Source organism: Flavobacterium sp. ASW18X (assembly GCF_005144745.1).
Lineage (GTDB): Bacteria > Bacteroidota > Bacteroidia > Flavobacteriales > Flavobacteriaceae > Croceivirga.
Genome location: NZ_SWKK01000002.1, coordinates 1 through 57671, shown reverse-complemented (window position 1 = coordinate 57671; position 57671 = coordinate 1). Strand labels below are relative to the sequence as shown.

Genomic DNA, 57671 nt, shown 5'->3' with positions numbered 1-57671 from the left:
CCCCATCTGCACCGTACATTCCTTGGCTTAGGGTCATAGCAATAAATGCCCTGTTCCCAGCAACACCTGCTTGTAAATCCGCTGCAAAAATAATTTCATCAGAAGCGGAGTTAGAATCGTTATCCCCATCAAACAAACCAAAATAATCTGTTGCTAAAGTATACCCGCCTGTATTGATAACTTCTGTAGTTTGCGCTATAACCGCATCCATATCCGCTGCACTAAAATTGTAAGACGCTGCATATCTATCTCTGTAAACAGCCTTATTTAGGTTTAGTTTAGCCAATAGTGATTGCCCAGCAGCTTTATTAAATTTAGTCCCAGAAGCAGAAGCTCCTTTCTCTCCTAATAAAGGAATAGCTGATGTAAGCAAACGTTCTATTTCTGCAATAGCGTCTTCCCCAGTCAACACGGTGTTCTGACCCGTTTCTGCATCAACATAAGGTACTTGGGCATACAAATCGAACATGTAAAAGCTGTAGAAAGCTAACAATCCCTGTGCTTCTGCCAATGCATTCTGAACATCTTCATTCTCTGTATTAGAAGATAGAATATCTATCGTCTCTAAACAGCCCGCAATTCCTTGTTGTAAGTTGTTAAAAACATCTGTTAAAGTTACTTCTTCTGGCCCCCAAGTATGGGTATGCAATGCAATGTAACGGCCACCATCAAACCAATCCGAACCACCATCTGCTCTGGACCTTGTAGGCACAATAACCTCATCCGTAGAAGCTTCTTGCAAGTTAAAAACCAAGCGCTCTGTAAAATTTGGAATCAGCGGACTGTAAAGACCAGAGATTAAGGTGTTTAAAAAATCTTGGCTTGGGTTTTCTAATAAAACCTCTATATCTGTTCTATTTAATTGCGACAAATTCTCTTCTTCTAGGTCTGAACAACCATAGAATAGTGCCGTCGCCAACATAAAAATTAATGCTTTATTTTTCATGCTATTAGTTTTATTTGATTAGAATGATGCGTTAATACCTAAAATCAATGTTCTTCCTCTTGGGTATGCAGCAAAGTCAATTCCGTAAGACAAAATTCCATTTTGTGTTCTTGGTGTATTTACCTCTGGATCAAAACCGCTATAATCTGTAAGAGTAAATAAGTTTTGACCTGTCATGTAAAATCTAAACTTATCCAAAAACGCAACTTTAGAAACATCAAAATCATACCCCAAAGTAGTATTGGCAAGCCTTAAGAAAGAACCATCTTCTAAATAGTAATCTGATGCTCCTGGCGGAATATCGTTAGTTTCTGTTAATAATTCTCTTGTTACATTATCCCCAACGTTGTTTAAGAACTGTGCCGTGTTATTGTAAATTTTATTGCCACTTACCCCAGAAAAGTTCATAGAGAAATCCCAACGTTTATAGTTTAAACTAGTATTAAATCCGTAAACAAAATTTGGAATTCCAGACCCTTGAATAGTGCTTTCTTCAGAAACCGTACCATCCGCATTTGCAGTTGGCAACAGAAAAGAACCTAAGGCTTCGCCACTTCTTACAACTTGCACAAAAGAACCGTTAAGCCCAGGACCATTGATTGCTCCGGTGATAAATTCTTCTCCATCTCTTAAGTTCACCTCATTAGAAATGTAAGTTCCATTAGCAGATAGTGTCCAGTTAAAATCTTCTGATTTTACCACATCATAACTAACAAATGCTTCTAAACCGCTATTGGTAATATCTCCTGGTAAATTTATCCACTCTCCAGAAACAGCCGGCGGCTCTGATGCCACAAAAAGAATCATTTTCTCATTTACTTTATTAAAGTAATCTAGGCTACCATACAAACGATTATTGAGCATACTAAAATCTACGCCAATATTAAATTGGTTACTAATTTCCCACTCTAAATCAGGATTTCCTTCTGCCACTTTTGCAACTCCTACTTCCGTTTCTGATAATTGTACATATTCAAAAGCATCTTGTGTAGGGTTACCAGGAACATTCTGGTTCCCTGTTTGCCCCCAGCCTACTCTTGTTTTTAATGTATTTATAGCTCCATCGCCGTTATTTATTAAAGCGTAAGACGCTGCCAAAGCAGGGAACACACCCCACTTATTACCTTTAGCAAATTTAGAAGTACCATCTGCTCTTAACGAAGCAGAAACATCTAAACGGTCTCCGTAAGAATAATTAATTCTACCAAAAACTGATTCCAAAATGGTTCTAGAATTTGTACCCCTTGGCAATCCGCTTAATAAAGGAGCGTTGGTAGGATTGTCTATGGCGCTAACATTAGGCAATACAAAACCTAAATAAGAATTAGAAGTAGATTCTAATTCAAAACTTTGGTTGGCATAACCCAATAAGAAGTTGAAGTTATTATCCCCTTTTGTTAAATTGTAAGTTAAAAAATTCTCGAACAATAAGTTTGTTGCTCTTACGTCCCCAACAGCATACGTTCCGTTGTTAGCAACACCCTCTAAATTGTTAGGGATTAATTCTTGCTCTCTTTTACCATTGGAGTAATCCGCACCTAAATTAACTTGGTAATTAAAATTTGGAGAAAACCTATATGTTGCAGTTAAATTGCTTAAAAAACGATTAGTCTCAGTAATATCATTAGTAGACGCTAGCAACCCAACTGGGTTTGTTCTTCCACTAGAGTAATTACCGCTAGCATCTAAAACAGGCCTTGTTGGCACCGCTCCTAACGTATTTGTAATTAATTCTCCCGTAGTATCTGCACTATCCGTTCTTGGCACACTATTATTTTCTGTCTGGCTCGCAATTAGATTAAAGTCTATCTTAAGCTTGTTATCTTCTAAGGCAAAAAAGCTAGTATTAAGTCTACCTGTATACCTTTTTAAACCGCTTTTTTCTATGATACCTTCTTGATCAAAAGCAGATAAAGACACCAACACGGACGACTTTTCTCCCGAGGTGCTGTAGGTAAGACCATAATTTTTGGTAATACCTGTTCTAAAAATCTGATCCTGCCAATCGGTATCAATTGCTCCTCCTCCAAAATCTTGGGCTGTTCCCACCTCTAGCTTATTGGCAATTTTAGAAAAAGCAGTATAATGATTAAAATCAATTTTAGATTTACCTCCTTTACCCCTTTTGGTTGTTATTAAGATAACCCCGTTAGCACCTCTGGAACCGTAGATTGCAGTTGCAGAAGCATCTTTTAACACATCCATAGAAGCGATATCATTAGGATTTAAAAACGCTATAGGATTGCTAGCAGCAGAGGTAGCTGGCAAACCTGAACCTAAGATATTACTACCGCCTGGTGATGTTGCTGCGTTACTAATAGGCACACCATCTATAACATACAAAGGACTATCCCCGCTACGCAAAGCACCAGCACCTCTAATGGTTACTGTGGTTGCTGCACCAGGCTCGCCACTAGATGTTGTTACACGCACACCTGCCACTTTTGCCTGTAACAATTCTTCTGGAGCATTTACAACCCCCTTGTTAAATTCTTCTGCTTTTAAATTGGCAACCGCTCCTGTAACATCTGTACGTTTTTGAGCTCCGTAACCAATAATAACCACCTCATCTAACTGCTGACCAGACTCTTCCATGTAAATAGTTACATTAGATTCACCTTTTACAGCAATTAGTTCTGTTTTAAAACCCAAAAAAGACACGCGTAACGAAGTATTTTCTTGAGTTAGCTCAATCGTAAAATTACCATCAAAATCCGTCACCACACCATTATTGGTTCCGTCTTCTACAATGGCAGCACCAGGAACAGGAATTTCCGTACCTTTTTCTAATACTTTACCAGAGACTTGCAATTGCTGAGCGTACCCCCACGAACTTGCCCCAAGTAAGAATAGTAAAGTGCAGAATATTCGGGTTAGTCCATACCCCCTCATACTCAACATTTTTAAGTTTTTAGTTTTCATTCTTCAGTTTAGATTATTTCTCATTTTTAATAATTATCTTAAAAATGATAACGTTTACATTTACAATTATATGAAAAATTCACAATAAATAAATCGTTTTCGGAATTTTATGGTCAATTTTTTTGTTTTTCAATAAATACCGAAGCATTTGTGTTAAATTTATCCCTTATCACAACCACATTGCAATGGCAGGCATTAAAGAAATTTCTAAAATGACTGGGCTTTCGCTGGCAACAGTTTCCCGAGTTTTTAATGATAGTAATCTAGTATCCGCTAAAACCAAACGCAAAGTTTTAAAAGCGGCAGAGCAACTCAACTACAGACACAACCGTATTGCGGCGGCTTTACGCAGCGGTAAAAGCATGACTATCGGTGTTTTAGTTCCAGAGATTAACAACTACTTTTTTGGAAACGTTATCAATGGTATTGAGAAGAAGCTAGTCGCAAACGGCTATAGCACCATAATAACGCAATCCCATGAATCTGCAGAAATAGAAAAATCAGCTTTGGAATCGTTATTAAAATTGAATGTGGATGGCATCTTAGTCTCTACCTCTAAAAATACTATTGATTTTTCTGTTTTTGAAAATTTACAAAAAGAAGGTACGCCCATAGTGTTTTTTGACAGAAAGCCTGCCTTAGATAATGCAAGCGTTGTCTTATTGGATGATTTTAAGGGAGGACAAATAGCTACACAGCATTTAATTGATGCTGGATGTACCGCATTATTACACATCGCAGGAGAAGATAATGTTTCTATTTTTAAGAAACGAAAAGAGGGTTTTGAAAACACTATTAAAGAAAGCATGCCACCTATTAGCTACCATGACAGCATATCTCTTAGTTTTAATGTAGATCAAGACACCAAATTATTAAAGCAAATTTTAAAAGAACACCCATATATAGATGGTGTTTTTTGCCATGGTGATAAATATGGCGTCCATACCATGAACATTTTAAGGTTGCTCGGGTACAGCATACCTGAACAAATTAAAATAATAGGATTTGGTAATAATGATTATACACATTTTACCCATCCTAGATTAAGCAGTATAGATCAAAAATGTGATGAGATGGGCACGTTGGCAGTGGAAGTATTGTTAGACAACCTTGAAAAAAACAATGTAATCCACTCCCAACATATTTTGTTACCCAAATTAATGGAACGGGAATCTTCCTAACCTATAATTCGTATATCACCGCTTCCCAAGGCCTTAATACATTAACCTTGTTGGCATCCCTATTATAGTTGCCAATACGCTTACTTTTAATCAGTTGCATTGGCACTTCTGCATCTAGAATTTGACTTTCATCAGAAAAATTCAGTAATACCAAAAAAGCTTTTTTATCCATGCTTCGCTGGTATATGTAAACTTGCTCACTACTTTGCATGTACTCCGTAAATTGTCCATAGACTAATGTTTTTTCTTCTTTACGCAAGGCCAACATATTTTTGTAGTAATGCCAAATACTATCCGTATCAGCCATAGCACTTTCTACATTTATTGTTGTGTAATTAGGATTAATACCCAACCATGGTTTGCCAGAAGTAAAACCACTTTGTACCTCCCTATTCCACTGCATTGGTGTTCTCGCGTTATCCCTTGCCATGTGGTGTAATATCACTTTGAGTTCATTTAAATCTTTACCTTCTTGCTGCCACTCTGCTATTTTATTCCGTATTTCTATATCATCATAATCAGACACAGAATTATACCGAACATTGGTCATTCCAATTTCACTACCTTGGTAAATACAAGGCGTTCCTTTCTGAGAGAACAATAAGGTTGCTAGTAATTTAGCAGATTCTACTCTGTAAGTAGTATCGTTCCCAAACCGAGATACCATTCTAGGAAAGTCATGATTATCCAAGAAAATGGTAACCCATCCTTCATCTTTTAAGGTAGCTTCCCAACGTCTAAAAATGGATTTAAATTCCGTCAATTGCCACTGCTTAATATCAAACTTCCCCCTTTTACCCCAATCTAATGCCATATGCTCAAAATGATACACCATTTGTAGCTCTTTTCGTTTACTAGAAGTATATAACAAACCTTGCTCAGCATCAACACCAATACCTTCTCCCATAGACAGCGCATCATACTTAGAAAGCACCTCCTTATTCATTTCTTGTAAAAACTCGTGCAAACGTGGCCCATTGGTATAGACCTCATTGATTGCTGCGGTAAAATCATTAGGGTCTGTATCTGGAAAATCCAATCTTTTAGAAATCATTGGTATCACATCCATTCTAAAACCATCTACACCTTTATCTAACCAAAAGGTCATTAAATCGTAAACTTCTTGTCTTACTTTAGGATTCTCCCAATTTAGGTCTGGTTGTTTTTTAGAAAAGAGGTGCAAGTAATAAGCATCCGTAGTAGCATCATATTCCCAACAATCGCCTCCAAAAAAAGATTGCCAATTACTTGGTTTTTCTTTTCGCCAAAAATAATAATCACGGTACGGATTGTCTTCTGATTTTCTAGACTCTACAAACCACGGATGCTCATCAGAACTATGATTTACCACCAAATCTAATACTATCTTTAAACCTCTTTTATGGGCTTCTTCTAGTAACACATCAAAGTGAGCCATTACTCCGAACTTCTCAGAAATATCTCTATAATCGCTAATATCATAACCATTATCATCATCGGGAGAACCAAAAATGGGAGATAGCCAAAGTACATCTACCCCTAAATTTTTTAAATAATCTAGTTTTTCTACTATACCCATCAAATCACCCAAACCACTCCCAGTAGTATCATTAAAACTCCTAGGGTAAATTTGGTATACTACAGCTTCTTTCCACCAAGTTTGCTCCATCATCTATTAATTAAAGTTTAGCAATTGACTTATTTGCTTTTGTAACAACTCTTTTATTTCTTCACCTACAACCATCTTATTATCATCCATATACTTATAAATTGAAGAAATGGGTAATTTATTAGGATGTACAAACATTCCTAAATGATTTAAAACATCTGCCAAATGGTCCATTCCTCTTAAATTACCAGCCCTGCCAGATGCAACACCTGTTACAATAGCTTTCTTATTTTGAAAACTTTCTTTGGAATCTCTCACGGAAATGGCATCTAAAACCAACTTCACTATCCCCGGATAACTACCATTATATTCTGGAACAAAAAACCAAAATTTTTGACTTGGAATTATTATTTCATCTTGCAACTGTTTAATAACCGCTGGTTGTGATGTATTTCCGTACATATCTCCTGTTACACTCCAACTAGCGAGCGCGGCCATATCTACCAATACAACCTCTTCTTTTGTTGTTTTTTGCAACAACTGTTTAGCTAATTGCGCAAACTTTAAGGTATGATTGTCATTTCTATTTGAACCCGACAGAATTGTTATCATTTAGCTTAATTTTTTACATTTTATTTAAATAAATACGTTCAAAAATACATTTTAAAAATGTAAACGTTTTCATTTTAAAATTATTTTTATACTTTAGGCTCCTCATAATTGCATTTAATACTATGAAAAACTACCCAATTTCATCCATAATTGTAGGCACAATGCGCCTAGGACAATGGGGGCAAAAAATGGCTACAAAGGAAATGGATTCCTTTATAAAAGAATGCTTAGAAATTGATTTAGTTGATTTTGACCATGCAGATATTTACGGGTCTTACACTACTGAGGCCGAATTTGGAAAAGTATTAAAGCAAAATTCAGCACTACGTGGCCAACTTAGGTTAACTACAAAATGCGGTATAAAGCTAATATCTGAACATAGAAGCGAACATAAAGTTAAATCTTATGACTTAAGCAAAGCCCATATTATAGCTTCTGTAGAAACTTCTTTGAAAAATTTAAATACAGATTATTTAGACACTTTACTATTACACCGTCCAGATTATTTAATGGAGCCAGAAGAAATTGCAGAAGCCTTTACAGATTTAAGTAAAAGTGGTAAAGTTCGCTTTTTTGGTGTTTCTAATTTTACAAAAAAACAATTTGAATCCTTAAATACACTAACCCCTTTATGCACCAACCAAATAGAAGTTTCCCTATTGCAAAGAGAAGCTTTTAGCAATGGCAGTTTAACCCAGGCAATGCAATTGGGATTTAGGCCAACTGCTTGGTCACCACTAGGCGGTGGCGCTCTTTTTGCCAAAGAAGTACCCTTTGCATTAAAACCACTAAAAAATACTTTAAATCAGTTATGCTCTAACTACAACTGTAGCATAGACCAACTGCTTTTAGCATGGTTAGCCAAACACCCTTCTGGTATTGTCCCTGTTATGGGTACAAGTAAAATAGCCCGCTTACAAAAGGCTAAGGAAGCTATGGATATAAACATAACCAAAGAAGATTGGTATGTACTATGGCAAGCTGCCACAGGAAAAGAAATAGATTAAAAAGATTTATAAAACCACTTAGGATAATGGAAAATAAAATTGTAATTCGTTCAGAACATTTAACAGGTTCAGAGGTCTCTTGGTTTGCCCCCATTTGTGATGGTGACGATAGGTATCTAGGCGAAAGAAGCATGGAATATAAAAGCAGTTGGGAAAATACCTCTGACATACTTTTAACTGCAGATAAATTAGGATTTAGAAATATTCTTTGCCCCTCTTCTTACCAAGTTGGGCAAGACACCCTACCTTTTGTTTCTGCAGTAGCCCCTATGACAGAAAACATTAATCTTTTAGCAGCTATACGCTGTGGCGAGGTACACCCACCAATGTTAGCACGGACCTTAGCTACTATAGACCATATATTAAAAGGAAGACTTACCATAAATATTATATCTTCTAACTTACCGGGGGAAGATTTATCTTCCGAGGATAGATACCAAAGGTCTAGGGAAGTTATCCAGATTTTAAAGCAGGCTTGGACACAAGAAGAAATAGATTTTAAAGGTAAATTCTATAACTTAAAGCTACCTACTAATCCTGTTAAACCTTACCAAAATGGCGGGCCAATGCTATATTTTGGAGGGTATTCTCCTAGTGCTGTAGAACTATGCGCAGAACATTGCGATGTTTACTTAATGTGGCCAGAGACGGAAGAAAACCTACGTGGATTAATGCAAAACATGAGCGACAAAGCCGCAACTTACAATAGAAAAGTTGACTTTGGTTTACGTGTACATGTGGTGGTAAGAGAAACAGAAGAAGAAGCAAGAGCCTACGCAGATAGTATTTTATCTAAATTAGATATTGACAAAGGTACCGAGATAAGAGAAAGAGCATTAGATGCGAAATCTTACGGTGTGAGCAGACAAAAAGAAATGCGCGAACAGTCTAAGGACGATGGCTACGTTGAACCACATTTATGGACAGGTATTGGCAAGGCGCGTTCTGGTTGTGGCGCTGCTCTAGTAGGGAATCCAGAACAGATAATAGCAAAGCTAAATAGGTATATGGATATGGGTATACGTTCTTTTATCCTATCTGGTTACCCACACAAACAAGAATGTGAGTATTTTGCCAAACTTGTGCTACCGCACTTAAAAACAATATCATTGTTAAAAGAACAAGGCAAGGTTGGTGACACTGAACCTTTAACACCTTTAGCAGCGGGCAAAAGAATATAAAAGATAATTAAATACGTAGTATAGCAAAAAGATAATGATAGACTTGGTAATTGTTATAGCCTATTTTGCTGCCGTAATGGTAGCTGCTATCACAGGTAGGCAGAAGACGGAGGTGACTAGCGAAGAATATTTTTTAAGTTCTAGAAGTCTCCGTTGGCCTTCCATCGCCTTTTCTACCATTGCTACGAACATCCAAGGGTATCAATTTTTAGGGATGATGGGTTCTGCGTACCTCTATGGTATTGCACAAGCCAGCTTAGAAATTAACGCTGTACAAGGCATTCTTTTAGCCGTTTTCATATTTGTTCCTTATTATTTGAGAGAAAAGATTATTACTATTACCCAATTTATCAAAACTAGATTGGGAGCCAAGGTAGCCCTAGCATATTCGCTGTCTAATATTTTACTTTTCTCTACCATAACAATTGGAGCCGCTTTATTTTGGGGAGCTTACGCTGCAGACGTTGTTTTTGGAGAATATTTAGCGGTGCTGCACCCAGACCGCATTATCCGTATAAGTATACTAATTATACTTTTAGGTTTGTTTTCTGCCGTTTACACTTATTTAGGCGGATTAACTGCAGTTGTCCGTACAGATATCATTCAGTTTAGCATTTTACTTACCGGTGGTATTGTTGTAATGTTTATGGCGATATATCATCTAGGAGGCTGGGAACAATTGTACATAAAAACCCCAGAGTTAATGCACTTGCATTTACCTTCTACTCATGAAAAACTACCCTGGACTCATATATTTGGTCTTTTCTTACTTAACATAAATTATTGGTGTGCCAACCAATCTGTAGTACAACGCTCCTTAGCCGCTAAAAGTTTAAAACATGCTCAAATAGGCCTAATGGTTGGTGGTATTATGAAGTATGTTATGGCAGTAATCATAGTGGTTCCGGGTATTGCTTTAGTAGGTATATTGGGTAAAAACGGATTGGCAGATCCAGACATGGCCTTTCCTTATCTGGTTAACACCTATTTGCCTTTAGGTGCCAAAGGTCTTGTACTTTGCGCCCTATTTGCTTCTTTGATGAGTACTGTTGACTCCACCTTTAACTCGCTCGCTACGCTATATTCCATAGATATTTACAAAGGCTACCTAAAAAAGGACGCCACAGATATGCAAATGGTAAAAGCTGGTAAAAGGGCTATTATTTTTGGATTCTTTTCTGGTGTTCTCATCGGCATTATCTTGTTGTATTTAAAATTTGCGAATCCTGATGCTGCTTTTACCCATACGTTAAATGAGCTACGTTACTATATTAATTGTGGAATAGTAGTATTAATTTGCTCTGCGGTTTTTATGGTTAAGCCAAAACACAATACCGCACTGTACGTGTTTTTTGGAACCTTTACCTTACAGGTTATTTTTAAAGCGATACTCCCAGACATGAATTATTTTGTACGTGCCATGTGGGTAATTGTTTCTGGTATTAGTTTACTTTTCTTTATTTCTAAAACCACTTTAGTACCCCTAAAAACCTTATTACAATCGGGTTCTAAATCCATATCCTATTTTGGACTGGTCTTGTTGCTTTCGTTAGCAGGTTTGCATGTTATATTTCATTAAAACAAAATATAGCTTAACAGCTATACAAACACCTTAATTAATAGTATCGGTTTAAGTAAGCTCTAATAAAAAAGTATTCTTAATTTTACGGTCTGCTATTAGGCCCCGTAGTTCAATGGATAGAATAGAAGTTTCCTAAACTTTAGATGCAAGTTCGATTCTTGCCGGGGCTACTAATTATATAACACCCTCCCTAATTTTGAAGCATAAAATTTATTGCGTTCTCAATCAACAAAGTGAACTCAGGATCCTGATACTTATTTTTGCTATGTCCCATACCGGTATAAAAACTTATTCCACCATCTGCTCTTAGATAATATTGAGACGTCATTCTGGGTTTATCATACGATTCACTTCCGGTTTCTGACACACGCAATAATTCCTCAAAATTCGTATTTAAATACCCGCCATCCCAATAATACCATTCTTCAATATCCTGCCAAGGAAAATTTATTCCTTTAGTAAGTTCTATATTGTCAACTTGGACAACTACGGTTGCCTCATAATTACTAGCTGTATGATATGGGTTATTTCTAACACTACAACCAGTAACATTTTCTGCATACCAATCCCAAATACCTTTACCATTACCATTAACCGTCTCGGCTGTACTATGCCCATAGGCATCACTAGCTGCATGATTTGAAATAAAATCACCCCCCTGCGAGGCATACAATTCAACTACCGCTCTTTGCGCTTCATTTAAAAAATCACCACTTGTATTTGAGAAAAATATAATATCAAATTGACTTAAATTTTCAATCGAATTTAATTCATCTCCAGTATCATCCGAGGTTATTTCCATATTTAACTTTAAAGCAATATCACTAAGCATGGCATTTACTTCACTGCGAGTACCATGGTCATAACCTGATGTTTTAGTTATAAGTAGTATTTTGTTACTTTCAGGCTCTATGGCATTTGTTGTAACATTTACAATATTACTCAATGGTGATTCATTATTATTATTGTCTATTGCTGAAACAGAGAAGCTGTATGTTGAATTTGGTTCAAGATTTTCTATTTGATAGGAAATATCATTCGTTTGAGCAATGAAAACATCGTCCTGATAAACTTTATAAGACACATTATCTGAATTATCTGATGATGCTTTCCACTCTAGATACACAGAATTTTTTGTTTTTTGTTTAACGTACAAATCCATTGGAGCAGTAGGCGGTGTTTCATCAATTTGTTCTACTCTTTGGTAAACTAGGTCTAGAGACTTTTCGGAAGCATTGCCTGCAGCGTCATAAGCCATTACATTAAAAATATATTCTGTATTTGGTATTATGTCTTTGACAGCATAGGTAAGTTTGTCTGTTATACCTAATATAGCATCATTTTGAAATACCCGGTACCCAACAACTTCAACGTTATCCTCTGCTGCTTTCCAAATTAAATCGATTGAATTAGATGTTTCATTTATATATTCTAATTGATCAGGAATAGATGGTGAAACTTCGTCTGGTTTATCCAGAGTTCTTATTACAATATTTGAAGTAGACTTAGATTCACTTATTGAACTTTTAATTGTAGAAATCCCTATTTGATATTCAGTAATAGGGAGTAGCCCCTGGACAACAAAAAAAGTATCTTTAATCGTAGCAATTTTAGCAGAATCTAAATAAACACCATATTCTAGGGGGTTGTTAGCATTTACTTTAGACCATGTTAAATCCACACTAGTCTCCTTAATATTGTTCGCTACGACTAATTTAGGAGGTAGTGGTAAATCTTCTGAGACAGACTCAAATAAATTAGTTTCGTTTTGACAAGAAAACACTGTCAACAATAGAACAAGTAATAAACTTGTCTTTGGATCATATTTCATAGTTAGTCAGTTCGGGGGGTCTAGAATCAATTTAAGAAATTAAAACTCCTGACTTTAGTTAATAGTATATAAAAATAGGTATAATATATATAAATTAAATCACTATTTAAGACGCTTTCTGAAAAACCTTTGCCAAACTGGTTTTTGCTAAAGGTTTATCAAAATAGCCCTCTATAACTGGATTTTTCTTAGCCTTTTCTCTATCCTTAGAATTTACGAAAGAAGATAACACGTAAACTTTAGGCATCTTTACTCCGTTAGAGAACTTTTCTAAGTGTTCTAGAAATTCCCATCCGTCCATCTCTCCCATAATTAAGTCAAGGAAAATAATATCTGGTAGTTTCCCATACTCCTCTATCCACGTTGCACAACGTTCTAAACCTTCTTCTGCACTACTGCAAGTAGACACATCAAAAGAATCACCAAATTGTTCAATACAATATCTTGTAGCAAATTGGGATACTAAGTCATCATCAATGATAAAGATGTCGAGTTTCATTCTAAGGGGCTGATTGGTATTATAATGAAACAAAAGTAGCCCCTTTTTTTTGTAGTAAAAATCCTAATCGGCAATTTGTGTTAAAATTCCCGTAAACTACACATCTTTAATGCGGTAATTTACTTTTAAGCACTCCATATATAAACGTACCAAAAATTGCTGACCCTAATACTACCAGAATAGGTATGTAACCCGCTCCTACTAAAACGTACATTGGCCCAGGACATGCACCAGCCAAAGCCCAACCCAATCCAAAGCATATGCCACCAATGGCATATCTGTAGAAAGATTTTTCTTTTGGTTGAATACCTATGGTTTCTCCAAAGATAGATTTTGAATTACTCCGTTTTACAATTTGAATAAATATAATACCTAATACCAAGGCAGAACCAATGATACCATACATATGAAAAGAGCCAAACTGAAACATTTCATATATACGAAACCAAGAAGCTGCTTCTGACTTAAAAAGAACGATACCGAAAAAGATACCAACGAATAAATAAAGTACACTTCGCATCAACTAAAAAATAAAGGGAAACAAAATATGAACCATAAAAAGGCCGCCAATAAAAAAACCAATCACTGCTATAAGAGAAGGTAACTGCAGGTTGCTTAGTCCTGAAATTGCATGACCAGAAGTACACCCACCAGCATATCTAGCCCCAAAACCTACTAAAAAACCACCTAGTATTAGTAACAACAACATTTTAGCATTAGTTAAAGCTTCTGTACTGAATAATTCCATAGGCATGTAAGCTTTGCCTGCACTTTTAAAACCGTAATCTTCTAATTGGGTAATAATTTCTGGTTGTATAGCTACGGCTTTATCAGGGCTCAAATAGTTCTGAGCAATAAAACCTCCAATTGCCACCCCCAATACAACAATAAGATTCCAACGTTGCGCTTTCCAATCAAACTTAAAAAAATCAGCCGCTTTACCAGCTCCTGCCATACTACAAACGGTTCTAAGGTTAGAAGACATACCAAAGGTTTTGCCCAGTAGTATAAGCACGGCCATCGTTAATGCAATTAATGGCCCAGAAACATACCAGGGCCATGGCGCTAAAATTATATCCATCAATATATTTTTCAGCAAAGAAACTAAATGTAAACCAACTTAAACGTAACCTGAGTCACTTAAACTTTAATAGCTTGTATCATCTAACTTTACTTTGCCCTTAAAAGTTTTATATAGAAAAAGGAAGTAAAACGCTAGTAATGGTGCACCTATGAGGACAATAGTGAGCATAATCCCTAAAGATTTTTGAGAAGATGCGGCATTATAAATAGTAACGCTAAAATCTGGATTAATGGTTGATGGTAATAAAACGGGATACATTTGAAAAGCCACTAACATTAATAAAAATGCCATAGTCAAAGAGGTAAATATCAAAGCTTGCATGTATTTCTTTTTGAAAACCAATCTAGGCACATTGGCTACGGCTAAAAACGCCGCTACTGGCAGAATAAAAAACACAGGAAATTCCTTAAATTTATCTGCAACCCCTGGCAAATAGATTAACGTATAAAAAGAAGTAAAAACAAAACTTAGTATAAAGAATATCATTGCCTTTTTTAATAAAAAGGTAAAACGTGCATACAGTCTCCCTTCTGTTTTTAGCAATAAGAAAATGGCTCCTTGCGTCATAAATATTGAGAGCGTTGTTAAGCCTACTAATAGGGCATATGGATTTAAAAAGGTAAAAAACGCCCCTCCTTTATATTCATGATTTTCATGAAGTTCAAAACCCTGTAACACATTACCCAGAACAACACCTAACAAAAAAGCTATGGCAGTATTAGAACCGCAATAAATAACATCCCAAGTTTTACGCCACCAAAGCATTTCTTCTGCACTTCTAAATTTAATTGCAGCAGACCGCAAGACCAAAAACATTAAAAACAGCATAAAGGGTACATACATAGCAGACAGCATAGTGGCATACATGACCGGAAAGCCAGCAAATAAGGCTCCCGCTCCAATAATAAGCCATACTTGATTGGCATCCCAAAGTGGTCCTATAGCATTTATTGCTATACGTCTACTCAAATCTTTTCTTAAAAATAAATGCCATGCCCCTGCACCATAATCAAACCCCTCCAAAATGGCATAACCCGAAAATAAAAGCCCAACAACCAAGTACCACAGTGTTGGGTAATCTATACCTAAAAATGTTTCCATACGCGTTCTATTAGGTGTATTTTAAAAATTCGTTTGGATTATCAGCTTCATCATACGGGCCGTGTTTAATCTTCTTATTCATGGAATACAGAAACAATAAGAACAAAAGGGTGTACACCACTAAAAATAGAATTAGCGAAAATAAAATTTGATTGGATGATACCTCTTGAGAAAAAGCCTCGCTTGTTTTTAAATGTCCGTATACCACCCATGGTTGTCTGCCCATTTCTGCAGCGAACCATCCTACTTGGTTTGCTATCTGTGGCAACAAAACGGAGAAAGCAAAAATTTGTAACAACCATTTTTTATTAAACAGCTGACCCCGCCACCATAAATAGCATGCAAACAAGGTTAAAGCTATCAGAAACATACCAATTGCAATCATTATATGGTAAAATTGAAATACCGCATTCACCTGCGTTGGTATTTCGTCTTTAGGAAACGCATTTAACCCCTCAATAGGGGCTTCAAAATCTTGATGGACCAAAAAAGATAAGCCGCCTGGCACCGCTAGTCCCGTAACTTTCTCTGTTTCATCATCAACCCATCCAAAAAGGTATAAATCTGCTGCAGAAGAGGCCTCGTAATGGCCTTCCATTGCAGCTAATTTAGCTGGCTGATTTTCTGCCACACCATCTGCAGAGCTATGCCCAGACGCCAATTGAGATAATGATATTAAAGTAGCTACTACTAAGGCAATTCTAAATGCTGTCTTAGAAATTTCAACAAACCTACCTCGAAGCAAATAATAGGCATGTACACTCAACACCAAAAATGCCCCCGCTAAGAAAGCGCCTTGCCATACATGAATTATTCTATCTATACTAGACGGATTAAAAACCATGGCCCAAAAATCGGTGACTTCTGCTCTAGCGTTTAATCCTTTACCAACTATATGGTAACCCGCCGGAGTTTGCTGCCAACTATTGGCCACTACAATCCATACTGCAGAAAACATGGATCCTAAAAACACCCCTATAGTAGCTATAAAGTGTACGCGTGGAGAAACCCGATTCCAACCAAAAATCAAAATGCCTAAAAATGTACTTTCTAGCCCAAAAGCAAACAAACCTTCTGCCGCCAAGGCACTTCCAAATATATCCCCTACATATCTAGAATAAACAGACCAGTTAGTACCAAACTCAAACTCCATTATAATGCCAGTAGCCACTCCAATCCCAAAAGTTATCGCGAAGATTTTCAACCAAAACCTGGTAAGAATTTCATATTGTTTTTTTCCCGTTTTAAGATATAAACCTTCAAAAATTACCATTAAAAGACCTAAGCCTATACTTAAAGGTGGATAGATGTAATGAAAAGCAATAGTGAAAGCAAACTGGATTCTGGCAAGTATTTCTGTATCCATAAGGCCCTGTATTTTCTACTATAAAAATACGGCACAAACCTTGAATTAAAGCGTAATCTAGGTTACAAAACGCTTTAAAAATGCATCAATAATTAATCCTGTTTATTTTGACCAGAATTGATCATGGTATATATGCCTAGTATAAACGCAACTACGACCACAGCAAAAACAACAATCATGGTAATTCCGTTTTGCCAAGATACTAAAGGTAAGGTAAGTATTGTTTCCATAACTCCATATTTAGAGGTGAAAAATACTACTACAGAACCTTACAAAAAATGATAATTATCAGCTAGAGCCCTACTCTTTAGTTTTACACGTATTTACTTTAAATAAGGAATATACGGGGCAATAGCCAATGATGCTTGTAATTATAAAGATTGCAGCTAACACCATAAGGATGATAGAAAATACTCCTGCAATAATTTCTAAATATCCAAATAGGGCAACCAAAACAGCTACTATTACCCTGTAGACCCGATCTACAACTCCCATGTTTTTATTCATAACAACCATTTTGATTAATTTTTACACCATTAAAACTAATACCACCTAATCTTACTATATAATAAACTTTGCTATGCAAACGATTGCATTCAAAAATAAGTGTACAGCTAAACGTTTATTCGATAAAATGTAAGTTTTTTATTACGTAATTTAGAATGAGTAAAAGATTGTACTTGCTTTCTAAATAGAAACAATTACTATCTAATGCGCTTTCTATCTTAAAATTATCTCAGCACTAATATATACTACTGTATAGGACACAATACCTTAATCTCAAAATGTAAACGTTTTCATAAACATGTGTTATATTACTACTTGTATGGTAGTAACCCTTGGTTTCTGAACTAGAAAACTTGTACTTTTAACTAGCCACAACCAGAATAATAAATGAAAAGAAGAGATTTTACGGCTGGGCTATCTTTAGCCGCTATGGCAAGTATTTTAGGAAGCCCCATCGTTTATGGCCACAACTTGCCAAAAGACTATGTACCACTTGGATTACAAGACCAAGACCCCTTTAGCCTTTTTGATAAGAACAAAGAAATGGTGGTATTAAATGATAAGCCATGGAATATTGAAGCTAAGGCCCATTTGTTGGATGATGCGGTTACCCCTAATAAAAACATGTTTATTAGAAATAACGGAAAACTACCCGTAAACATAGACGCAGACACATGGAAAATTACCTTTAGCGGAGAGTCGGTTGTACAAGAAAAATCATTTAGCCTAAACGATTTAAAAAAACAGTTTCAACAGTACACCTACCAACTTACTTTAGAATGTGGTGGAAACGGACGGGCGGAATTTAACCCACCAGCCAAGGGAAATCAGTGGACCGTAGGCGCTGTACATTGTGCAAAATGGACAGGGGTTCGCCTTAAAGACGTATTACAAGCTGTTGGAATAAAAGATGATGCCGTTTATATTGGTTACCACGCCGCAGATTTACATTTAAGCGGTAACCCAGAGAAAGAGCCCATTTCTAGAGGTGTACCCATAGCAAAAGCCCTACAAGACGAAACCTTATTGGCTTTTAAAATGAATGGTAAAGACATACCTTTAGCGCACGGTTTTCCGTTACGTTTGGTCTGTGGTGGCTGGCCGGCATCTACCTCTGGTAAATGGCTTACAGAAATTAGTGTCCGTAACATTGTACATGATGGAGCAAAAATGACGGGTACCGCCTACCGTGTACCCTGTAAACCAGTAGCACCTGGTGCAAAGGTAAAAGATGAAGATATGTGCATTATAGAATCTATGCCCGTAAAGTCTCTAATTACCTATCCAAAAACAGGTGCTATGCTTAAAAAAGGGCAGGCTTTAACCATTCGCGGTCATGCTTGGGCAGGTGAACTAGAAGTAGCTAAAATGGAATATTCTATAGATTTTGGAGCTACTTGGAAACTATGTAAGCTTAATAAACCCTCCAATAGATTAGCGTGGCAGCATTTTACAGCAACGGTAGATTTTCCAGAAACCGGTTACTATGAGGTGTGGGCAAAAGCTACGGATACCAATGGTGTAAGTCAACCCATGTTATTACCAGGCTGGAACCCCAAAGGCTATTTAAATAACGCTTGCCATAGAATTGCCGTAAAAATAGGATAATGGAACAGCCTAATAGATTTGAAGAAAGTGCGGCATTAATTCGCAAGTTAAGCGTAACCCTATTTGTTTTCTTTATTGCTATTGCTGGAATTCTAGTTTACTTGATGGTTGACCCCAGTTTATCTGCATTTACTTCTAAACCAGAGACTACACTTACCGTAGTAGAGACAATCGATACTAAGGATGATTTTGATGCCATTGAAAATGGCATACACTTGCGTACAGGATTTATTGCAGACAATGGCTTAATGACGGTGGTAAATAACTGCACCAATTGCCACTCCGCTAAATTGGTAACGCAAAATAGAATGACCAAAGAAGGTTGGTCAGCTACTATAAAATGGATGCAAGAAACTCAAAACCTATGGGATTTAGGGGATAATGAAGTTATAATTTTAGATTATCTGGCAAAAAATTACGCGCCAGAAAAGAAAGGTAGAAGAGAAAACTTGACCAATATAGAGTGGTACACCTTAAATTGATGTAAGTGGAATACGTAGATGTGTTTTTAAACGCTATTAGTGGCACCTTTGATTATACTTTAAAAGCAATACTGTTTAAAGTACCATGGTATAAAAACTATTTTTGGGGCTTGGTGGTTATATCCATGGCAGTATGGCTGTTAGAGATACTATTTCCATGGCGAAAAGACCAAAAAATAGTACGTAAAGACTTTTGGTTAGACGCTTTTTACATGTTCTTCAATTTTTTCATTTTTGCTCTAGTTGTTAGTGGTTTTTATAAGGTTATAGAACTTGCTTTTGCCAAAGGGGGACTTACAATAGAAAGTCTAGCGGTTATAGATATTAGTAGCTGGCCCATTTGGTCCCAATTGTTGGTGTTCTTTATTCTGCTCGATTTTGTACAGTGGTTTACCCATGTTTGCCTGCATAAATTTCCAATTTTCTGGAATTTTCATCAGGTACATCACAGCGTTAAAGAAATGGGGTTCGCTGCGCATTTACGATACCATTGGATGGAAAACATTCTTTATAAGCCATTAAAAACATTTGGCGTAATGCTTTTGGGCGGCTTTGAGCCAGAACAAGCCTACATTGTTCATTTTATTGCCATTACCATTGGTCATCTAAATCACGCAAACATCAAATTGAGCTATGGCCCCTTAAAATATATATTTAATAATCCCGTAATGCATTTGTACCACCATGCCTATACCCTACCAAAAGGTAGTTTTGGGGTTAATTTTGGGATTAGTCTAAGTTTATGGGATTATATATTTAAAACCAATTACCTACCAGAAGATAGTGGTAATGTGCCATTAGGCTACCCTGGAGACGAAAAAATGCCCCAAAACTTTTTGGGGCAATTAACTCATGGGTTTAAAAAACAAAAATCTTAATTGGCTTGTATTAGCCTAACCAAATCTTGAGATTGTACTACACCAGACTGTCTCCATAGCATTTCGCCATTTTTAAACAACATTAAGGTAGGAACCCCTTTAACTTGGTAACGAGCCGCCAAAGCCTGATTTTTATCTACATCTATTTTTACAATCTTAGCTTGTTCCCCAACTTGGTCTTTTACCTGCTTGAGTATTGGCCCCATGGTTTTACAAGGCCCACACCATTCTGCAAAAAAATCGACCAAAACAGGTTTTTCACTTGCTACTATATCATTAAAACTTGCCATACGTGTTTATTTTATCCAATCATTATAACCACCTGTATAGTCGTAAATTTTAGTAAAACCTTGCTTTTTTAATACTTGTGCCGCCTTATTGCTTCTACCACCCATTTTACAATATAGATATACCGGCTGTTCTTTATCTAAACCTTGAATTTGTTGGACAAAATCGGCACTGCCTACATTTATGTTTTTGGCATCATCTATATGTCCGGCGCCATACTCTTGTGGCGTACGCACATCTATGAGCTGTACTTCCTTACCAATGGCATGGGTTTTTAAGAATGCCTTATCAACTTTAGTAACAACGGCGTCATTGTTATCTTGGCAGGCACCTAGTTGTATAAAAGACAAAGCTGCACATAAGACTTTAAGGATATTCTTCATACGTCTATTTTATAGTTGTTGGGCAAACATAATCAGACACAGGAATTCCTGCCTCCTTTATCGCTTTAAATCCACCAGCAACATCAATTAAATTATGAATTCCTCTACTTTTTAAAATACTAGCAGCAATCATACTTCTATAACCCCCGGCACAATGCACATAAAATGTTTCCTCAGAAGGGAATTCTGCTAGGTGATTATTTAAGAAATCTAAGGGTGTGGTATGGGCATTTGGGATGTGTTCAGAAATATATTCTCCTGGTTTTCTAACGTCAAATACCGGTACATCTTCGGCCTCCATGGCTTCTTTTAGTGCGGTTGCAGGCACAGTACTTACCGTATCATATTCCATAGAGGCCTTTTTCCAGGCTTCAAAACCGCCTTTTAGATAACCTAAGGTATTATCAAAACCAACACGAGAAAGCCTTGTAACCACTTCTTCTTCCCTACCTTCTTCTACCACTAATAAAATAGGCTGTTGTACATCGCCAATCAAAGCACCCACCCAAGGTGCAAAACCACCATCTATTCCTATAAAAATGGAGCGTGGTATGTGCCCCTTGGCAAATTCGTTCTGATGCCTAACATCTAAGACAATGGCACCGGTTTCGTTGGCCGCAGCCTCAAATGCAGTTGGTGATAACGCCTGGGTACCTCTTTCCAAAACCTCATCAATATCATCATAGCCTTCCTTGTTCATCTTAACGTTTAATGGAAAGTATTGTGGAGGAGGCAACAAACCATCTGTAACTTCTTTTACAAATTCTTCCTTGGCCATATCTGCCCGCAGGGCATAATTCATCTTCTTTTGGTTCCCTAACGTATCTACCGTTTCCTTCATCATATTTTTACCACAAGCAGAACCGGCACCATGCGCAGGGTATACCACTACATCATCTGCCAAAGGCATTATTTTGGTACGCAAACTATCAAACAAAGTAGCTGCCAATTGTTCTTGGGTCATATCCGCAGCTTTTTGAGCCAAATCTGGCCTACCTACATCCCCTAAAAACAAAGTATCTCCACTAAAAATAGCATGGTCTTTTCCATTTTCGTCTTTTAGTAAATAGGTGGTACTTTCCATGGTGTGTCCAGGTGTGTGCAAGGCTACAATGGTTACCTTACCCAATTTAAACTCCTGATTGTCTTTTGCTATTATGGCATCAAACGTAGGATTGGCGTTTGGCCCATACACAATTGGAGCTCCCGTTTCTTTAGACAAGGTAACATGGCCGCTCACAAAATCTGCATGAAAATGGGTCTCAAAAATATACTTGATTTTTGCATTGGCCTTAGCCGCTCTATCCAAATATGGTTTTACCTCTCTAAGGGGATCAATTATAGCCACTTCGCCATCACTTTCAATGTAATATGCCCCTTGGGCCAAGCATCCGGTATATATTTGTTCTATTTTCATTGTAATTGTATTTAATACTCCAAAATTAAGTCTAAGTTTTTTCTTACGCAGTAACTTCTGTTACACAATTATTTATACTGCATAGACACTTTGTTCTGCATGGGCGATTTGCCCACATGTGCCAAACAATCTTCATAGGCTTCTGCCGTACGTACGTGGATATGGTCTGGCCCAATGACTTTGACCAAGCCACTTTTTACCAGAATATCACGTATGGGTCCTATGGCACCTGCAAGTTTAAAGGTGATTCCTTTTTCTTTTAGGTCGATGATTATTTTTTCTAATTCTGCGGCAGCAGTATTGTCTATATAATTCACTGGCTCCGCATTAAGAATAACATAACTCAGCGTTCCTTTTTTAAGGTGGATTTGTTTGTATAAGGCTGTTTTAAAATGTTGCACATTGGCAAAGAACAGCTGTGCATCAAAACGAAGAATCAGAATACCGTTATCGCATTCCACATCTTCAGAAAAGCGTTCTACATTCTTAAAATAGTCCATCCCTTTTATTTTACCCAACACGGCTACGTGTGGTTTAGAGGTACGATATATTAATAGAAACAAGGAAAACAACACCCCAAAAATGATACCTTGGGCAATACCAACAAAAAGCGTAGTTACAAAGGTGACAATCAACAATATCAATTCGTCTTTTTGATGTTTGTACAGCTGCGCTGGATATTTTAAATCTAGTAAACCAAAAACAGCCACCAAAATAATGGCTCCAAGAATAGACTTAGGTAAATATTGAAAGTAAGGCGTTAAAAACAACAACACCAAACCTACCACCAAAGCACTAATAATAGATGCCAGTCCCGTTTTAGCACCTTCATTTACATTTACGGCGGTACGAGACATACTTGCGTTAGCAGAAAAAGATTGAAATAGTGCCCCAATAATATTACTTACCCCCAAGGCTTTTAATTCTTGGTCTGGCACGGTATGGTATTCTTGCGTACGTTCTTCTACACCTTTGGCAATTGCCATTTCTTCTGCAAAAGCAATAAATGCCAAGGCCATGGCTAACGGAAATGCAAGTGTTAATTGTTCCCACGTAAAATTGGGCAAAGTAAAAGCGGGTAAACCATTAGGCACATAGCCCACAATGTTTACATCTGCCTCATTTACCATAAAAAGATAAATCCCCACAATACCCAATACCACTACTATCATGGCAGAAGGTAATTTTCTATTCCATTTTTTTAACCCTACAATAACGAGCATGGCTGCAACACCAATGGTAAAATCGTACCAATTTAGCGTATGTAAATTGGCAAACAACTGCTGTATGGTTTCTACTGTACTAGACGAAGAAACTTTTACCCCAAAAAGGTGTTTTAACTGGCTTACCCCTATAACTATAGCTGCTGCAGAAGTAAAACCACTCACTACGGGTCTGGATAAAAAATTGGCCAAAAACCCCAATTTTAAGAAACCCATAGCCAATTGCAGCACCCCAACAAATAACGCCACAAACAAGGCCATAGCTATGTATTCACCTTCTGTTGCCAATTTCATGGCAGACAAGCCAGAAGCAACTATAAGGGAATCTAATGCTACAGGTCCTACAGCTAATTTTCTACTGGTACCTGTAAGTGCATATACCAGATTTGGCACTAGCGCCGTATATAATCCGTAAACCGGTGGCAGACCAACTATCATAGCGTAAGCCATGCCCTGCGGTATCAGCATTACACCTACGGTAAGGCCCGCTACTACATCTCCAGACAAGTATGCTTTTTTGTAGTTGGGCAACCAGTCCAGGATAGGAAAAAATTTTTTAAGCATCTACTAATCTATAAGTTGATGATTTCTATATGGCTTCTACTAAGTTTAATTCTACCCATGTTCTCCAACTTTTTTAGTAAGCGAGATATCACGACACGAGAGCTATGCAAATCGTACGCAATTTCTTGATGGGTGTTGGCAATAATTGTACTGTTGTTTACCTCAGACTTTCGTATCAAAAAATCAATTAGCCGTTCATCCATATTCATAAAAGCGATACTATCTACTGTATGTAGCAACTCATTTAAGCGAGAATGGTAACTCTCGAACACAAAATTTCGCCATGTTTTGTACTTAGCGGTCCATTCTTCCATTTTGTGAATTGGAACCATAATAAGCTTGGCATCCGACTCTGCAATAGCCCTAATGTTACTTTTTGCATCGCCTAGACAACATGCCATTGTCATGCTACAGGTATCTCCTTGCTCCAAATAATAAAGTAACAATTCATCACCTTCATCATCCTCTCTAAGTATTTTAATTACACCTTCTAAGAGCAGCGGCATATATTTTATGTACTGCCCAATATCCATCAATTGAAAACCGGCAGGCACTTCTTTAAAAGTCCCCACTTGGGCAATATCGTTTAACAAAGCTTGCTCAAACGTATTTCCAAAACTGGTATGTAATTCTTGTATCACAGTACGAATTTACACATTAACAATAGCAACTTTAGTAACTCTTGTTACATCTTGTTCAAGGTCTTTTGTAATGGCATATGATTTAGCCTTTTTCCCGTTAAACGATACACTGCATTGGCAAGAGCGGCACCTATAGGCCCTAAAGGTGGTTCCCCCACTGGCCCAGGAACTTCACGACCTTGTAAAAGGGTTACGTTTATTTCCTTTGGTGCGTGTTTCATTAAAGCCATTTGGTAAGGTCCGTAAATAGTGGGCTGTAATTGCCCATCTAACACGGTCATTTCTTCAAAAAGCGAAGCACTAATGCCCATAATTATGGCGCCTTCGCATTGTGCTTTTACTTGGTCTGGATTCACTGCCAATCCTGGGTCTAAAACACAGGTTACTTTGTGAATTTTTATTTGCTGTTTTTCTATAGAAACTTCTACCACTTGGGCGCAAGGGGTGCCTGCATCCGTAGAGGCGGCAAAACCCATGGCCATACCATTGACCACCTTGTCCGTATAGCCTGCCTTTTCAGCGGCTGTTTCTATCACCTTTCGTAATCGTATACCTGCGGCATCGTCCTTTATGTGTTCCAAACGAAAATCGACCGGGCTTTTCCCCGCCTTTTCTGCCAAGATATCCATAAAACTTTCCCAAGCAAAGGTATTGGCCAATAAGCCTAAACTACGCCACCAACTGGTAGCAAATGGGAGTTCTACATGCCAAGAGGTAGTTCTAATGTTGGGAATAGCTACATATTGACAAAATCCGCCACGAATGGCCCCCACATCTGCGCCCAGCATCTTGTTTAAAAATCCGGGTAATAAGGCCGAACCTATAGCTACATCTCCACTAGAGAAATCGTGCTGAATACTTTCTATTTTGCCATTAGCCGTAAGTTTTGCTTTAAGTTGGTGATGTGTAGGCGGCCTAAACATATCGTGCTGAAACTCTTCTTTACGACTAAAAAAATATTTTACCGGTTTGCCAACCAATTTGGACATTACTGCCGCTTGCACTGCATGTGGCGTATGTAACCGTCTACCAAAACCGCCTCCTAAAAAAGTGGGAATTATATTCACCTTTTCAGTATCCAAATCCAATCGTTTTGCTACCTCCTTTTGGGTAATAGCTACTACCTGAGTAGATAAAAATAAAGTAGCACCATCATCGATTACATGTGCTACCACGCCGTTAGGTTCTATCTGCGCATGTGCGGCAATTGGCGTGGTAAACTCCGCCTCTACAGCTACTTCTTCTAAGGCATCTCCCTTTTTCTGAATTAGCGTAGGATTGCCATTGCCCACTTTCATCTTGGCCTCAATATCCTGTAACTGCAACTGTGTAGGGGCATCCCAAGTTACCTTAATTGCCTGTTTTGCATTTTCGGCTTCCAAATACGAGTTGGCTACCACGCCCACAAAATCATCTTCCTGAATAATCTTTAGCACGCCTGGCATGGATGCTGCTTGGCTAACATCTGCACTTACAAATGTTGCCCCTATGTATTCTGGCCTTACCACCGTACCATACACCATGTCTGGCATGCTTGCATCCATACCAAAAATAGGTACTCCAAATACCTTATCCTCTAAATCTACCCTAGGTAAGGGTTTGCCAATTAGTTTATAATCCGATAGCTTTTTAAGTTCTGGGGTATCTACTTCTGGCCATTGGTTTACCTGTTTTGCCAAAGCCGCAAAAGTAAGTTCCTTCTCGCCAGCACTCACCTTCGTTTCCTCCATTACAACATCAGCAACAGCTACCTCCCAAAGCTCTGCAGCAGCGGTTTTAATCATTTCTCGCATGGTTGCGGCAAGTTCCCGTAAGGGTTGCCATAAACTTGCAATTGAAGTACTACCTCCCGTAGCAAAACTATCCATATTACCTGTGATGGAAGGTGCGTGGACCACCTCTATGCTAGATAAGGGCAATTCTAACTCATCTGCTGCCAATTGTGCCATACCCGTAAAGGTACCTTGCCCCATTTCTACCTTTGGAGAATATAGGCGAATTCTATTTGCTTCAGTCAGTTCAAACCACAAAACGGGTTCCATACCGCTACCTAAATAAGGAGAATCGGCGGAATTTGCATAAGCTAAAACTTGCCTACGAATAGGGTTCCGAAACAAGTACGTACCAACCGCTACCACGCCAGCAGTACCTAGTGCACCTCTTACCAAAAACTTTCTTCTAGATACCTTTGCCATCCTTATTCCTTTTCTTGTTCAGTAATTGGTAATTCACTACTCAGTGCCGCAGCTCTATGTATGGCCTTACGCATACGGTAATACGTACCGCAACGGCATACATTAATAATGTTGTTGTCAATATCTTCATCTGTTGGCTTAGGCACTTTTTTTAGAAGCGCAGCGGTGGCCATCATAAACCCAGGCTGGCAATAACCACATTGCGGCACTACTTCTTCTATCCACGCTTGCTGCACGGGATGTGGATTTTCTTTTGTTCCTAAACCTTCTATAGTAGTTATGGATTTTCCTTCTGCAAATTTTATAGGATACGAACAAGAACGTACCGCTTGGTCATCCACCAAGAGCGTACAAGCCCCACAGGCAGCCTTTCCGCACCCAAACTTGGTACCTTTTTGGTCTAACACATCCCGAATCACCCATAAGAGTGGTGTCATTTCATCTTCTATTTGCACTAATTGCGGAGTGCCATTTACTATAAGTTGTATTTTCATTTGTTTTATTTTGTGGGTATTACAGCTCCGTCTGCGAACCATTTTTCTACAACTGCGATATATTCTTCCTTAGATAAGGGTGGTTTTTCTCGTTCTACACCGTTGGCATCTACCCCAGGGTTCCATGCCCATAAAACCAGTGCATCTTTGGTAAGGTGTTCTACGAGCGCCTCATGATTTTTACCCCCGTTCGTTTCGGTGTTTAACAAGCGTTCCGCAATTTCTATTCTGGTTAATCCTTGCCACCCCATGGAAGCTGGTGCTAGCCCCCAGTGGGGTGCTCCTGGAACTCCTGAATAGGGATTGTTTTCTTTTTGGTGACAGGTATGGCATTGGGTAGCTTCAAAACCATGGTCATCCGCACCTCTGGCCATATCAAAATGATGCGGCTGCCGTTCCATGCCTTGTTTGGGCAGGTTGTCTGTCGGGTGGCAGTTCATACAACGGGGATGCGTTAATACATCCATCAGTTGATGAAAAGTAGTCTCGTTAGACACTTCTACTGGCTTATCTATTGTTTTATAATCGCTTACGTGGACGGATTTATTAAGACCGAAGAGCATTCCAGTGAGTAGAACTAGCAAGAATAGTATGGAGAGCGATTTTTTCATCCTTTCGTTTTTTCCAAGATACGAAATATAGCAAAGCCATACCTTTGCCGTTACAACCTAAACCTCTACTATTTTGATTAAAGAATTACAAGAACGAAGTGGAAACCAATGTGAACTTTGTGGTAGCCAAGATAATTTAGAACCTTACATTGTTGCTCCAAAAACAGGAAGCCTTGCCGAGGAGTGTGCCCTGCTCTGTGCTGTTTGCTCAAAACAATTAGACCAGCCAGAAACCGCAGACCCTAACCATTGGCGTTTGCTGAATGATAGCATCTGGAACCCCAATGCCGCAGTACAAGTACTTTCTTTTAGAATGCTCCATCACCTTAAGCACGAAGGCTGGCCCGTAGATTTATTAGATATGATGTATTTAGAGGACGATACCCTCAGTTGGGCAGAGGCTACATTACCCAATGAAAATGCCTTAGTACATAAAGATAGCAATGGCAATATTTTAGCTGTAGGCGACAATGTGGTTTTAATTCAAGATTTAAACGTAAAAGGAGCTGGTTTTACGGCTAAAAGAGGTACAGCAGTGCGTAATATTTCTTTGGACCACGAAAACGAAACCTATATAGAAGGCAAGGTAAATGGACAGCATATTGTAATACTTACAAAGTATGTAAAGAAGTTGTAGTAAAACCCCAATCCATACACAGACTGGGGCCTACACTTAATTAGCGATTTTCAATGCTTGTAAGATTTTATGAAAAATTTCTGTGTTTTCATAGACACCAGAGAACAGACCAGACCTTGGCCCATAGGCAAATAAAGGCACCATAGCAGCAGTGTGGTCATCGCTAGCAAAATCTACCATTATCTCTCCCGTAGCTACATCTCCGCCAATGATATCTAAACCACCTGTTTCATGATCTGCAGTGATGATGACTAAGGTCTCCTTATTACTATCTGCGAATTTTAATGCTTCTGCAATAGCCAAATCAAAATCCAAGGTTTCTGTAATTACACCGGTTATATCATTACCATGACCATAACTATCTATTTTGGCTGCTTCTACCATTATAAAGAAAGGTTTTGAATCTTTAGAAAGATAAGAAAGTGCGTCCTTTGTAGTAGTAGCTAAAAGTGGCCCTCTACCTTCTTTTACAGCTTTAACGCCACCTTCTGAAAAAAATACACTTACTTTTTTTTTGCGTTCTGGGTTAAATTGCTCGCCACCATGATTGGTGAATTTAAAATGTTTTTCCCCACCGCCTGCGGTCCAATCTAATTCACTTTTGATAAAATCTTGAGCAATTTCTTTCTGCATACCCCTATCCTTCTGATGTGCATAAAATGAGGCTGGTGTGGCTCCTACAAGTTCATCTGTAGTAATAATGCCTGTTTTAAACTGCTGATTTTGCAAAATCTCTGCAATGCTAGGTAAGTTTTCTGCTTCTGTAGATTTACCAATATAGCGATTATTGGTCTTGTGCCCTGTTGCCATGGCAGTGCCACCAGCAGCAGAATCTGTACACAAAGCGTCTGCACTAGAGGTTTTTACAAGACCGGTTTGCTTTAATTGGGTTAAGCTCAAATTTCCTCTGTTGGCTAGGGCAGCCGAAGATACTTGGGTGTTACCCATACCATCTCCTATCATTAAAATGATATTTTTTGCAGCTACTTTATGGTTATCTGGTTTAAAAGTTGGTTGGTACACCTTTTGTACTGGTCTAGGGTGATAGGTATGCTTTGCTAATTTTTTAAAAAAGGCTACACATTGGTAGGGATTATCTGTATTGATTACCTCTACTCCTATCTTTTGAAATTCTAACCATGCCGTTTTATTATCTGGAGTACCCCAAAACCTAAATGGTTTTCCTAATTTTTTAGCTTTAATAATCACCTCTTTTACAACATGCTCATCCTCATGTGTAAGTCTGCCTTTGCCATTCCAAACCGAATACTCTTTAAACCCTACGCTGACCATGCCTACTTTTTTAAGTTGTTGCGGACTTAAAGGTGTATCAAGTTCTTGCCAATCAAACTGTACATAAGCAGGATAGGCATTAAAATCTTCTGGTTTGGGACGCTTACCAGAGATTAAGAATTGTATGTTTTTATTATCCGTTAAAGTTTTAAACGATTTTAACTCCTTTAGCAATACTTTCAATGTTTTATAGGGCTGCTCCTTAACGTCTATCATTAATACAAAAGGTTCTTTAAAGTATCCCTTTTGGGCTGCTACTTTCATTGGCTCTAGATAGCCTTTTATTAGAGTTAAATTCCCTATTTCGTCTTTGGTATGTGCAACTTTTAATGTGTTATTATGCACAAATACATCTGCTTCTACCACATGAGCACCTGCACTCAGAGCAGTCCAGAAAGGAATTGGTTGTAAATAGTCGTTATGCGAATGTATTAGTAGATTTGCATTATGGTCTTGAGCAAAGGAATAGAATAAGGTAAGATTAAGTAAAAAGAAAATAATTTTATACATGTACTAAAATTTAAAAAAGGTGCTGAAACCAATCAGCACCTTTTTGCTAACTGAAAACTAACTACAAACTACCACCCTATGTTTTGCGGTATTCCAGAAGACTCAATCACAGTTTCTGGTATAGGCCACACATGCATATAACTGGCATCAAAATTTCTGGCTGGCCATACTTCTTCCAACGTGTAATCAGAATCTGGATTAGAACGGTCCGTATAAATTCTACCATAAATAGGTTGGGTGTATGCGTCTTGCGCATCTCCCCATCGTATTAAATCAAAATGTCTATTAGCAAATTCGCCCGCTAATTCCACCCGTCTTTCATGCTTTATATCTTCTATAGTAGCGTTAGAAATTGGAGCTAAGCCAGCTCTTTCTCTTACGGTATTTAAAGGTTCATCACCATTTTTCCCGTCCATGATTAATGCTTCGGCTTTCATCAATAACACTTCTGCATACCGCATTAAAGGCACATTGTAAACCGTAGAAGGGTTGTCTCCGTTGCTATTGATGTAGGTGCCTATTGGGTCTTCAAACTGAAATTCGTACATATATTTATTAAACTGAAAGCCCGACAAAGAATTCTCTGACTGGTATCTACGCTCCTCTCCAAAATATGTAAAAGTGTCTCCAAAGCTTAAAATTGTGATTGCTTTTCTGGCATCATCTGCCTCAAACTCATTAAACAAACTTTCTGATGGTGTATAATAACCCCAACCATTATATTTACCCCAACCTTTGTTCTCTAGCATAACTCCGGAAAGTATACTGCCTTGGTCTACCCCAGAATTAACAGACCAGATATACTCACTCGTCCAATTGTTTAAATGGCTATGCAATTCCCTGTAATCTTTAGCAGGGTTCCCAGTATTTATCAACGCTCTTCCAGACCCAGAATTTGTAACCATATCTGCATATTTAACTACTTCTGCATATCTAGAGGCATCATATTGCGCCCAATACAAGTTGGTTTTAGCCATGTAGGCATACGCAGCATCCTTATGAGGCCTTCCATAATCTTCTGATGCGTAATCAGTAAATAAAGGTAATAGTGCGGCCGCTTTTTCTAAATCTGCGACAATCTGGGCATAATTGGCCACTACACTTTCTGGTCTTTGGTAACTACCAGCAGGCTCGTTCATATTTTCTTCCGTAACGATAGGAACACCGCCGTTTGGACCGTTATCGCCATAGGTGTGCGCTACCCAGAAATAACTAAAAGCACGCATAAAATAAGCTTCTCCTAAATATTGGTCTTTCTTTTCTTGAGAAATTTCCATCTCTGGAATGTTTAAAATAACATCATTAGCTCTGCGGATTACCTGATAACTTTTTGGGTAACAGGTAGACGTATAGCCACCTTCGCCACCAGTGATATTAAAACTTTTAATATTATCTGCTGCTGCCTTTATACGACCGGTTACCATATCATCAGAAGCATTGATGTACCAGAAAAAACCTCTAGAGAACATTTCTTGGTCTGTCATATAAGCGTACATACTATTTACAGCCTCTTGTGCATCTTGGTCTGACTTATAAAAATTAGCATAGGACGTACTCCCAATAGGGTCTAGCTGTGTAAATTCTTCTGAACAAGCCGTAAATAATGCCCCGATTGTGGTAAGGGCTACAATTGATTTTTTTATTTGTATTGTTTTCATTTTCAACACTATTTTTTTTATTAAAGCTTAAGAGATAAACCACCAGTAACGGTTCTAGACAATGGATACTTGGCAATATCTAACCCTTTACCACCTACTTCAGGATCTAAACCAGAATAATCTGTAAGCGTAAACAAATTCTCTGCAGATATATAGATACGTAATGAAGAACCTTCTAAAAGTTTATTCATAATATGACTATCTACATTATAGCCCACTGTAATATTCTTCATTCTTAAATAAGACGCATCTTCTAAATACCAACTAGACGCTAAACCAAAGTTTCTGTTGTCATCCTTAGTAGACAATCTTGGAATGTTTGAAGTTGTATTTTGAGGTGTCCATGCGTTTAATACACGGTTATCTAAGTTATAACCTGTTAAAGAAGCATTGTAGGTAGTGTACTTATACCCATTAAAAACATCTACGCCAGAAACGCCTTGAAACAACATGGAAACATCAAAGTTTTTATAGGCTAAGTTTAACCCTAGGTTATATGTAAAGTCTGGTTGATAACTCTCATAAAAAACTTTGTCTGCTTCATCTATTTTTCCATCGTCATTCGCATCTGCAAACTTAAAATCTCCTGGCTGTGCATTGGGCTGTATTAGGTTACCATCTTTGGTATACGCATCTATTTCTGCCTGACTTTGAAAAATACCTAACTGTGGCACCACATATACAGAGTACAGCGACCTACCTACCTCTGAACGGTAAGGCCTTAAAACATTTCTTACATTATCTGAATGTGCTATAAAGTCGATGCCGCTGCTGTTGTAACCATCTAGATTTACCAACTCGTTATCTAAAACACTAATGTTACCGTTTACTGCAAATCTAAAATCTCCTAAATCTTTGGTATAGGTTGCTGCAATTTCAAAACCTGTATTCTTTACTTCTCCACCATTAACATCTGCAGCTTTTGTTCCCTGATTTAAATCTTCTAGGCCAGGTAAAATCATTCCCTTAGTAGTTTTCTCAAAATAATCAAACGTTAAACTAAGGGTATTGTTAAACAAGGTGGCATCCATACCTAAGTTAATAGACTCTGACACTTCCCAATTTAAATTTGGATTGGATTGTTTGCCTACAAAAGCACCACGGTCATCTCTAGAAGCATCCTCACCCAAGGTAACTACGGTAGTGTTTAGCGGTACATCAAAAGAGTAATAACCAACGGAGTTAATATTACCGATTTGTCCCCAAGAACCTCTGAACTTTAAATCGTTTATGGCGTTAACCTTAAAGAACGGCTCCTTAGAAACACGCCAACCTGCAGAAACGGAGGGAAAGTTATCTGATTGATTCTCTACCGCTAACCTAGACGTTTTATCCCTTCTTATACTACCAGATAAATAATACCTATCTTTAAAATTATACATGGCTCTACCAATAGCAGAAGTCAAACGGTCTTCAAAAACGCTAGATTCTGGATTTCTTATGATACTTGCGTTTGCAATAAATTGATTAAAAGGTTCTTCACTACTAAACCCATCGCCACGTAACCAAACATATTCTGCATCTGTATGCTGGGCAGAATATATAGCTGTTAAATCTATGGAATGCCCACCAAAAGTTTGTTTGTAAGACAATTGATTGTCCCAAACCCATCTGTTGGTTTGCCTATTAGACTGTTCTAAAAAATTGTTTGGATTAGAACGTCCCAATTCTGGCACTCTTGGTTGAAATCTTTTAAAATCTGATTGCGTGTAACTATATGCGTAGCTAGACCTCAAGGTTAACCCTTTTATAACGTCATAAGTACCGTATACATTGGCATTTAAAAAATTTGTTGGCGCAGAAACCGTAGGTCTTAGCAACAAGGCTAAAGGGTTATAAACATCCCCATAAGCACCTGCAAATTGTGACAGGCTTTCTGGAACAACACCAGCAAAACTACCGTCTTCATAACGTGTAGGTGCCGCTGATGGCATATAAACCGCATTAATAATAGTTCCAGAATACGGATTGTCCGTATTGGTACCTAAAGCTTCTGTACGAGAGAAATATACATTTTCCCCAACCGTGATTTTATCACTTAAATTAAAATCAGATTTAACTCTAAAACTATACCTATCAGAAGAAGTTCCTTCTAACAAACCTTCTTTATCAAAATAATTAAAAGAAGTGAGATAATTAGCATTTTCACCAGCACCACTGATGCTAGCGTTTACACTTTGTATGCTTGCTGCCCTAAAGATGGCATCTACCCAATTAGTTCGGTTAACTTGTCCGTAAGGATTTTGGGCAGCATCATGTGCTGACTGTCTTGGAGAACCTGCGTTATCTGCCGCTAGGTTATACACCTCTGCTTGCTGTTGTGCTGCTAATGGCGTAGGCAAATTCATTGCTTCTTGTATACCACCGTAATAATCTATGCTTACCCTTGGTTTCCCAATCTTACCCTTTTTAGTCTGTATTACAATTACGCCAGACGCTGCTTGCGCACCATAGATAGCAGCGGCAGAAGCATCTTTTAGTACAGAAACTGAGGCGATGTCATTAGGGTTTATAGCAGGTCCATAATAGGGAACACCATCTACTACGGTTAAGGGGCTTTCGCTAGCAAAAGAGCCCAAACCACGGATAACAACATTACTACCGCTAGTAGGATCCCCACCTTGTTGCAAAACGGTAACACCAGGCACATTACCTTGTAGAAAATCGTTAAGGTTTGCTACTGGCCTAGAACTTATGTTTTCTATATTTTCTACTGTAGAAATTGCAGAGGTTAAATCTCCTTTTTTAGTGGTACCATAGCCAATAAGGACAACTTCGTCCAGCTCACTCGCCGCTTCTTGTAGTTCTATAGCTAAGGTAGAATTACCCCTAAAATTTACTTCTTGTTCTGCGTACCCAATAAAAGAGAAAACTAAAATTCCGTCATTGGTGGGTACTTCTACAAGAAAATTACCATCAAAATCTGTAGCGGTGCCTATAGCACCACCACCTTTTAACATCACCGAAACGCCAGGTATTGGCATTTGGTCTGTTTTGGAGGTTACAGTACCTTTTACAGTAACCTGACTTACAGCGCTGAGGATACACCCAAGGGTGAACGCTACACTAAGTACTAACTTTTTCATTTTAAAAACTTGAGTTTTTGGTTTGGGTCAAAACTATTTTAGCTAGGTGGCACTAGGGGGTAATTTTGTTTCTATAAGGTGGACTTTGGTTGCAAAAAGAATGATAAATAGTTCAAAAAAGTGCACTTTAGTTACAGTAACATTGGGGTAACTTAGTAGTAATCTAGCGCTAACAGTCTAGAGTTTGTTCTTGCACCACAAACCTTTTTGGCGTTGTCCCAAATTGTTTTTTAAACGAGCGTCCAAAATATTTTGCATCTGCATAACCACATTCAAAACTTATTTCTGATACATTTAATTTGCCTTGCTTTAATAATAGTACTGCTTTTTGCATGCGTAAGGAGGTTATAACTTCTGAGGGCGAATTTTGCAATCGTTCTTTAAATAACCTATAGCATTTAACCCTACTAATCCCCATTGTTTTTATAAGTGCTTCTACGTTAAAACTTGGCTGTCCTAAATGTTGTTTTATGATATCTAAAGCCTGGCGCAGCAATCTGTCATCAGCAGATTCTATCTCTTGGTCACCTGCCAATAGTTTAAAGAGTGATTTTTGAAAGTTGTTCGATTCTGCTTTATTACGCTGTTGAATTAATTTGCTGAGTTTTTTTGTGATAAACTCTTGCTTTGCTGGTAATTGAATAACAACATCTAGATTGTAAAACAGAGCTTTTTCATTAAGGGTGTGATCAATAGCCTCAGAGATGTAAACTAAAGGAATACGATTATTACTTATACGCTCCTTGTTATCTAATAATAACCCTGTTAATTCTTTATTGAAACTAACTTGATACAGCACCAATAAATCTACCTTGAGCACCTGTATGGCAGATAATACATCCGAAACCTTATGTTCTACAAGTATAGTATAGGCTTTGGGTTGCTGCAACATTGGCAATACAGCAGCTTCTTTATCTTTACCAGTAAGAATTAAAACCGTAGGTTTATCCGTTTTAACAATATCATCTTTCTGTTGTAAATGTTTATAACTAATGGCTTCCGAAAAGGAATGTTTTGGACTTACTTTTTTAACAGGAAGCTGTAATTTCAATAAAAAATTAGACGATAAATCTACGGTAACAGTTCCCTCCATTTCTTTCCACAACACCAAAAATGCTCGATAATAATTACCATATTTTTCAATATCTGGCCAAGTTGCATTCAGTAATTCGCTATCTGAAATTATTGAAAAGTCTAACCGGTTTTCTTGCTCTTCTATTTTTACTTTAAGTGTGGTATGCTGGGCTGTGTATTTTAATATGTCGTTTAACACGTACTGCAGTGCCAACCGCAATCGCAATGCGTCTATGACAGCTAAACTATCCTTAAGCTTTAGTTCACTTTCATAATTCAGCGCAGCTAAAAGTGCTTTTTGTTTCACTTTAGAAAACACATCTTCTAATAAAACTCTGGACTCTACCACATTTTCTTGTAATGGCCCTAAATGTTTTACATCTTGCAAATAATCCCATTCAATCACAAAATTTAACAGCTTACCAGCCTCTTGCTGTAACGTTTCTTTTAATTCTGGAAACTCTTGTAATTGCTGAGAAACATTTAAAACTTTTTGCAAAGGTTCTTGTAGAGAAGAAATAACAAAATGTTTAAACTTATCTACCTCAAAATCAGTATGCTTTAAACTGTTATGTAATTGCAATAATTCTTCTTTTTGATTAAAAATCTCTTGTCTTTGAACGTCCAACTCAGCATTAGCCTGCTCTAGAGACTTTTTTTGGGTTTGTATAAGGGTAGTACGTTCCGCAATTTTAAGTTCTAACAGTTCTTTTTGCACTTTAGCCTTTTTATTTTTATTAAAAACAAGCAGAATAGCTATAGCTATAACACAAAGGCATATTCCTAAATAAAACCAAACCCTTTGATAAAAGGCTTTACCCACAGCAACGGTCGTCAATTTTACGGGTTCATCTATTTTAGTGTTTTTGAGCAATATAGAATAAGTGCCTGCGGGTAAATTTTTATACGTTTTACTACTAATCCCATTTCCATATTGCCATTCTTGATCTACGCCCTCTATTTTGTAATAATAAGATTGCTTATCCGATAAAGGAAAAACAATAGGAGTAAAGGTCAATTCTAAACTAGCAGAATTGTGTTTTAAACTCAGCGTATCTGGCACATGTGATTGTTGATTGATGGTATACTTAACCTTTTGTTGATTCTGTTGATGGTCATAGGCAATAGGATCAAAATAATTTACCCCTTTAATGCCACCAAAATACATGATACCCTTTGGGTCTTTATAAAAAGCACCCTCAGAAAATTCGCTTGTTTGCCAACCCTCTTCTGCTGCAATTGGTAAAACGTGGTAATTATCCTTTTGTATACGCGCTAACCCTTTGGTAGAACTCACCCATACATAATCTTCCGTATCTAAAATACCATACACCATGTGACTTGGTAGGCCATTAGCTTCTGTAATGCGATGTACTACTCCTTTTTCACGACTGTATACCGTTACCCCACCCAAAGAACCGAACCAAAACAATTGCTGGTGCGTATCATAATACACAGAGTAAGTACTATTCCCCAGTAAACCATTAGCCTCATTTAAAACTTCTAATTTACCTGTATTGACATCTAAAAACAGAATACCGTTATGTTCTGTTGCTAACACCAATAGGCTGTTTACTATCTTTATTTGCCTTATGTGGTAATTTTTTAATTTATCCGCTCCTTTAAACGCTTCAAATTGCCCTGTTTCTAAGTTATATTTTGCAGCCCCACCCCAACAAGCAATCCATAATTCTTGGAAACCGTTTTCAAAAAAACCATAATGCCTGTTGCTTGGCAAAAGCGGTTGACTTTTAGCGGTTATCAAACTATAGCCCTGATCAGATATCTTTATGATACCTGCGTAAGTACCTACCCAAACCGTTCCTTTGCTATCTGTAAACATGCTGCGTATACGGTACCAATCTGGATCATCTAAAGCTTCTACTATGGTAAAAGGCAGATAACACTTATCTGTTAGCTGTTTAAAAAACAACCCTTTAGAATAGTAGCCTAGCCATTGTGTACCCTTTGTATCTGTAGTGATAGCTCTTACCGTCTCGTTAGGTAAATGTTTGTATTTTGTAGGATGAGGGACCACAGAATATATACTTTCTGAACCTCTATAAGCCATACTTAACCCACCATCTTTCTGTGCTAACCATACGTTACCAAAATTGTCTAAATGAAGTTTTTCTACTTCGTTACTACGTAAACTATAATTAGAATATTGGTCATACGTATACTGGTCTAACTTGGTAGGTTTTGTTTCCGCTAAAGTGTTTGCTACTACAAACAATCCATGACGGCGGGTAGCAATCCATACGGTACCCTTTTTATCTTTTACACATTGATTAATTTGGGCATCTGGCTGTTGTTTTAAAACAAGTGTCTTGTAATAGCTAAAATCCTCTTTAAGTGCAATTGCTTTGGTAGGCTCAAATTCATTATTAATAAAAGCTAACTCTTTGTTGTCTAAATAAAGTAGCAAATCCCCTGTATTACTAAGCCTAATGCTTTTTACAGGATCATTAAAGGAATAACGTTTAAAATTTCCGCCGCCAATATATCTACACAATTGTCCCCTATTATCTAATATCCATATGCGTCCTTGCTTATCCCTTTCAATAGTAAAAATATGATTCCCAAAAAGGCTCTTTTCATCAGCACCATCATGCTTATAGACTGTAAATGTATAGCCATCAAAATAGTTTAAGCCATCATAGGTGCCCAACCAAAGTCCTCCATCTTCATCACTCGCTATGGCCGTTACAGAATTGTTAGAAAGCCCATCTTGAGTGGTGTAACTTTTGAATTTTATGTTCTGAGCAACTAAAAAATGAGACAAACAAAACAGAAAAAGCAGAATGTAATAAGGGTTACGCATGGCAGGAATACTAAAACCTACAATACTACCATAGTAATACCAACTTTTGCTAAATAAATAGTTATGTAAATGTAAATCTTACACTACTTAGCCAAAACCAACTTTACAGGTTTAAAATTTGCTAAAGAAGCCTCACAAGTGGGGCAGCTATATAGCGATGGTAATTCTTTAAATGGAGTGTTTTTAGCTATTTTATTCTTTTTATCCCCTACGGCGGCATCATAAATAGTAAAACAATCTTGACATTGGTACACTGTACTACCCTCTTCCTTTGCCTTAAGTTGCACTTTCTCTTCTGTTGGTGCGGTCACCTTGTGCAATTGTTCAAAATATTTTTTACTTAACTCCATTAATAGGCCACTCAACTCTACCTTATCCACATCTTGTGCGTACACTACATAAGTATCTGTATTGGGGTCAAAATTTTTAAAGTGTAGCACATTGTAAGAGGGCCTAACCTCAAAATCCGCAACGAGTTTAGGTGGCGGATTCTTTTCTATTACAATAGAAGAAAAATGAGAGCGTTTGCCTACATCATTACTAATACCAAAGGTTAACCCATAGGTACTAATGTCATTTTGATCAAAATTACGCACTAGGAATCGTTTTAAATCTAATGCTTCTGCATCATCTACAGGCAAATGCCAGTTCATTTCTAACTGCGAATGGCGAACATTAATACCGTTTAACCCTAAAAAACGTTCCAAAGCAGGCCTACTCTCGGTTTTAATCCCTTTTACTATTAAAGATTTCCAAGGGGTAATACAGATTTTACCAATACCATTATCTAAACAGAAGCCGCAAAATTCTTTTAAAAATTTTAAATCGTATCGGTTGTTTCGCCAATAAAGCCCTAACCAAAACTGATCTAACCCCATTCTGTTCATCCCTTCATAATAAGGAAAGGTTAAATAAGGCGTTTGCAAGGGCTGCTGTATGTTTTTGTTGTTCGTTTCTAATTTTTGATTGATGATGGTGAACAGCTGGTCTACATTGTCAATTCCGGTAAACACTTCTTCTATGTTCCGCGCAATTTTTACGATATCCCAACTATAGATTAATACAGGATAAAACGCTTTGTTTTTCCAATGCGGAAGCATAACATTTAAATACCAATAATCTTCTTCTTCCGAAGCGATGAAGTTGAGGTTGCCGCTAAATAAGGGAACCAACCGTTGTTTGGGGTCTGTAATGTTTATTTTTAATTTAGGTTGATAGTTAAATTGCTCCAGCAAATACAAATACGTAGACCCTTTTAACCAATGGGTCATGTCAAAAATATCCGCAGTAACATAAGAGCAAACAATGTTTTGATAACTTCTGTCTGCTACGATGTTTGTATTAAACTCTGACAACAATTCTAGTTGTTTTTTGCTCTTTTGAGGTAATGGAAAAAGCAAATCTTGGCGCGAACCAAAAAACACTTCTTGCAGACCTGCAGCTTCTAACATGGCGATGCTATCCTTTAATTCGCCTGGTGAAGTAACCCCACCTTTAAAACATATGCGATGCAAATCGTCATTCATACCACCTAGATTTAAACCGTTTGTAATTGTGCTTCTAAAATTGCTTTCACTTCTGGTTTACAGCTACCACAACCTAAACCAGCACCTGTTTGTGCAACTAAATCTGTAAATCCGGTGCACCCTCCATTTATAGCTTTTTCTATATTGCCCTGCCCCACTTGGCTACAAGAACATACTAATTTCCCTAACATAGGTTCACCAGAAGGCGCGCCACGGAGCAGTTCGTCTCGCTTATCAGAAAGCTCAATTTCCTCTTCAATTAGCCGTTTAAACTCGGCAAACTCATTTTTATCTCCAATTAGGATAGCACCTTTTAATATATCGTCTTTAACGATACATTTTTTATAAAAACGCTTGTGCACATCCATAAGAACAATTTCTTGGTAGGTATCATCATTCTTGGGGGCATTTACCATACCAATACTACAGAGGTCCAAATCATCAAACTTTAAAATATTCATTAGGACAGAGCCATTGTAAATGCTACTTAAATCGCCTAGGATATAATTGGCAGCTACATCTGCTTGTTGTTCAGCAGCAGAGGTAATACCAAACAAACTGCCATTAAACTCGGCAATCTCTCCCATAGCAAAAATACTAGGGTCGCTTGTTTGCAGGTACGGATTCACAACCACTCCTCTACCTGTTTGTAAGCCCGCATCCTTGGCAATATCCATATTTGGTCTAGTCCCTATAGCGTATACAATAGCGTTACAATGTAATGTACGTCCCGTTTTTAGATTGATTTGTAAACTATGTGCAGCGCCATCAGCATCAAAGATGGTACTGACTTCATTATCAAAATAGATTTTAATACCCCGCTCTTGTACATCTTCTGCCAATAACCTACTCGCTATGGGGTCTAATTGGCGCTCCATTAAACGCGGTGCACGCTGAATGATACTAATTTCTAAACCAATTTTTTTTAATGATGCCGCTAACTCCAATCCCAATAATCCACCACCAACAATAGCTACATGTTGTTGTGCATTGGGTAAACCAGTATCATTTAAATAGGTTTTTAATCGGTCTGCATCCCCTTTTTCCCGCATGGTAAAACGCCCAGGCAAATCCATGCGTACCCCTTGAGGAACAAATGCACGGCTGCCTGTTGCCACAATAAGCAAATCATACGGATGTTCCTGGCCAAAATCATCATAAACCACCTTTTTCTGAGCATCTATTTTCTGAATCCCATTTTTAGCATATAAATTAACTTGAAGTTTTTCCAATTCGCCTTCTTTAAACTTTTTTAAAGCTTCCCAACTTAAATCTTCATTCACATATTCTGGTAGTAAAACCCGATTATAGAACGGGTTTTCTTCTTTAGAAAAAACAGATATCGTATCAATTTTATTTTTATCTCTATAGGTTTGGATAAAACGATAGGCAGCTGCCCCTGCGCCAATTACTACCAAATTCTGTTTGGTCTTTTTGTATTTTTCTACTTGTACAGCACTATATTTAAAGTCCGGCTCCTTAGAAATTGGGTCTACCAAGGCATGCGTTAAGTTATTTGCTCTACTAAAATCCTGATTAAGAATTTTGCCCCAATGCATGGGTAAAAACACTACTTTTTCCCGAATATCAAAATTGATTTTAACCTTTGCCCGCACCTCCCCACGAGGGTTTTTGACTACCACAACATCGCCTTCTTTTAATCCACGAATATGGGCGTCTACCGTATTCATTTCTAAAAAAGGTGTAGGGATATGGGTTAACAACCGCTTAACTTTCCCTGTTTTAGTTCGCGTATGCCACTGGTCCCTAACCCTACCCGTATTTAGTATCAACGGAAATTCTGGACTAGTAGCTTCTGATTTGTTGTAAAGACTTTGCGGTGCATTAAACTGTACTTTACCAGACAGGGTAAAGTAGTTTTGGTCAGTGAACAATCTTGGTGTACCTGGGTGTTCTGCGTGTGGTACTGGCCATTGAAAACTACCTTCTTTTTGCAAGCGTTCATGAGATAACCCAGCAATATCTATATTGGTGCCTTTCGTCATCAGGCAATATTCATCATACACCTCTGCGGCCGACTCATAATCAAACCCTTTAAATTCCATTTCTTGCGCAAAACGCCATAAAATTTCTGCATCTGGCAAGGCTTCTCCGGGAGCATCCAATACTTTAGGTAAATAGTTAATGCGCCTTTCGCTATTGGTCATAGTGCCTTCTTTCTCTAACCAACCTGCTGCGGGCAGCAGTAAATCTGCATATTTAGTAGTTTCAGAATTATGGCTGATATCTTGCACAATGACAAAATGGGCTTTCTCTAGGGCTCGTTCTACAAGCTTAGCATTAGGTAAGCTCACAACAGGATTGGTACAAATAATCCATACGGCTTTCATTTTACCACTTTCCAAGGCTTTAAACATTTCTGTGGCCGTGTAGCCAGGTTCTGCTTGGATGGGCCCAGAGTTCCAAAATTCTTGTACGGCCAACCGGTCTTTGGGGTTACCTAAATCTTTATGAGCTGCCAGTAAACTTGCCATACCACCAACCTCCCTACCACCCATAGCGTTGGGCTGCCCGGTTAAAGAAAATGGTCCGCTGCCGGGTTTTCCTATTTGCCCAGTTAAAAGTGAAAGGTTTAGTAAGGATACGTTTTTATCTACCCCAATAACACTTTGGTTAAGGCCCATGGTCCACATACTTATAAAACCTTTGGCATCTGCTATATATCTGGCCGCTTTTCTAATATCATCTACCGGTACACCACACAAATTGGCTGCCTGTTTTAAAGATAATTCAAAAGCTTTTTGTTTACACGCCTCAAAATTTACCGTGTGCTTGGCTATAAATCCTTTGTCTATTTTTTTCTTTTCTATAAGCCATCTTGCTATGGCATTGAATAGGATTACATCAGTTCCCGGTAATAGCTGTAAGTGCAAGTCTGCCAAAGCGCAGCTTTGTGTCTTACGTGGGTCTACTACAATAATCTTAACCTTAGGGTTTTTCTCTTTATGCGCTTCTATACGTCTAAACAAGATGGGGTGGCACCAAGCCGGATTGGCTCCTGCAATTAAAAAACAATCGGCCAATTCTATATCTGCATAGGCAATGGGTACGGCATCATTACCTACCGTTTTTTTATACCCTACTACGGCAGAACTCATGCATAAACGCGAGTTGGTGTCTATATTATTGGTACCAAAAAAACCTTTGGTTAATTTATTGGCTAAGTAATATTCTTCTGTTAGGCATTGCCCAGAAACGTACATACCCACACTGTTTGGGCCGTATTTTTGAATTATACTTTTAAATACTGCAGCGCCTCTTCTAAAGGCAACATCCCAAGACACCCGTTGTCTTGCATGGTTTTTACTCCACTTCATCTCTGGATATAGAATGCGGTCTGTGGTATCTTGTGCTACATAATTCAAGGTTTTTCCTTTGGAGCAAAGCATACCTTTGTTCACAGGATAATCTGCATCTCCTTCTAGGGTTATTGCTCCTTTTGGGTCTTTGTGTATCACCATACCACAACCCACACCACAATAGGAACATACAGTTTTATGTGAGGTAGAATTTTTCATAATCAAAGGAATTGCCAATGCTTATGGAAAATTATAAAAATACGTATTAATACGTAGTATTTATATCATAAATATGCGTCCAAAAAATAGCGTTTCAACAAAAAATAAGGGCAAACAGAAAGAATTGTTTAAAATGAGCTTAGATTGTGCGCTCTCGCTTTTTTGGTTAGGTCGATAAGGTTTTTCACCTCCATCTTTTTCATGAGGTTAAACCGATGCGTTTCTATGGTTCTTTTGCTATTCTGAAGCTTTTCTGAAATTTCTTTATTGGTATAGCCTTCCAGTATTAGCTCCAATACCTTTAATTCTTTTTTGGTTAAATCGAACGGTATTTCGCCTTCTACTTTTTCTGCAGCCCCATTAGCATTAGCAAATAAATTGTTCACCAATACATTAGAAATATCGCCACTAAAATATTTACCGCCGTTTTGTACGGTATGTATTGCTTTGATAAACTCTGCCTTGTCTGTGTCTTTTAACAAATAACCGCTGGCACCAGCCTTAACCGATTTAAGAATATACTCCTCAGAATCGTGCATAGATAAAATGATACATTTGGTTTTAAGGTCTTTCTGTATATTTAATTTTTCTACCGCCTCTATACCACCCATTTGCGGCATTCGAATATCGATTATCAACAAATCCGGGGCTTTTTGCGCTACCATATCCAAGGCTTCTAGACCATTACTGACTTCTGCAACTACATCTAAATCTTGTTCTTCTTCTAGTAGCGCACGAATGCCATCCCTTACCAAGGCGTGGTCGTCTGCCAAAACAATTTCTATAGTCTGCTGCATAGTTTGTGGGTCCATAACGCAAATGTAATTGAATTATCTATAAACTAGAAAAGGCCACATTGCCTAAACAACATGACCCAATCGAAGCAATGTGTTACTTTTATTTTTCTGCTGTGGTGAAAAATTTAGGTTTTATGATGAGCATGGCCCAAGCCCAATTTTGAGAACTTGCCGCATCTGCTTCTGCCACCCCTTTAAGCTCGTACATACCATCTGAAGGAAATAAGTGCGAATAGCCCACTTTTAAGGCAAAACCTTTAAAGCCTTGGGAATACACCAAATCTAATTCCGTTCCCAAAGATTTTTCGCCGCTTGGCAACTCTTCTGCGCCCGAGAAATTAAGCACTTTTGCCATTAGGCCACCTTTTTCTCCTAATTTAAAATTAGCACTTAAGTGTACATCTGTTAGCCCAACAGAATTAGCATGGTTACCTACGTAGAAGTAATCCATTAGACCATTAAACTTGTGATTGGTACCATATAAAGGAAAGAAAGCTCCTGTTTCCCCTGCGGTTTCACCGTCATTGCCGCTAATAAACTCCACTCCGGCACCTAGCCCTACTTTGGTCGATGCTTTATAGGTTACATCTAATCCTAGTAGACTAGCTCCTTTAACTTCTAAACCGCCTTGGCGCTCTCCAGATTGAAAATACGCATTGGCTGCAGCACCAAAACTACCTTTGTTGTATTTAAGGTGTACCCCAGCAGTAAACAAATTGTTTAGACCGTCTGCAGCTCCTTCGTCATCAAAATTTTGGAACCCATTATTCATTAACAAAGCACTCCCAGAAAACGAATCCCATTTCTGACTCAAATGCAGCATTTGCATGGTTTTATAGCTAAAGAATCCGGTAGTGTTGTACGCCGTACCCACAGATTGAAATCCGGTTGGGTTATCAAAATCTTGGTTAAATGCAAAGGCAAAATCCATTTTAAATTTATCCTTACCATATTTTATCATGGCGGCATCATGGTTACGACCTTGTTGCGCCCAATCTAACCCCCCTAAAATACGTTGGTCGTCATACGATAATACTTGTCGCCCTAATTTGGTAGACCACCCAGAACCTAGGTTCAATTCTGCCCAAGCTTCAAAAACGGCAAAAGAATCGTTTTGATCATCCGGTAAAATCTGTCTGTTCTCACCCCAAACTAAAACGTCTTGTATACTTAAGAATACATTAAAGTTCTCGGTTTTAAGGCCTGCGTTTAATCTTGCCCGCGTAGAAATGGCAAAACCAGGGTCTGCCGCATCCGGAATTATACTTCCAAATCCGTTTCTGTATTCCGTACGTGGTCTAAATTGACCATCTAAAGTAAACTGTGCTTGGGTGGTGGCAAGGCAAAAGATACCTAGGCCAATAGTACATATTAGCTTTTTCATACTGATTAAATGTTTGGGTTATTTAGTTTTTTATTGAAATTTTTAGTGTTCTAAAAAATCGATTAAGTGTTTTCTATACTTGTAGTAATCGGCATGTTCCAAGACCGATTTTCGGGTTCGGGGACGTTTGAATTCTATGGGCAAGACATCACCAATTTTTGCTCTAGGCCCGCTGGTCATCATAACCACACGGTCTGCTAAAAAGATAGCTTCGTCCACGTCATGGGTAATCATTACCGCAGTAATTTTTTCTTTATTCCAGATTTCAATCAAAATATCTTGTAGTTCGCCACGGGTAAGGGAATCTAACATTCCAAAAGGTTCGTCTAACAACAATACCTTGGGCTTTATAGCAAAAGCCCGTGCAATACCCACACGCTGTTGCATCCCTTGAGAGAGTTCGTTCGCCTTTTTATGAAAAGCTCCTTCTAGCCCTACCTTGTCCAGGTAATACATAGCAATGTCTTTTCTTTGGGATTTGCTGGCATGCGGAAAAACCTGATTTACCCCCAATAATACATTTTGCAAAGCGGTCATCCATGGCATTAAACTAGGTGCCTGAAAAATAACCCCGCGGTCTGGCCCTGGCCCTTTTATAGGACTACCCAAAACCGAAATACGCCCATCAGAAATTGGATTTAACCCTGCAATCATAGAGAGCATGGTAGTTTTACCACAACCGGAATGCCCAATAATGGTCACAAACTCTTCTTTTAATATCTGTAGATTTAGATGTTCTAAGACTACATAATCCCCTTTTGGCGTTGGGTATACCTTTTTAAGGTCGTTTAAATCTAACATTACGTTGTCTGACGGAAATGTAATTCCATTTTGATGGCCAAGTGCCTCTTTAGTAACTTCTACAACCATAATTTCTTCTTTTAAAGATTAGGCAACAAAACTTTTAGGAGCCATATCTGGCAAAACATATTCTTTCTTAGAGGCAGATTTACGCGCTTCTCCAATACCCATGAGGTATTCAATAATAGCGTTACGGGTCTTTTTGTATTCTGGATTATCATTTAAAGCCGTTTTATCCCTAGGTCTGTCTATATTTATCTTAAACTCTGGCCCTAGCGTAGCATTAGGCCCTGGTTTTAAGGGTATAATACGGTCTGCCATATAAATACCTTCGTCTACATCATTGGTAATTAACAATGCTGTACGCTTGTCCTTGCTCCAGATTTTTAAAATTTCGTCTTGTAAATTCCCTCTGGTCAAGGCATCCAAAGCCCCTAAAGGTTCGTCCATGATTATCATTTCTGGATTCATTGCTAGCGCTCTGGCCACAGATACCCGTTGACGCATACCCCCAGAAAGTTCTTTAGGTCTCTTGTTGATGGCCGGTAACAGATTTACCATTTTTACGTATTCCGTTACACGTTCTTTTAATTCGGTTTTACTTGCTTTTGGAAAAGCTTCTTTTACCGCCATGGATACATTCTGGCCTACAGTGAGCCAAGGCAAAAGGGAGTAATTCTGAAAAATAACGCCTCTTTCGTGACTGGTACCTTTTACCGGTTCGCCTTTAAACAGTACTTCGCCACTAGTAGGTTTTAGCAAACCATTAATCAAGTTGACTAGAGTAGTTTTACCACTACCGGTAAAGCCTACAATAGCCACAAATTCGCCCTCTTCTATACTAAGATTGATATCTGTAAGTACCTCTGTAGCTTCCGCTCCCGTGCCGTAAGTTTTATTGATGTTCTTTAGTTCTAAATACGCCATACCTCTTTTATTTAAGCTGTTGCGTTTTTATTGAAAGACACCATATTTTGTATGGTTAGCATGATACGGTCTAGTAAAAAACCGATTATCCCAATAACGAACATGGCAACGATTATTTTTGAGTTGGAATCGTTAGCGCCGTTCTGGAATTCTTCCCATACAAACGAACCTAATCCTGGACTTTGGGCTAATAATTCAATAGCAATCAATACCATCCAAGCTACAGATAAAGTAATCCGCAATCCTGTGAAAATTAGAGGTAAAGAGGAGGGTAATATCACTTTAAACACCTTTTGGATTGCTCCTAATTTTAAAACCTTGGCTACGTTGATGTAATCTTTGTCTACCGTTGATACGCCCATTGCCGTATTGACCAATGTTGCCCACATGGCACAAAGCCCAACACTTATGAACGATATGATAAATGCACTGTCTGAGTCTGAATCTTTGGTCATGGTTTTTACAATCATGAACACCAAAAGCAACCAAACCACAGGAGATACGGGTTTAAAAATCTGAATTAACCAGTTAAAGCTATTGCGTAAAGTTGGACTTAGACCTATAATAATACCAACAGGAACTGCAATAATCAAGGCTAAAAGGAAGCCAGCGAAAACCGTTTTTAAACTGGTAAAAATCTGGTCAACAAAAGAAGGCCTGCCTGTATACGTAATTGGCGCTTTGCCTTCTGCTTCTCTTTTTTCATTTAAAGCAGCTGTTTTGGCTTTAAACTCGGCTTTATCCGCACTAATGGTTTTATGGTCCGCAATAAGTGTATTGAAGGACGTCCAAACCTGAGCAGGAGACGGCAAGGTGTTGGGTTGACAGCTTACATCACCAGAAGCTATACACGCCGCCATCTCGTCTGCCGCGGCTTGACCTTGGTCGGTTAATGCTTTCTCAATTTTATAATCGGCCTCTATATTAAACAGTGCTTTTGCCCCCACATGCCACAATCCAATGAATAACAAAATGGATGCAAGCGGAATTAATACCTTTCTTAAAAAGGTCTGTACATTCCATTTAGGCATTTTAGGTAGCAGCTTGGTCGCTACAGCTTTTGCTGTAGCACCAAACTTTACATTATCATCTTTTACAACAGTAACACTTTGCTTCATGGTGAGTTTGTTTTAGAGTGATGAATCGTCTTTATTTCCTATCTCAAAACTGTTGATGTATCCAATTGGGTCTTTAGCATCATATGTTTTACCATCTATAAAATCAGTAGTTGCAGGCTTGTATCCATCTGTAGTTGGAATATCACTAGCAGGTATTTTACCTTCTGCCACTAAGGCTTCCGCAGCCTTTTTCCAGATGTCTGGTCTGTAGATATCCTTGATGGTTTCATCATACCAAGCGGCTGGCTTTGTGTCTGGAATTTGCCCCCATCTTCTCATCTGAGTCAAAAACCAAATACCATCAGAATAGAAAGGATACGTTGCGTTATACTTATAGAATACATTAAAATCTGGCATGGAACGTTTATCACCTTTTTCAAACTCGAACGTTCCCGTCATAGAATTGGCAAGAACCACCTCATCTGCACCAACATATTGTGGCATAGATAAAATCTTCACGGCTTCTGCTCTGTTTCCAGGTTCATCTAACCATTTACCAGCTCTAATTAATGCTTTAGTTACTGCTGTAGCTGTATTCGGGTTTTCTTCTACAAACTTTTTGGTCATTACAAATACCTTTTCAGGATTGTTTTTCCAGATATCATAATTGGTAGTTACTGGCACACCAATTCCTTTAAAAACGGCTTGTTGGTTCCAAGGTTCACCCACGCAATACCCATAAATAGTACCTGCTTCTAAAGTAGCTGGCATTTGTGGTGGTGGTGTAACAGACAATAATACTTCTGCATCTATTTGCCCTTGTACGTTATCTGCGGTGTATAAGCCCGGGTGTATGCCCGCAGCAGCTAACCAATAACGAATTTCATAATTGTGCGTAGATACTGGGAAAACCATTCCCATTTTAAATGCTTTACCACTATTCTTGTATTCAGAAATTACAGGCTTTAAAGCATCTGCTTTAATAGGATGTACCGGCTTACCATCATCTCCTTTTGGCACGTTTGGCTTCATCTTAGACCATACATCATTAGAAACCGTAATACCATTTCCATTTAAATCCATAGAAAAAGGTGTCACCAATTCGGCCTGTCTACCAAAACCAGCACCTGCTGCAATAGGTTGCCCTGCCAGCATGTGGGATCCATCTAATTGGCCATCAATTACACGGTCCAACACATTTTTCCAGTTAGACTGGGCTTCTACAGAAACAAATAAACCTTCATCCTCAAAAAAGCCTTTCTCTTTTGCAATGGCCAAAGGCGCCATATCTGTTAACTTAATAAAACCAAACGTCAATTGTGGTTTTTCAATCTCTAAAGCGGTAGAAGTTGTTTCAGCTTGTGCTAATTCTCCTCCCTTTTTCTCTTTTTTTCCTCCGCAGGCTACAAGTGCAGCCATAACAAGAAAAGCGGATAATTTTGTCATAATCGTTTTCATAAAGCGGTATTATTTAAATGGTTATTCTAATTCCTTATGTTGTAAATGTACGTATGAAATTATATTTAACTACGTATTATTACGTATTTATACTTAAAAATATCGATTATTATGTGATTGAGAATCTAAGTAGGGGGATTTTTGCAGAATGCAAAAAACTAAGGGATAAGATTTACAAATTGATAATTTAAAAGTTTGATTTACAGCACAGAATCCAATACACGCTGTATATCATCCTCAAAAAAGAAGTTATGCTCTGCCACTACATCTCCAATTATAAGTATACCTGGCTGCGTAACATCTATAGTGTTCGATACTTCTGCCATGGTGCCTAATGTACCCATAGTACAACTTTCATTTTCTAAAGTTCCGTTTTGCAAAATCGCGAAGGGAGTCCCAGGACTTTTATGTTGTAACAATACTTCTGACAACGCTTTCATTTTACGTATTCCCATAAGTATAATCAATGTGGCCGAAGATTGTGCCGCTAGACTTAAATCCTTAGAAAAAGACCCATCTCTCGTAGTTGCTGTTACTACCCAAAAGCTGGAACTTACACCTCTTTTAGTAATAGGTATACCCTGGCTAGCTGCAACTGCTGTAACGCTACTTACCCCTGGCACTACGGCTACGGGAATGCCAAAGGTATTGGCGTAAGCTATTTCTTCCGTGGCCCTACCGAACACATACGGGTCACCTCCTTTTAAACGCACCGCATGTCCGTAAGCAAAAGCGCTCTCTACCAATAGGGTATTAATTTCTTGCTGGTTTAGACTGTGCTGCCCGCATCTTTTACCTACGTATATTTTCTTAATACCAGCAGGAATTTTTGCTAATAACTTTTCTGAAACCAAAGCATCATACAAAACCACATCTGCATCCTGTAAAGTACGTAAACCCCTTACCGTTATTAAATCTTCTGCTCCTGGCCCTGCTCCCACCAAACTAATTCTCGCTTCTCTATCTATTGCTTTCATATGTATTTGGTTAGGTTATAATTATTGATTTCGCAACAATGATACGTATTTATTTCGAAATAAAAAGTAATAAATTAAGTAATAATACTTAGTTTTGATTCATCAATTAAGTAGAGGCTTATGAAAAATATAATTGTTATTGGTAACGGAATGGTAGGCTACAAGTTCTGTGAGAAGTTTGTTGCCGCCCAAACTACAGGGTTTACCCTAACGGTTTTTGGAGAAGAACCAAGACCTGCCTACGACCGGGTTCATTTAAGTGCCTATTTTGAAGATGAAAATGCTACAAAACTAGAAATGGCGCCTGCCTCATGGTACACAGAAAATAACATCAATCTTATTACTAATAACCGTATTGTAGATATTAATAAAGAAGCCAAAACGGTAACCGACCAACATAACCAACAACACACTTACGACTATTTGGTCCTAGCAACAGGTTCTGTGCCCTTTGTACCTCCTATTAAAGGTGTAGAAAAGGAAGGCGTTTTTGTCTACCGGACTATTGAAGATTTAGAAGGGATGATTGCCTATGCCAAACACATCAACCAAATTAAACCGAATGGTAAGGCGGCAATTCTTGGCGGCGGCCTACTTGGCTTAGAAGCCGGAAAAGCGGTTATGGATATGGGTTTAGAGCCTCATGTGGTAGAATTTGCTCCTAAATTAATGCCCAGACAATTAGATGCCCGTAGTAGTAAGGTGTTGCAATTAAAGCTAGAATCCATGGGTATTCACATTCACCTGAGCAAGGCTACCAATCAGATTTTGGGAGATGAAGTCATAACGGGAATGGAATTTGGCGAAGATGATATTTTAGAAACCGATATGCTCATTATTTCCGCGGGTATACGACCACGAGATGAATTAGGAAAAACCTGCGGCTTAAAAATTGGAATCCGTGGTGGTATAGAAGTGAATAATCGTATGCAAACGTCTGACCCTTATATCTTCGCCATAGGAGAAGTAGCCCTGTACAACCAAATGATATTTGGTCTTGTGGCTCCTGGTTATGATATGGCACATGTAGCCGTACAACAAATTTTAGGGCACACAGATACCACAATGGCGAGTGATATAGATATGTCTACCAAGTTAAAACTCATTGGTGTAGATGTAGCTAGTTTTGGCACTCCATTTATGCCTGCAGATAAAGGGTTATCTATCATTTTTGAAAATAAAACCCAGTTTCTTTACAAGCGCATCAACGTAAGTCTAGATGGTAAAAAATTATTGGGCGGTATTATGGTCGGTGATGCTGCTGATTATAGCATGCTACACCAAATATACCTAAATGGAATGGCCATCCCAGAAGACCCAGCACAACTCATCTTACCTGCCAGCGAGGGCGGTGGATTGTTAGGTAATGTCATGGATTTGCCAGACGAAGCCCAAGTGTGTTCTTGCGAGAGCGTTTCTAAAGGTCAAATTTGCCATACTATAGAAACAGGAGCTGCTACGGATTTGGCCGGTGTTGTTAGCTGTACCAAGGCAGGCACTGGCTGTGGAGGTTGCAAGCCTATGGTTAAAGACCTTACGGAAGCCACATTAAAATCGTTAGGCATAGAAGTCAAGGACCACATCTGTGAACATTTTGATTTTAACCGACAAGAACTGTATTCTTTAATACAGGTAAAAGGCTATGAAACATTCAATGAGGTTTTAGATAACCATGGTAATGGCGGACATGGATGTGAAATCTGTAAACCCGTAGTCGCTTCGCTTATGGCTACGATTCACGCCGATACAGCCAATAAAGAGTATGCTATACAAGATTCTAACGACCGATTTTTAGCGAATATTCAACGGAACGGCACCTACTCCGTAGTACCGCGGGTACCGGGTGGTGAAATTACGCCAGATAAACTCATCGCCTTAGGAGAAATAGCCAAGAAGTACGATTTGTATACCAAAATTACTGGGGGTGTCCGTATCGATTTGTTTGGCGCTACCTTAAACCAGCTTCCGCTTATTTGGAAAGAATTAATTAGCCACGGGTTTGAGAGCGGACATGCCTATGGTAAATCGTTACGTACCGTTAAAACCTGCGTAGGTAGTACGTGGTGCCGTTATGGTATGGACGAGAGTGTAAGCTTTGGAATAGAACTGGAGAACCGCTATCGTGGTATAAGAGCTCCACATAAAATTAAAGGTGGCGTATCTGGTTGTATTCGGGAATGTGCCGAAGCCAGAGGTAAGGATTTTGGCCTTATTGCTGTAGAAGGCGGTTGGAATCTCTACGTGGGTGGCAACGGTGGCGCCAATCCACGGCATGCAGAACTATTGGCGGAGCAAATAGACAACCAAACGGTTATTACATATCTAGACCGCTACTTAATGTTCTACATGCGTACGGCAAAACCTTTACAACGTACTGCTGCGTGGCAAGAACGTTTAGACGGTGGTATGGCGTATCTAAAAGAAGTAATTATAGAAGACAAACTAGGAATCGCGGCCGACTTGGAAGCCGAAATGCAAACCTTGGTCAATAAGTTTGAGTGCGAATGGACACAAGCCGTGAACAATCCAGAAATGATGAAACGCTTCAACCATTTTGTAAACAGTAAAGAAGAAGACGATAATTTGGTTTTTGTACCCATGCGCGAACAAAAAATGCCACAGCAATGGCAATAACCTATCAACCTAAAAATTAACCCATGGAAACATTTCTTTCTAAATATACCAAAACCGCTCCAGCAGAAGTCACCACATGGTTCAAAGCGGCTTCGGTAAACGATTTTCCAAAAGATGGCGGCGCCTGCGTTAAATACAAAGACAAGCAGATAGCCGTGTTCAATTTTGAGCGACTCAACCAATGGTTTGCATGCCAAAACTTATGTCCGCATAAGCTAGAAATGGTTTTGAGCCGTGGTATGATTGGCGACCACCAAGGCATACCTAAAGTAGCCTGCCCGTTGCATAAGAAAACCTTTTCCTTAGAATCTGGAGAAAACTTGAATGGCGATTTACCCGCAATAGCCACCTATCCCGTAAAAATTGAAGCAGGTTTTGTGTATATTGGCTTTTCTGATTAACGTCTGAAAAACCAATACCTATGGGCAACTCCCAAAAATTAGAACAGGCATTTGCCATGTTTGATGCTGCTAATGCTAAAGATCCTAATACTGAAGTGGTGAATGGGAAAACCTATCCCAAAGAACTACTTTATGCTGAGCGAATGACCGCAACTTTAAATCGTTTTGAACCAAATGCCACCGAGGCCTTACAGCTAACTGCTCGCTGCCAGCACATTTGCCGATGGGAAATACCTAGGGAAAGCTATGAGATGAACCGAACTGGTTATTTGTTATGGCGACAGAATTTAAAGAAATTCCATGCTAAGAAAGCAGCAGATATACTAACCCAAGTTGGCTACGACCAAGAAACCATAGATCGGGTACAGTTTTTATTACAGAAAAAACAACTGAAAAGAGACGATGAAACCCAATGTCTAGAAGATGTTATTTGTCTCGTTTTTTTAGAACATTACTATGAATCGTTCTTAAGCAAACATGATGATGCTAAAATGATAGGCATATTACAAAAAACTTGGAAAAAAATGTCTGAGAAAGGACATAAAGCCGCTTTGGAGCTCCACTACTCAGAAAAAGGTTTGCAATTAATACAACAAGCATTAGCATAGTATATGGCAGAAAACGGGCAGAAGCATCAAACGTTAGACACCCTTACTTTTTTAAGGGTTCGTAAATGGTATATTCTTGCCCTAGCTACTATAGCGTTAACTATTGTTGTAGCACAAATACTTATTCAAAATCATTTAGATTCCCAATTAAGCGACTCTAGAGTAATTAACGTTGCCGGCCGCCAAAGGGCCTACAGTCAAAAATTGGTCAAAGAAAGTCTATTGCTACAAAAAGGTGCGGAAGACACCAGCTTACCAGAACGATTAAAAGAGACGCTTTATGTTTGGGAAACATCGCACAGCGGGCTGTTATATGGTAATGATAGCATAGGTTTACCTAAAGAGGAAAATCCGGAAATTATACAGCTCTTTACAGAATTACAACCGCACCACACCACCATGGTAGAGGCCGTGAAAAGCATCTTGCAAAAGCAAAGAACCAAAGCTGCCATAGACCAAGAGATGAACACCTTGCTGCAAAACGAGCAGTATTTTTTGACCAAAATGGATGCTATTGTAAATGCGTATGATACTATTTCCAAAGAACGCCTGCAACAATTAAAACTTAAGGAATATCTTTTATTGGGTATATCATTACTGATTCTATTATTAGAGGTGCTTTTTATTTTTAAACCGATGTCTATCCAGATTAAAAGAACCATTGGCGATTTAATGCAGCGCAGACAACAATCGGAAATGGATGCCCAAAAAATCCAGAAAATTGCAGAGGATAGGCAAGCTTCATTACAGGAACTAAAAGAACTCAATTTTGCCATAGACAATGCCGCATTATTTGCCAGTACGGACCGCAACGGTAAAATTGCCTTTATCAGCAAAAAGTTCTTGGGGCTATTGGGCTTAGAAAAAACACCTGTAAATTCTTACCTGTACGAAGCATTAACGCAAAATGAAGGACAACAACAATATTTGCGCGAGTTACTGTCGTTGAAAAAACGCAACATCCGTACGGAAGAAATAAAAATACAAAACCACAAAGGGATAGAAATCTGGTTAGACATGTCTATTATACCCATGTTCCAAACCACCCTTAAGCAGAGTATTTTAATTCTATGTTCTGACAGTACGGAGCGTAAAAAGAACGAAGCCGAAATTGCGGCCTTGAACCAGCGTAATTATGAAGACCGTATGCAACAGAAACAAGTACAGGCTAGTTTAATTGTTGCCGGGCAAGAAGAAGAGCGCAAACGTATTGCAAAAGATATACATGATGGTATAGGGCAAATGTTGACCGCCTTACGCTTTAACATACAATCTATAAACTTAGACCACCCAGAAAAAGCCGCTGAAAAAGTAGCTTACCTTAAAGACTTAACGTCTGACCTGATAAAAGGAGTACGCACGGCAACCTTTAATCTAACCCCTCCTGAATTAGGAGACCACGGCATATTCCCCGCATTGCAAAAAATGACCACGGAATTGGCAAAACTTACTGGGCAAAATGTGCTTTTTGAAAATAAAGCTGAAGTAAACATTCGTTTTAATTCGCTTGCAGAAACCAATATTTACCGTGTAACGCAAGAAGCCGTGAACAATGCCATTAAGTATGCACAGGCCAATTATATCTTAGTTATTATTGATGTAACGGAAAACCTATTAAGTGTTTCTATTGAAGATGATGGAAAAGGTTTTGACACTTCAATATTAAGTAAACCACCTAAAAATAATAGCGAAGGTGGCATGGGTGTATTTTTTATGAAAGAACGTATTGGATACATTAACGGTCGTCTCTTTTTTAACTCCACCCCAGGCAACGGCACCAGAGTAACCATTAATTACATGCTAGAAGACTAATTGAAGACAAATTATTTTGACATTGAATTTCGGGAAAAAGTTTTACTTACTAGAACGGTTTGTTTTGTTTGGTAAAAAGCTCGTATATATATTGCTTTTCTTTAAGTGTAAATTTTTTATCCTGAAACCAATCGTACGCCTCAATTTTTCTGTTTTCTATCTGGGCTTGTCTAATGGCATCTAAAGAAACCATGTGCCAATGCACCCCCCGTTGGCGATATACAGAATACCCTACTTCTTCCATAATGTAAGACGGTTTGGGGTCATTTACTAATCGTGTACCGTTTTTAAGAATAGCTAAAGTTTTAGTTAGTTTTACAACCACAGAAAAGGTGTAACGCTTAAAATCATCGAACCCGTCTTGGGTAACATTATAGACTTTATCTCCAATTTCTAATGGTCTCATAGGCTAAACGGCGACAAAAATAAAGGCCTTGCATGGCTATGCCTAAAAAAATGTGATTTTGTTATCAACA

At 38.3% G+C, this 57671-nt stretch carries 46 protein-coding genes and 1 tRNA gene (1 of these 47 running past the window's edge); 13 read left to right on the top strand and 34 right to left on the bottom strand.

Features of this window, described 5'->3' with window-relative positions; all coding sequences use genetic code 11:
- Both FBT53_RS00810 and FBT53_RS00805 read right to left on the bottom strand, forming a co-directional pair.
- Positions 1–946 carry the 5' portion of a RagB/SusD family nutrient uptake outer membrane protein gene (locus tag FBT53_RS00810; protein WP_136949274.1) on the bottom strand. 725 nt of this gene lie to the left of the window's left edge, so 946 of the gene's 1671 nt are visible here — the first part of the coding sequence; its start codon is at positions 944–946; its stop codon lies off the left edge, out of view.
- An 18-nt stretch (positions 947–964) separates the two neighbouring features.
- A complete protein-coding gene (locus FBT53_RS00805) occupies positions 965–3868 on the bottom strand; it encodes a TonB-dependent receptor domain-containing protein (protein ID WP_136949273.1) in 2904 nt (967 codons plus the stop codon).
- 185 nt (positions 3869–4053) lie between these two features.
- Between FBT53_RS00805 and FBT53_RS00800 the strand changes: the two genes are divergently transcribed.
- Positions 4054–5049, top strand: a complete 996-nt coding sequence (locus tag FBT53_RS00800) for a LacI family DNA-binding transcriptional regulator (RefSeq protein ID WP_136949272.1) — start codon at positions 4054–4056, stop codon at positions 5047–5049.
- A 1-nt stretch (position 5050) separates the two neighbouring features.
- Here FBT53_RS00800 and FBT53_RS00795 read toward each other — a convergent pair whose 3' ends face one another.
- Positions 5051–6700: an alpha-glucosidase gene (locus FBT53_RS00795; protein WP_240729728.1), complete on the bottom strand. Its 1650-nt coding sequence runs from the start codon at positions 6698–6700 to the stop codon at positions 5051–5053.
- Positions 6701–6703: 3 nt separating this feature from the next.
- A complete protein-coding gene (locus tag FBT53_RS00790; RefSeq protein ID WP_136949271.1) occupies positions 6704–7249 on the bottom strand; it encodes an NADPH-dependent FMN reductase in 546 nt (181 codons plus the stop codon).
- Positions 7250–7371: 122 nt separating this feature from the next.
- On the opposite strand from FBT53_RS00790, the gene FBT53_RS00785 reads away from it, so the two are divergent.
- The 4 genes from FBT53_RS00785 to FBT53_RS00770 all read left to right on the top strand — a co-directional run bounded on the left by FBT53_RS00785 (position 7372) and on the right by FBT53_RS00770 (position 11189).
- Entirely contained in the window at positions 7372–8256 is an 885-nt protein-coding gene (locus FBT53_RS00785; RefSeq protein WP_136949270.1) for an aldo/keto reductase family oxidoreductase, read from the top strand.
- 26 nt (positions 8257–8282) lie between these two features.
- On the top strand, positions 8283–9437 hold the full coding sequence (locus tag FBT53_RS00780; protein ID WP_136949269.1) for an LLM class flavin-dependent oxidoreductase: 1155 nt from the start codon (positions 8283–8285) through the stop codon (positions 9435–9437).
- Positions 9438–9471: 34 nt separating this feature from the next.
- Positions 9472–11016 (top strand): SLC5 family protein, encoded by a 1545-nt coding sequence (locus FBT53_RS00775; protein WP_136949268.1) that lies wholly within the window; start codon positions 9472–9474, stop codon positions 11014–11016.
- Between the two features lie 101 nt (positions 11017–11117).
- Positions 11118–11189 (top strand) — tRNA-Arg (locus FBT53_RS00770).
- A gap of 20 nt (positions 11190–11209) precedes the next feature.
- On the opposite strand, the gene FBT53_RS00765 is transcribed toward FBT53_RS00770, so the two are convergent.
- The 8 genes from FBT53_RS00765 to FBT53_RS00735 form a co-directional block, all read right to left on the bottom strand.
- Complete coding sequence (locus FBT53_RS00765; protein WP_136949267.1) at positions 11210–12850, bottom strand: ThuA domain-containing protein; 1641 nt, start codon at positions 12848–12850, stop codon at positions 11210–11212.
- Between the two features lie 106 nt (positions 12851–12956).
- Positions 12957–13349 carry a response regulator gene (locus tag FBT53_RS00760; RefSeq protein WP_136949266.1) on the bottom strand — a complete coding sequence of 131 codons (393 nt, stop codon included), beginning with the start codon at positions 13347–13349 and terminating at the stop codon, positions 12957–12959.
- A gap of 106 nt (positions 13350–13455) precedes the next feature.
- Positions 13456–13869: a DUF6691 family protein gene (locus FBT53_RS00755; protein WP_136949265.1), complete on the bottom strand. Its 414-nt coding sequence runs from the start codon at positions 13867–13869 to the stop codon at positions 13456–13458.
- A gap of 3 nt (positions 13870–13872) precedes the next feature.
- Positions 13873–14430 carry a YeeE/YedE family protein gene (locus FBT53_RS00750; protein ID WP_136949264.1) on the bottom strand — a complete coding sequence of 186 codons (558 nt, stop codon included), beginning with the start codon at positions 14428–14430 and terminating at the stop codon, positions 13873–13875.
- A gap of 66 nt (positions 14431–14496) precedes the next feature.
- Positions 14497–15534, bottom strand: a complete 1038-nt coding sequence (gene cydB, locus FBT53_RS00745; RefSeq protein ID WP_136949263.1) for a cytochrome d ubiquinol oxidase subunit II — start codon at positions 15532–15534, stop codon at positions 14497–14499.
- 10 nt (positions 15535–15544) lie between these two features.
- Complete coding sequence (locus FBT53_RS00740; protein ID WP_136949262.1) at positions 15545–16900, bottom strand: cytochrome ubiquinol oxidase subunit I; 1356 nt, start codon at positions 16898–16900, stop codon at positions 15545–15547.
- 92 nt (positions 16901–16992) lie between these two features.
- Entirely contained in the window at positions 16993–17130 is a 138-nt protein-coding gene (locus FBT53_RS16015) for a hypothetical protein (RefSeq protein ID WP_169630293.1), read from the bottom strand.
- 70 nt (positions 17131–17200) lie between these two features.
- Entirely contained in the window at positions 17201–17407 is a 207-nt protein-coding gene (locus FBT53_RS00735; RefSeq protein WP_136949261.1) for a DUF2892 domain-containing protein, read from the bottom strand.
- Positions 17408–17794: 387 nt separating this feature from the next.
- On the opposite strand from FBT53_RS00735, the gene FBT53_RS00730 reads away from it, so the two are divergent.
- Genes FBT53_RS00730 through FBT53_RS00720 form a run of 3 tightly spaced genes read left to right on the top strand, consistent with a single transcriptional unit; the run spans position 17795 to position 20375 of the window.
- Positions 17795–19015 (top strand): sulfite oxidase, encoded by a 1221-nt coding sequence (locus FBT53_RS00730; protein ID WP_136949260.1) that lies wholly within the window; start codon positions 17795–17797, stop codon positions 19013–19015.
- On the top strand, positions 19015–19497 hold the full coding sequence (locus tag FBT53_RS00725; protein WP_136949259.1) for a monoheme cytochrome C: 483 nt from the start codon (positions 19015–19017) through the stop codon (positions 19495–19497). Before FBT53_RS00730 ends, FBT53_RS00725 begins: the two co-directional genes overlap by 1 nt.
- A gap of 5 nt (positions 19498–19502) precedes the next feature.
- Positions 19503–20375: a sterol desaturase family protein gene (locus tag FBT53_RS00720; RefSeq protein ID WP_136949258.1), complete on the top strand. Its 873-nt coding sequence runs from the start codon at positions 19503–19505 to the stop codon at positions 20373–20375.
- Here FBT53_RS00720 and trxA read toward each other — a convergent pair.
- The 8 genes from trxA to FBT53_RS00680 form a co-directional block, all read right to left on the bottom strand.
- The gene (trxA, locus tag FBT53_RS00715; RefSeq protein ID WP_136949257.1) at positions 20372–20665 is read right to left on the bottom strand and encodes a thioredoxin; all 294 of its coding nucleotides are present in this window, start codon (positions 20663–20665) and stop codon (positions 20372–20374) included. The two genes, FBT53_RS00720 and trxA, sit on opposite strands and share 4 nt — an antisense overlap.
- 6 nt (positions 20666–20671) lie before the next feature.
- On the bottom strand, positions 20672–21046 hold the full coding sequence (locus tag FBT53_RS00710; protein ID WP_136949256.1) for a rhodanese-like domain-containing protein: 375 nt from the start codon (positions 21044–21046) through the stop codon (positions 20672–20674).
- A gap of 4 nt (positions 21047–21050) precedes the next feature.
- On the bottom strand, positions 21051–22463 hold the full coding sequence (locus FBT53_RS00705; protein WP_136949255.1) for a rhodanese-like domain-containing protein: 1413 nt from the start codon (positions 22461–22463) through the stop codon (positions 21051–21053).
- Between the two features lie 68 nt (positions 22464–22531).
- Positions 22532–24250 carry a SulP family inorganic anion transporter gene (locus FBT53_RS00700; protein ID WP_136949254.1) on the bottom strand — a complete coding sequence of 573 codons (1719 nt, stop codon included), beginning with the start codon at positions 24248–24250 and terminating at the stop codon, positions 22532–22534.
- 8 nt (positions 24251–24258) lie between these two features.
- Positions 24259–24891, bottom strand: coding sequence for a Crp/Fnr family transcriptional regulator (locus FBT53_RS00695; protein WP_136949253.1), 633 nt, complete (start codon positions 24889–24891; stop codon positions 24259–24261).
- 44 nt (positions 24892–24935) lie between these two features.
- Positions 24936–27086 carry a molybdopterin cofactor-binding domain-containing protein gene (locus FBT53_RS00690; protein ID WP_136949252.1) on the bottom strand — a complete coding sequence of 717 codons (2151 nt, stop codon included), beginning with the start codon at positions 27084–27086 and terminating at the stop codon, positions 24936–24938.
- Between the two features lie 2 nt (positions 27087–27088).
- The gene (locus tag FBT53_RS00685) at positions 27089–27580 is read right to left on the bottom strand and encodes a (2Fe-2S)-binding protein (protein ID WP_136949251.1); all 492 of its coding nucleotides are present in this window, start codon (positions 27578–27580) and stop codon (positions 27089–27091) included.
- Positions 27581–27585: 5 nt separating this feature from the next.
- Positions 27586–28191 (bottom strand): hypothetical protein, encoded by a 606-nt coding sequence (locus FBT53_RS00680; RefSeq protein WP_136949250.1) that lies wholly within the window; start codon positions 28189–28191, stop codon positions 27586–27588.
- A 73-nt stretch (positions 28192–28264) separates the two neighbouring features.
- Here FBT53_RS00680 and FBT53_RS00675 point away from each other — a divergent pair, with 73 nt between their 5' ends.
- Positions 28265–28828: an alkylphosphonate utilization protein gene (locus FBT53_RS00675; protein ID WP_136949249.1), complete on the top strand. Its 564-nt coding sequence runs from the start codon at positions 28265–28267 to the stop codon at positions 28826–28828.
- A 36-nt stretch (positions 28829–28864) separates the two neighbouring features.
- Here FBT53_RS00675 and FBT53_RS00670 read toward each other — a convergent pair whose 3' ends face one another.
- From FBT53_RS00670 to cobA, 13 genes are all read right to left on the bottom strand, one after another.
- The gene (locus tag FBT53_RS00670) at positions 28865–30631 is read right to left on the bottom strand and encodes an alkaline phosphatase (RefSeq protein ID WP_136949248.1); all 1767 of its coding nucleotides are present in this window, start codon (positions 30629–30631) and stop codon (positions 28865–28867) included.
- 68 nt (positions 30632–30699) lie between these two features.
- Entirely contained in the window at positions 30700–32289 is a 1590-nt protein-coding gene (locus FBT53_RS00665) for a RagB/SusD family nutrient uptake outer membrane protein (RefSeq protein ID WP_136949247.1), read from the bottom strand.
- 20 nt (positions 32290–32309) lie between these two features.
- Positions 32310–35375, bottom strand: a complete 3066-nt coding sequence (locus tag FBT53_RS00660) for a TonB-dependent receptor (RefSeq protein WP_136949246.1) — start codon at positions 35373–35375, stop codon at positions 32310–32312.
- 169 nt (positions 35376–35544) lie between these two features.
- Positions 35545–39234 (bottom strand): two-component regulator propeller domain-containing protein, encoded by a 3690-nt coding sequence (locus FBT53_RS00655; protein WP_169630292.1) that lies wholly within the window; start codon positions 39232–39234, stop codon positions 35545–35547.
- 122 nt (positions 39235–39356) lie between these two features.
- Positions 39357–40799, bottom strand: coding sequence for a rubredoxin (locus tag FBT53_RS00650; RefSeq protein WP_136949244.1), 1443 nt, complete (start codon positions 40797–40799; stop codon positions 39357–39359).
- Between the two features lie 11 nt (positions 40800–40810).
- Positions 40811–44338, bottom strand: coding sequence for a nitrate reductase (locus tag FBT53_RS00645; protein ID WP_136949243.1), 3528 nt, complete (start codon positions 44336–44338; stop codon positions 40811–40813).
- A 128-nt stretch (positions 44339–44466) separates the two neighbouring features.
- Positions 44467–45150, bottom strand: coding sequence for a response regulator transcription factor (locus tag FBT53_RS00640; protein WP_240729727.1), 684 nt, complete (start codon positions 45148–45150; stop codon positions 44467–44469).
- A gap of 85 nt (positions 45151–45235) precedes the next feature.
- Entirely contained in the window at positions 45236–46519 is a 1284-nt protein-coding gene (locus tag FBT53_RS00635) for an alginate export family protein (RefSeq protein ID WP_136949241.1), read from the bottom strand.
- Positions 46520–46561: 42 nt separating this feature from the next.
- On the bottom strand, positions 46562–47389 hold the full coding sequence (locus FBT53_RS00630; protein ID WP_010517638.1) for an ABC transporter ATP-binding protein: 828 nt from the start codon (positions 47387–47389) through the stop codon (positions 46562–46564).
- 18 nt (positions 47390–47407) lie between these two features.
- Positions 47408–48247 (bottom strand): ABC transporter ATP-binding protein, encoded by an 840-nt coding sequence (locus tag FBT53_RS00625; protein ID WP_136949240.1) that lies wholly within the window; start codon positions 48245–48247, stop codon positions 47408–47410.
- A gap of 11 nt (positions 48248–48258) precedes the next feature.
- Positions 48259–49365: an ABC transporter permease gene (locus FBT53_RS00620; protein ID WP_136949239.1), complete on the bottom strand. Its 1107-nt coding sequence runs from the start codon at positions 49363–49365 to the stop codon at positions 48259–48261.
- 12 nt (positions 49366–49377) lie between these two features.
- Complete coding sequence (locus FBT53_RS00615) at positions 49378–50763, bottom strand: CmpA/NrtA family ABC transporter substrate-binding protein (protein WP_136949238.1); 1386 nt, start codon at positions 50761–50763, stop codon at positions 49378–49380.
- A 200-nt stretch (positions 50764–50963) separates the two neighbouring features.
- The gene (gene cobA, locus FBT53_RS00610) at positions 50964–51740 is read right to left on the bottom strand and encodes a uroporphyrinogen-III C-methyltransferase (RefSeq protein ID WP_136949237.1); all 777 of its coding nucleotides are present in this window, start codon (positions 51738–51740) and stop codon (positions 50964–50966) included.
- Positions 51741–51860: 120 nt separating this feature from the next.
- Between cobA and nirB the strand changes: the two genes are divergently transcribed.
- The 4 genes from nirB to FBT53_RS00590 are packed head-to-tail and all read left to right on the top strand — an operon-like array spanning position 51861 to position 57195.
- Positions 51861–54374: a nitrite reductase large subunit NirB gene (gene nirB, locus FBT53_RS00605; RefSeq protein ID WP_136949236.1), complete on the top strand. Its 2514-nt coding sequence runs from the start codon at positions 51861–51863 to the stop codon at positions 54372–54374.
- Between the two features lie 23 nt (positions 54375–54397).
- Positions 54398–54775, top strand: coding sequence for a nitrite reductase small subunit NirD (gene nirD, locus FBT53_RS00600; RefSeq protein WP_080319068.1), 378 nt, complete (start codon positions 54398–54400; stop codon positions 54773–54775).
- A gap of 20 nt (positions 54776–54795) precedes the next feature.
- Entirely contained in the window at positions 54796–55383 is a 588-nt protein-coding gene (locus FBT53_RS00595) for a DUF4202 domain-containing protein (RefSeq protein ID WP_010517651.1), read from the top strand.
- A 3-nt stretch (positions 55384–55386) separates the two neighbouring features.
- Positions 55387–57195 carry a type IV pili methyl-accepting chemotaxis transducer N-terminal domain-containing protein gene (locus FBT53_RS00590; protein ID WP_136949235.1) on the top strand — a complete coding sequence of 603 codons (1809 nt, stop codon included), beginning with the start codon at positions 55387–55389 and terminating at the stop codon, positions 57193–57195.
- Positions 57196–57244: 49 nt separating this feature from the next.
- Here the strand turns inward: FBT53_RS00590 and FBT53_RS00585 are convergent, their stop codons facing one another.
- Positions 57245–57601 carry a pyruvate kinase gene (locus FBT53_RS00585; protein ID WP_136949234.1) on the bottom strand — a complete coding sequence of 119 codons (357 nt, stop codon included), beginning with the start codon at positions 57599–57601 and terminating at the stop codon, positions 57245–57247.
- Positions 57602–57671: the final 70 nt, after the last annotated feature.

Coding starts and splice junctions, on each gene's coding strand:
- FBT53_RS00805 (WP_136949273.1), bottom strand. CDS start 3,868: ATGAAAACTAAAAACTTAAAAATGTTGAGTATGAGGGGGTATGGACTA.
- FBT53_RS00800 (WP_136949272.1), top strand. CDS start 4,054: ATGGCAGGCATTAAAGAAATTTCTAAAATGACTGGGCTTTCGCTGGCA.
- FBT53_RS00795 (WP_240729728.1), bottom strand. CDS start 6,700: ATGATGGAGCAAACTTGGTGGAAAGAAGCTGTAGTATACCAAATTTAC.
- FBT53_RS00790 (WP_136949271.1), bottom strand. CDS start 7,249: ATGATAACAATTCTGTCGGGTTCAAATAGAAATGACAATCATACCTTA.
- FBT53_RS00785 (WP_136949270.1), top strand. CDS start 7,372: ATGAAAAACTACCCAATTTCATCCATAATTGTAGGCACAATGCGCCTA.
- FBT53_RS00780 (WP_136949269.1), top strand. CDS start 8,283: ATGGAAAATAAAATTGTAATTCGTTCAGAACATTTAACAGGTTCAGAG.
- FBT53_RS00775 (WP_136949268.1), top strand. CDS start 9,472: ATGATAGACTTGGTAATTGTTATAGCCTATTTTGCTGCCGTAATGGTA.
- FBT53_RS00765 (WP_136949267.1), bottom strand. CDS start 12,850: ATGAAATATGATCCAAAGACAAGTTTATTACTTGTTCTATTGTTGACA.
- FBT53_RS00760 (WP_136949266.1), bottom strand. CDS start 13,349: ATGAAACTCGACATCTTTATCATTGATGATGACTTAGTATCCCAATTT.
- FBT53_RS00755 (WP_136949265.1), bottom strand. CDS start 13,869: ATGCGAAGTGTACTTTATTTATTCGTTGGTATCTTTTTCGGTATCGTT.
- FBT53_RS00750 (WP_136949264.1), bottom strand. CDS start 14,430: ATGGATATAATTTTAGCGCCATGGCCCTGGTATGTTTCTGGGCCATTA.
- cydB (WP_136949263.1), bottom strand. CDS start 15,534: ATGGAAACATTTTTAGGTATAGATTACCCAACACTGTGGTACTTGGTT.
- FBT53_RS00740 (WP_136949262.1), bottom strand. CDS start 16,900: ATGGATACAGAAATACTTGCCAGAATCCAGTTTGCTTTCACTATTGCT.
- FBT53_RS16015 (WP_169630293.1), bottom strand. CDS start 17,130: ATGGAAACAATACTTACCTTACCTTTAGTATCTTGGCAAAACGGAATT.
- FBT53_RS00735 (WP_136949261.1), bottom strand. CDS start 17,407: ATGAATAAAAACATGGGAGTTGTAGATCGGGTCTACAGGGTAATAGTA.
- FBT53_RS00730 (WP_136949260.1), top strand. CDS start 17,795: ATGAAAAGAAGAGATTTTACGGCTGGGCTATCTTTAGCCGCTATGGCA.
- FBT53_RS00725 (WP_136949259.1), top strand. CDS start 19,015: ATGGAACAGCCTAATAGATTTGAAGAAAGTGCGGCATTAATTCGCAAG.
- trxA (WP_136949257.1), bottom strand. CDS start 20,665: ATGGCAAGTTTTAATGATATAGTAGCAAGTGAAAAACCTGTTTTGGTC.
- FBT53_RS00710 (WP_136949256.1), bottom strand. CDS start 21,046: ATGAAGAATATCCTTAAAGTCTTATGTGCAGCTTTGTCTTTTATACAA.
- FBT53_RS00705 (WP_136949255.1), bottom strand. CDS start 22,463: ATGAAAATAGAACAAATATATACCGGATGCTTGGCCCAAGGGGCATAT.
- FBT53_RS00700 (WP_136949254.1), bottom strand. CDS start 24,250: ATGCTTAAAAAATTTTTTCCTATCCTGGACTGGTTGCCCAACTACAAA.
- FBT53_RS00690 (WP_136949252.1), bottom strand. CDS start 27,086: ATGGCAAAGGTATCTAGAAGAAAGTTTTTGGTAAGAGGTGCACTAGGT.
- FBT53_RS00685 (WP_136949251.1), bottom strand. CDS start 27,580: ATGAAAATACAACTTATAGTAAATGGCACTCCGCAATTAGTGCAAATA.
- FBT53_RS00680 (WP_136949250.1), bottom strand. CDS start 28,191: ATGAAAAAATCGCTCTCCATACTATTCTTGCTAGTTCTACTCACTGGA.
- FBT53_RS00670 (WP_136949248.1), bottom strand. CDS start 30,631: ATGTATAAAATTATTTTCTTTTTACTTAATCTTACCTTATTCTATTCC.
- FBT53_RS00665 (WP_136949247.1), bottom strand. CDS start 32,289: ATGAAAACAATACAAATAAAAAAATCAATTGTAGCCCTTACCACAATC.
- FBT53_RS00660 (WP_136949246.1), bottom strand. CDS start 35,375: ATGAAAAAGTTAGTACTTAGTGTAGCGTTCACCCTTGGGTGTATCCTC.
- FBT53_RS00650 (WP_136949244.1), bottom strand. CDS start 40,799: ATGAATGACGATTTGCATCGCATATGTTTTAAAGGTGGGGTTACTTCA.
- FBT53_RS00645 (WP_136949243.1), bottom strand. CDS start 44,338: ATGAAAAATTCTACCTCACATAAAACTGTATGTTCCTATTGTGGTGTG.
- FBT53_RS00640 (WP_240729727.1), bottom strand. CDS start 45,150: ATGGACCCACAAACTATGCAGCAGACTATAGAAATTGTTTTGGCAGAC.
- FBT53_RS00635 (WP_136949241.1), bottom strand. CDS start 46,519: ATGAAAAAGCTAATATGTACTATTGGCCTAGGTATCTTTTGCCTTGCC.
- FBT53_RS00630 (WP_010517638.1), bottom strand. CDS start 47,389: ATGGTTGTAGAAGTTACTAAAGAGGCACTTGGCCATCAAAATGGAATT.
- FBT53_RS00625 (WP_136949240.1), bottom strand. CDS start 48,247: ATGGCGTATTTAGAACTAAAGAACATCAATAAAACTTACGGCACGGGA.
- FBT53_RS00620 (WP_136949239.1), bottom strand. CDS start 49,365: ATGAAGCAAAGTGTTACTGTTGTAAAAGATGATAATGTAAAGTTTGGT.
- FBT53_RS00615 (WP_136949238.1), bottom strand. CDS start 50,763: ATGAAAACGATTATGACAAAATTATCCGCTTTTCTTGTTATGGCTGCA.
- cobA (WP_136949237.1), bottom strand. CDS start 51,740: ATGAAAGCAATAGATAGAGAAGCGAGAATTAGTTTGGTGGGAGCAGGG.
- nirB (WP_136949236.1), top strand. CDS start 51,861: ATGAAAAATATAATTGTTATTGGTAACGGAATGGTAGGCTACAAGTTC.
- nirD (WP_080319068.1), top strand. CDS start 54,398: ATGGAAACATTTCTTTCTAAATATACCAAAACCGCTCCAGCAGAAGTC.
- FBT53_RS00595 (WP_010517651.1), top strand. CDS start 54,796: ATGGGCAACTCCCAAAAATTAGAACAGGCATTTGCCATGTTTGATGCT.
- FBT53_RS00590 (WP_136949235.1), top strand. CDS start 55,387: ATGGCAGAAAACGGGCAGAAGCATCAAACGTTAGACACCCTTACTTTT.
- FBT53_RS00585 (WP_136949234.1), bottom strand. CDS start 57,601: ATGAGACCATTAGAAATTGGAGATAAAGTCTATAATGTTACCCAAGAC.